The 56579-nt window shown below is 64.1% G+C and carries 54 protein-coding genes (2 of these 54 running past the window's edge); 30 read left to right on the forward strand and 24 right to left on the reverse strand.

Annotated elements, in window-relative coordinates; genetic code table 11:
- The 4 genes from ACP15W_RS12745 to surE form a co-directional block, all read right to left on the reverse strand.
- A protein-coding gene (locus ACP15W_RS12745) for an enoyl-CoA hydratase-related protein (RefSeq protein ID WP_424933275.1) crosses the window boundary here: on the reverse strand, nt 1–400 show its 5' portion. The gene continues 377 nt to the left of window position 1, outside the view; the window shows 400 of its 777 coding nt (coding positions 1–400); it begins with the start codon at nt 398–400; its stop codon lies beyond the left edge, outside the window.
- A 128-nt stretch (nt 401–528) separates the two neighbouring features.
- Nucleotides 529–1677, reverse strand: coding sequence for a LysM peptidoglycan-binding domain-containing protein (locus ACP15W_RS12750; RefSeq protein ID WP_424933276.1), 1149 nt, complete (start codon nt 1675–1677; stop codon nt 529–531).
- Between the two features lie 31 nt (nt 1678–1708).
- Entirely contained in the window at nt 1709–2356 is a 648-nt protein-coding gene (locus tag ACP15W_RS12755) for a protein-L-isoaspartate(D-aspartate) O-methyltransferase (RefSeq protein ID WP_424933277.1), read from the reverse strand.
- 12 nt (nt 2357–2368) lie between these two features.
- Nucleotides 2369–3154 carry a 5'/3'-nucleotidase SurE gene (gene surE, locus ACP15W_RS12760; RefSeq protein ID WP_424933278.1) on the reverse strand — a complete coding sequence of 262 codons (786 nt, stop codon included), beginning with the start codon at nt 3152–3154 and terminating at the stop codon, nt 2369–2371.
- 260 nt (nt 3155–3414) lie between these two features.
- Here surE and ACP15W_RS12765 point away from each other — a divergent pair, with 260 nt between their 5' ends.
- The 5 genes from ACP15W_RS12765 to ACP15W_RS12785 all read left to right on the forward strand — a co-directional run bounded on the left by ACP15W_RS12765 (nt 3415) and on the right by ACP15W_RS12785 (nt 10673).
- Nucleotides 3415–4683, forward strand: a complete 1269-nt coding sequence (locus ACP15W_RS12765; RefSeq protein WP_424933279.1) for an OmpP1/FadL family transporter — start codon at nt 3415–3417, stop codon at nt 4681–4683.
- A 219-nt stretch (nt 4684–4902) separates the two neighbouring features.
- Nucleotides 4903–5298, forward strand: coding sequence for a MerR family transcriptional regulator (locus ACP15W_RS12770; RefSeq protein ID WP_424933280.1), 396 nt, complete (start codon nt 4903–4905; stop codon nt 5296–5298).
- 79 nt (nt 5299–5377) lie between these two features.
- Nucleotides 5378–6514 carry a thiolase family protein gene (locus ACP15W_RS12775; RefSeq protein ID WP_424933281.1) on the forward strand — a complete coding sequence of 379 codons (1137 nt, stop codon included), beginning with the start codon at nt 5378–5380 and terminating at the stop codon, nt 6512–6514.
- Nucleotides 6514–8838 (forward strand): FAD-dependent oxidoreductase, encoded by a 2325-nt coding sequence (locus ACP15W_RS12780; RefSeq protein WP_424933282.1) that lies wholly within the window; start codon nt 6514–6516, stop codon nt 8836–8838. Before ACP15W_RS12775 ends, ACP15W_RS12780 begins: the two co-directional genes overlap by 1 nt.
- A 44-nt stretch (nt 8839–8882) precedes the next feature.
- Complete coding sequence (locus ACP15W_RS12785; protein WP_424933283.1) at nt 8883–10673, forward strand: acyl-CoA dehydrogenase C-terminal domain-containing protein; 1791 nt, start codon at nt 8883–8885, stop codon at nt 10671–10673.
- Nucleotides 10674–10760: 87 nt separating this feature from the next.
- Here the strand turns inward: ACP15W_RS12785 and ACP15W_RS12790 are convergent, their stop codons facing one another.
- Nucleotides 10761–10892, reverse strand: a complete 132-nt coding sequence (locus tag ACP15W_RS12790; RefSeq protein ID WP_424933284.1) for a hypothetical protein — start codon at nt 10890–10892, stop codon at nt 10761–10763.
- 150 nt (nt 10893–11042) lie between these two features.
- On the opposite strand from ACP15W_RS12790, the gene ACP15W_RS12795 reads away from it, so the two are divergent.
- Complete coding sequence (locus tag ACP15W_RS12795; RefSeq protein WP_424933285.1) at nt 11043–12272, forward strand: AGE family epimerase/isomerase; 1230 nt, start codon at nt 11043–11045, stop codon at nt 12270–12272.
- Between the two features lie 157 nt (nt 12273–12429).
- On the opposite strand, the gene ACP15W_RS12800 is transcribed toward ACP15W_RS12795, so the two are convergent.
- On the reverse strand, nt 12430–13110 hold the full coding sequence (locus ACP15W_RS12800; protein WP_424933286.1) for a TetR/AcrR family transcriptional regulator: 681 nt from the start codon (nt 13108–13110) through the stop codon (nt 12430–12432).
- 251 nt (nt 13111–13361) lie between these two features.
- On the opposite strand from ACP15W_RS12800, the gene ACP15W_RS12805 reads away from it, so the two are divergent.
- From ACP15W_RS12805 to ACP15W_RS12850, 10 genes are all read left to right on the forward strand, one after another.
- Complete coding sequence (locus ACP15W_RS12805) at nt 13362–14381, forward strand: Bug family tripartite tricarboxylate transporter substrate binding protein (RefSeq protein ID WP_424933287.1); 1020 nt, start codon at nt 13362–13364, stop codon at nt 14379–14381.
- 63 nt (nt 14382–14444) lie between these two features.
- A complete protein-coding gene (locus tag ACP15W_RS12810; RefSeq protein ID WP_424933288.1) occupies nt 14445–14930 on the forward strand; it encodes a tripartite tricarboxylate transporter TctB family protein in 486 nt (161 codons plus the stop codon).
- Nucleotides 14927–16450, forward strand: coding sequence for a tripartite tricarboxylate transporter permease (locus ACP15W_RS12815; protein ID WP_424933289.1), 1524 nt, complete (start codon nt 14927–14929; stop codon nt 16448–16450). The genes ACP15W_RS12810 and ACP15W_RS12815 overlap by 4 nt, the downstream gene beginning before the upstream one ends.
- Nucleotides 16443–17273: a sugar phosphate isomerase/epimerase family protein gene (locus ACP15W_RS12820; protein ID WP_424933290.1), complete on the forward strand. Its 831-nt coding sequence runs from the start codon at nt 16443–16445 to the stop codon at nt 17271–17273. Before ACP15W_RS12815 ends, ACP15W_RS12820 begins: the two co-directional genes overlap by 8 nt.
- Nucleotides 17270–18610, forward strand: coding sequence for a mandelate racemase (locus ACP15W_RS12825; RefSeq protein WP_424933291.1), 1341 nt, complete (start codon nt 17270–17272; stop codon nt 18608–18610). Before ACP15W_RS12820 ends, ACP15W_RS12825 begins: the two co-directional genes overlap by 4 nt.
- An 87-nt stretch (nt 18611–18697) precedes the next feature.
- On the forward strand, nt 18698–19858 hold the full coding sequence (locus tag ACP15W_RS12830) for a Gfo/Idh/MocA family protein (protein WP_424933292.1): 1161 nt from the start codon (nt 18698–18700) through the stop codon (nt 19856–19858).
- The gene (locus tag ACP15W_RS12835) at nt 19855–21003 is read left to right on the forward strand and encodes a dihydrodipicolinate synthase family protein (RefSeq protein WP_424933293.1); all 1149 of its coding nucleotides are present in this window, start codon (nt 19855–19857) and stop codon (nt 21001–21003) included. Before ACP15W_RS12830 ends, ACP15W_RS12835 begins: the two co-directional genes overlap by 4 nt.
- On the forward strand, nt 21000–21827 hold the full coding sequence (locus tag ACP15W_RS12840; RefSeq protein ID WP_424933294.1) for a sugar phosphate isomerase/epimerase family protein: 828 nt from the start codon (nt 21000–21002) through the stop codon (nt 21825–21827). The genes ACP15W_RS12835 and ACP15W_RS12840 overlap by 4 nt, the downstream gene beginning before the upstream one ends.
- A gap of 206 nt (nt 21828–22033) precedes the next feature.
- Nucleotides 22034–22930 carry an NAD-dependent epimerase/dehydratase family protein gene (locus tag ACP15W_RS12845; RefSeq protein ID WP_424933295.1) on the forward strand — a complete coding sequence of 299 codons (897 nt, stop codon included), beginning with the start codon at nt 22034–22036 and terminating at the stop codon, nt 22928–22930.
- Complete coding sequence (locus ACP15W_RS12850) at nt 22927–23883, forward strand: NAD(P)-dependent oxidoreductase (RefSeq protein WP_424933296.1); 957 nt, start codon at nt 22927–22929, stop codon at nt 23881–23883. Before ACP15W_RS12845 ends, ACP15W_RS12850 begins: the two co-directional genes overlap by 4 nt.
- Here ACP15W_RS12850 and ACP15W_RS12855 read toward each other — a convergent pair.
- The 9 genes from ACP15W_RS12855 to ACP15W_RS12895 all read right to left on the reverse strand — a co-directional run bounded on the left by ACP15W_RS12855 (nt 23880) and on the right by ACP15W_RS12895 (nt 32758).
- Nucleotides 23880–24956: a 2Fe-2S iron-sulfur cluster-binding protein gene (locus ACP15W_RS12855; protein ID WP_424933297.1), complete on the reverse strand. Its 1077-nt coding sequence runs from the start codon at nt 24954–24956 to the stop codon at nt 23880–23882. The two genes, ACP15W_RS12850 and ACP15W_RS12855, sit on opposite strands and share 4 nt — an antisense overlap.
- A 5-nt stretch (nt 24957–24961) precedes the next feature.
- Nucleotides 24962–26188: an aromatic ring-hydroxylating oxygenase subunit alpha gene (locus ACP15W_RS12860; RefSeq protein ID WP_424933298.1), complete on the reverse strand. Its 1227-nt coding sequence runs from the start codon at nt 26186–26188 to the stop codon at nt 24962–24964.
- 375 nt (nt 26189–26563) lie between these two features.
- Nucleotides 26564–27286, reverse strand: coding sequence for a NapC/NirT family cytochrome c (locus ACP15W_RS12865; protein WP_424933299.1), 723 nt, complete (start codon nt 27284–27286; stop codon nt 26564–26566).
- Between the two features lie 28 nt (nt 27287–27314).
- The gene (locus ACP15W_RS12870; RefSeq protein ID WP_424933300.1) at nt 27315–27755 is read right to left on the reverse strand and encodes a nitrate reductase cytochrome c-type subunit; all 441 of its coding nucleotides are present in this window, start codon (nt 27753–27755) and stop codon (nt 27315–27317) included.
- A gap of 21 nt (nt 27756–27776) precedes the next feature.
- Entirely contained in the window at nt 27777–28694 is a 918-nt protein-coding gene (gene napH, locus ACP15W_RS12875) for a quinol dehydrogenase ferredoxin subunit NapH (protein WP_424933301.1), read from the reverse strand.
- Nucleotides 28691–29509 carry a ferredoxin-type protein NapG gene (gene napG, locus ACP15W_RS12880; protein WP_424933302.1) on the reverse strand — a complete coding sequence of 273 codons (819 nt, stop codon included), beginning with the start codon at nt 29507–29509 and terminating at the stop codon, nt 28691–28693. The genes napH and napG overlap by 4 nt, the downstream gene beginning before the upstream one ends.
- A 24-nt stretch (nt 29510–29533) precedes the next feature.
- Nucleotides 29534–32020, reverse strand: coding sequence for a nitrate reductase catalytic subunit NapA (gene napA, locus ACP15W_RS12885; protein ID WP_424933410.1), 2487 nt, complete (start codon nt 32018–32020; stop codon nt 29534–29536).
- Nucleotides 32021–32042: 22 nt separating this feature from the next.
- Nucleotides 32043–32324 carry a chaperone NapD gene (locus ACP15W_RS12890; protein ID WP_424933303.1) on the reverse strand — a complete coding sequence of 94 codons (282 nt, stop codon included), beginning with the start codon at nt 32322–32324 and terminating at the stop codon, nt 32043–32045.
- Entirely contained in the window at nt 32321–32758 is a 438-nt protein-coding gene (locus ACP15W_RS12895) for a ferredoxin-type protein NapF (protein ID WP_424933304.1), read from the reverse strand. The genes ACP15W_RS12890 and ACP15W_RS12895 overlap by 4 nt, the downstream gene beginning before the upstream one ends.
- A gap of 315 nt (nt 32759–33073) precedes the next feature.
- Between ACP15W_RS12895 and ACP15W_RS12900 the strand changes: the two genes are divergently transcribed.
- A complete protein-coding gene (locus ACP15W_RS12900) occupies nt 33074–33331 on the forward strand; it encodes a hypothetical protein (RefSeq protein WP_424933305.1) in 258 nt (85 codons plus the stop codon).
- Between the two features lie 9 nt (nt 33332–33340).
- Here the strand turns inward: ACP15W_RS12900 and ACP15W_RS12905 are convergent, their stop codons facing one another.
- Nucleotides 33341–34096 carry a sulfite exporter TauE/SafE family protein gene (locus ACP15W_RS12905; protein WP_424933306.1) on the reverse strand — a complete coding sequence of 252 codons (756 nt, stop codon included), beginning with the start codon at nt 34094–34096 and terminating at the stop codon, nt 33341–33343.
- Between the two features lie 398 nt (nt 34097–34494).
- Between ACP15W_RS12905 and ACP15W_RS12910 the strand changes: the two genes are divergently transcribed.
- Nucleotides 34495–35535, forward strand: coding sequence for a substrate-binding domain-containing protein (locus ACP15W_RS12910; protein ID WP_424933307.1), 1041 nt, complete (start codon nt 34495–34497; stop codon nt 35533–35535).
- A 257-nt stretch (nt 35536–35792) separates the two neighbouring features.
- Entirely contained in the window at nt 35793–36635 is an 843-nt protein-coding gene (locus tag ACP15W_RS12915; RefSeq protein ID WP_424933308.1) for a helix-turn-helix domain-containing protein, read from the forward strand.
- A gap of 82 nt (nt 36636–36717) precedes the next feature.
- Here ACP15W_RS12915 and ACP15W_RS12920 read toward each other — a convergent pair whose 3' ends face one another.
- Together ACP15W_RS12920 and ACP15W_RS12925 are read right to left on the reverse strand one after the other, a co-directional pair.
- The gene (locus tag ACP15W_RS12920) at nt 36718–37779 is read right to left on the reverse strand and encodes an ABC transporter ATP-binding protein (RefSeq protein WP_424933309.1); all 1062 of its coding nucleotides are present in this window, start codon (nt 37777–37779) and stop codon (nt 36718–36720) included.
- 25 nt (nt 37780–37804) lie between these two features.
- Nucleotides 37805–38596 (reverse strand): IclR family transcriptional regulator, encoded by a 792-nt coding sequence (locus ACP15W_RS12925; protein ID WP_424933310.1) that lies wholly within the window; start codon nt 38594–38596, stop codon nt 37805–37807.
- Nucleotides 38597–38753: 157 nt separating this feature from the next.
- On the opposite strand from ACP15W_RS12925, the gene ACP15W_RS12930 reads away from it, so the two are divergent.
- From ACP15W_RS12930 to ACP15W_RS12965, 8 genes are all read left to right on the forward strand, one after another.
- A complete protein-coding gene (locus ACP15W_RS12930) occupies nt 38754–40004 on the forward strand; it encodes an ABC transporter substrate-binding protein (protein WP_424933311.1) in 1251 nt (416 codons plus the stop codon).
- Nucleotides 40005–40119: 115 nt separating this feature from the next.
- Nucleotides 40120–41049, forward strand: a complete 930-nt coding sequence (locus ACP15W_RS12935) for a carbohydrate ABC transporter permease (RefSeq protein WP_424933312.1) — start codon at nt 40120–40122, stop codon at nt 41047–41049.
- Nucleotides 41049–41897, forward strand: coding sequence for a carbohydrate ABC transporter permease (locus ACP15W_RS12940; protein WP_424933313.1), 849 nt, complete (start codon nt 41049–41051; stop codon nt 41895–41897). Before ACP15W_RS12935 ends, ACP15W_RS12940 begins: the two co-directional genes overlap by 1 nt.
- A complete protein-coding gene (locus tag ACP15W_RS12945; protein ID WP_424933314.1) occupies nt 41894–43978 on the forward strand; it encodes an alpha-galactosidase in 2085 nt (694 codons plus the stop codon). Before ACP15W_RS12940 ends, ACP15W_RS12945 begins: the two co-directional genes overlap by 4 nt.
- Before the next feature lie 77 nt (nt 43979–44055).
- Nucleotides 44056–44979: a 2-dehydro-3-deoxygalactonokinase gene (locus ACP15W_RS12950; protein WP_424933315.1), complete on the forward strand. Its 924-nt coding sequence runs from the start codon at nt 44056–44058 to the stop codon at nt 44977–44979.
- Nucleotides 44976–45581, forward strand: a complete 606-nt coding sequence (locus ACP15W_RS12955; protein ID WP_424933411.1) for a 2-dehydro-3-deoxy-6-phosphogalactonate aldolase — start codon at nt 44976–44978, stop codon at nt 45579–45581. The genes ACP15W_RS12950 and ACP15W_RS12955 overlap by 4 nt, the downstream gene beginning before the upstream one ends.
- Before the next feature lie 32 nt (nt 45582–45613).
- Nucleotides 45614–47521, forward strand: coding sequence for a beta-galactosidase (locus ACP15W_RS12960; protein ID WP_424933316.1), 1908 nt, complete (start codon nt 45614–45616; stop codon nt 47519–47521).
- A gap of 425 nt (nt 47522–47946) precedes the next feature.
- On the forward strand, nt 47947–49005 hold the full coding sequence (locus tag ACP15W_RS12965; protein WP_424933317.1) for a polysaccharide lyase family 7 protein: 1059 nt from the start codon (nt 47947–47949) through the stop codon (nt 49003–49005).
- A gap of 54 nt (nt 49006–49059) precedes the next feature.
- Here the strand turns inward: ACP15W_RS12965 and ACP15W_RS12970 are convergent, their stop codons facing one another.
- The 6 genes from ACP15W_RS12970 to ACP15W_RS12995 all read right to left on the reverse strand — a co-directional run bounded on the left by ACP15W_RS12970 (nt 49060) and on the right by ACP15W_RS12995 (nt 53822).
- The gene (locus ACP15W_RS12970) at nt 49060–49635 is read right to left on the reverse strand and encodes a DUF2238 domain-containing protein (protein WP_424933318.1); all 576 of its coding nucleotides are present in this window, start codon (nt 49633–49635) and stop codon (nt 49060–49062) included.
- 200 nt (nt 49636–49835) lie between these two features.
- Nucleotides 49836–51407 (reverse strand): GMC family oxidoreductase, encoded by a 1572-nt coding sequence (locus ACP15W_RS12975; protein ID WP_424933319.1) that lies wholly within the window; start codon nt 51405–51407, stop codon nt 49836–49838.
- A 17-nt stretch (nt 51408–51424) separates the two neighbouring features.
- A complete protein-coding gene (locus ACP15W_RS12980; protein ID WP_424933320.1) occupies nt 51425–51949 on the reverse strand; it encodes a Twin-arginine translocation pathway signal in 525 nt (174 codons plus the stop codon).
- Between the two features lie 49 nt (nt 51950–51998).
- Nucleotides 51999–52394, reverse strand: a complete 396-nt coding sequence (locus ACP15W_RS12985) for a VOC family protein (RefSeq protein WP_424933321.1) — start codon at nt 52392–52394, stop codon at nt 51999–52001.
- Nucleotides 52395–52494: 100 nt separating this feature from the next.
- Nucleotides 52495–52776 carry a ribbon-helix-helix domain-containing protein gene (locus ACP15W_RS12990; protein ID WP_424933322.1) on the reverse strand — a complete coding sequence of 94 codons (282 nt, stop codon included), beginning with the start codon at nt 52774–52776 and terminating at the stop codon, nt 52495–52497.
- A 128-nt stretch (nt 52777–52904) separates the two neighbouring features.
- The gene (locus ACP15W_RS12995) at nt 52905–53822 is read right to left on the reverse strand and encodes a LysR family transcriptional regulator (RefSeq protein WP_424933323.1); all 918 of its coding nucleotides are present in this window, start codon (nt 53820–53822) and stop codon (nt 52905–52907) included.
- Nucleotides 53823–53994: 172 nt separating this feature from the next.
- Between ACP15W_RS12995 and ACP15W_RS13000 the strand changes: the two genes are divergently transcribed.
- The 3 genes from ACP15W_RS13000 to ACP15W_RS13010 all read left to right on the forward strand — a co-directional run.
- Nucleotides 53995–55497 (forward strand): ABC transporter substrate-binding protein, encoded by a 1503-nt coding sequence (locus tag ACP15W_RS13000; protein ID WP_424933324.1) that lies wholly within the window; start codon nt 53995–53997, stop codon nt 55495–55497.
- A 63-nt stretch (nt 55498–55560) separates the two neighbouring features.
- Nucleotides 55561–56475, forward strand: a complete 915-nt coding sequence (locus ACP15W_RS13005) for an ABC transporter permease (RefSeq protein WP_424933325.1) — start codon at nt 55561–55563, stop codon at nt 56473–56475.
- A 9-nt stretch (nt 56476–56484) separates the two neighbouring features.
- A protein-coding gene (locus ACP15W_RS13010) for an ABC transporter permease (protein WP_424933326.1) crosses the window boundary here: on the forward strand, nt 56485–56579 show its start. The gene runs 835 nt beyond the window's last position; 95 of the gene's 930 nt are visible here — the first part of the coding sequence; the start codon lies at nt 56485–56487; its stop codon lies beyond the right edge, outside the window.

The following is a 56579-nucleotide window of genomic DNA, read 5'->3' on the forward strand; positions in this document are numbered from 1 at the left end:
GTGTGAAGGCCTGGATGAAGCGCGCATTCTCGGACGCGATGACGACATCGGCGGCGAGCGCAAAGCTTGCCCCGGCGCCGGCCGCGACACCATTGACCGCGGCAATGGTGGGGATCGGGCAGCCGACGAGACCCTCGATCATTGGTGCGTATTCCTCGCGCACGATGCGCTCGACGCTCTCGCCCGCCGCGCCATGGGCGTCACCGATGTCCTGGCCGGAGCAGAACGCCTCCCCTGCTCCGGTGATCACCAGAACGCGCGCCATCTCGGGTACATGGCGCAGGACATGCGTGAGCTCGAGCCGCATCTGCGGGTTAAAGGCGTTCATCACCTCGGCACGGTTGAGCGTCACGGTCGCGATGCCGTCCTCAACGTCGAGAAGTATCGTCTCGTAGCTCATGGAACTGCCCCCCTGCCTTCCCTCGGGACCGAACGATAGAGACAAGGTCAGGCGGAGGGAAGCCGGAGCAGAACGGGAAGACCCCTCCTGTTCGGGGTCTTCCTCAGGAAGTGCTGCGGTTTTTCGGATCAGCCGCTGACATAGGGCGTCGGGTCGACGCTGTCCGTGCCCCGGAAGACGTCGAACTGCAACTCTGGATTGTCACGGGGCGCGACCTTGCCGATTACCTGCCCGGCACTCACCGAGTCACCCTTTGTCACGGTCACTTCGGTCAGGGTGCTGTAGGTGGTCATCAGCCCGTCCTGATGGCGGATGAGGACGATGGTTCCGATGCCGCCAAGTTCCTCGGAGATCAGGGCGACCTCCCCGTCAGCCGCCGCACGGACATTGGTGCCTGATGCAACCGCGTAACCGACCCCGTTCGGGTTGGACGGATCGTAGGAGCGGGAGATGCTGCCGGACACCGGCGCCTCAAGACGCCCGCCCGGAGGCGTGCGATATTGCCCGAGGTTGGGCGAATCGGGCGCATCGGCGGTCGCGATATCCGCCGGCAACGGCTGAGCCGCGACGGCCGGGGCCGCCACAGCGGTGGCCTGGCCAGGCTGCGTGTCGGTGGAACTGGAAATACGGTTCGCATCGCTGACGATGGGAATGAGCAACTCCTGGTTCTCGCGCACCGTCAGGTCGGAATCGAGCCCGTTCCAGGACGCGAGCGCGGTCACGGAGACACCGTAGAGACGCGCGATGGAATAGGCCGTCTCCCCGGCTTCGACGCGGTGGCGGATCGGATCGATCAGAGGCTGGCTCTGGCCGTTGCGGAACGGGTTGCTCTGGGGCGCTGCGGTATCGCTTGCCGTCGAACTGTCGATGGCCGCCGCAGCGGCTTCCGGGCTCCATTCGAGTACTTCCGTCGTCACTTCATCGCCGGCAAGTCCTTCGGCACCGGCCGGACGCGGCACGCTGTCGGGCAGCAGGAGAACCTCTCCGGCGCGCAGGCGGTATTCGCCGGGAAGTGCATTCAGCCGCGCGAGCTCTTCGGGCGTCGTGCCAACCCGGGTCGCGATCGTGTCGAGCGTATCCCCTTCCTGCGCCACGGCAACCTGGTAGCTCGCGTAGGTGATCACGCCGCGGGAATCGGGCTGCGCATTCGGAATGGCCGTGGTGGCCGGCCCGCTGCCGGACGTGGTACAGGCGGTCACGGCCAAGCAAAGCGCGAGACTCGCGAGGACGGGCCGCAGACGATGGCCAAAATGACGTGACGAACAGCGCGAAACCATCCCGGCTTCCCCCATATTTCGGCGTTCTTGGTCAGTCCAATACATCATGTTCGATACCTTCGACAAGAGGGACGAACCGGACGGACCCAAGCTCGGCATAGTTGATCCCCTCCTCGGTCTTGGTGACCTTGAGGAGCGTCTGAACCGCGTGGCTCTGTCCCACGGGAAGAACCATGATCCCCCCGACCCTCAATTGATCGATGAGCGGCTGCGGCGGATCCTCGGCGGCAGCCGTGACGAGAATCCGATCGAAGGGGACCTGTTCTGGCAATCCCTTGGACCCGTCGCCGTGCACCACGGTGATATTGTGCAGGCCGAGCTTCTGCAGAAGTTCGCGCGAGCGGCGCGCGAGCCGCATGTGGCGCTCGACAGTATAGACCCGGCGGGCAAGCCGCGACAGGACTGCGGCCTGGTAGCCCGATCCGGTGCCGATCTCGAGCACCTTGCACCGGCGGTGAAGTTCCAGCGCTTGGGTCATCAGCCCCACGACCGAAGGCTGGCTTATGGTCTGGCCGCAGGAAATTGGAAGAGGCGTGTTCTCCATGGCACGTTCCTGGAAGATGCCTTCGAGAAAATTCTCGCGGTTGAGGGATTCCATGGCCTTGAGCACATCTGCATTCGTTACCCCGTTCGAGCGAAGGGTGAAGACGAACTGCATGCGGCGCTCGATTTCCTCCATGGGATTCTCTTCCTACTCCACGATTTCGGACAAAGGCTTCACCATCTCCTGGACCGTCAGATCCGCGGAAAGCGGCGTGACGGTGACATATCCGTTGCTGCATTCGCGCGCGTCGGAGCCTTCGGCGGTGCCGCCATTGCCGGTCCGGTGTGTAAGCCAGAGATAGTGCCGCCCGTTTGGCGAGGTTTGCGGCTTGACGCCAAAAGTCGGGCCGGGCCGGGCCCCCTGGAACGTGGCCCGGACGCCCTGCACTTCGCTCGCGGCTACTGCCGGAAAGTTGAGATTGTAGAAGAGCTGGTAGCCTTCCCGATTCCATTGCGCCTGATCGAGCAGCTTGCGCAGGATGGCGACCGCATGGCCGGCGGCAGCGTCGAAGGCGGCCGTGCCAGACGGGCTGCCCGGCCCGTAGTATTGCGAAAGCGCGACGGACCGGATCCCGTGAAGGGCCCCCTCCATCGCACCGCCGATGGTGCCGGAATAAAGTGTGTCATCCGCGACATTGTGCCCGCGATTCACCCCGGAGATCACCAGGTCGGGGGGTGTTTCACTCAGGATTGAGCCGATGGCGGCCAGCACGCAGTCGGCCGGCGACCCTTCGACGGCGTAACGCCGCTCGTCGAGTTTCTCGAGCCGCATCGGCCGGATGTAGGACACGCAATGGGAGACACCCGACTGCTCGAATGCGGGCGCAACGATCCAGACCTCGCCGTCGGGTCCGGCGAGTTCGGCTGCGATGGCCTCGGCGACCTTCAGACCCGGCGCGCTGATTCCGTCGTCATTGGTTACAAGTATGCGCATGCGTCCCCCTCGGCACTGACGACCCCTTCTAGAGCAAAACCGGAGCGGAACGGAACCGCCTCTGTGGCCGAAAAGACCTGCGGCCACCACTCGCGGACATCGCTTCGGGAATATCCCGTCGCTCTGAGCGGATGGACGCCTTTTCGCAGCATATGTTTGGATTACGCAAACGTTAACTAATTGACGTTTACGAGAGTTAGCGCTATCTGTTTGGTCAATCGGTGACCGAGCAAATCGATCATCAACGGGGAGGAGAATCAATGTCAACCAGAACTCGGCATCCTATTATTTTCCGGGTGGGTGCGGCGTGTCTGATCGCGCTCGGACCGGGTGCGGCCTCGGCTGCAGGGTTCCAGCTTCGCGAGTTGAGCGCGGAAGGCTTGGGCAATGCCTTCGCGGGGAACACCGCAAAGGCGACAGACCTGTCCACTGTCTACTTGAACCCGGCTGGCATGGCCCATGTCGAGGGATCGCAGGTTCAGGGCGATCTCAGCGCCGTGGTGCCGACGATCAATTTCTCGGGTTCGGCAACCTCCCCCTTCGGAACACCTTACACCGGCGGCGATGGCGGCGATGCGGGCCAAGATGTCGTCGTGCCGTCCTTCTACGGGGTCTGGGAGATCAATCCGACGGTAAAGGCGGGCCTTTCCGTCAACGTGCCGTTCGGTCTCTCGACCAAATACGATGATGACTGGGTCGGGCGCTATTTCGCGATTGAGAGCGAAATCCAGAACATGGTCATCACGCCGTCGATCTCCTGGCAGGCGACGGAACAGCTGTCGCTCGGAGCCGGCATCCAGATCGGCCACGCGGATGCGACCCTGAGCAATGCGGTCAACCTGGTCGGCCTCGGCTTTCCCGCCGGCACGCCAGACGGATATTCGAAGGTCAGCGGCTCGGACTACGGCTACGGCTACACGCTCGGAATGCTCTACGAATTCTCGCCGACCTCGCGGATCGGCCTGAGCTACCGCTCGCGGATCGAATACACCCTAGACGGGGAGCTTTCGCTCGACGGTATTCCTGGTGCACAGGATGTGGACGCGGAAGCCGACCTGACCACGCCGGATGTACTTTCGCTCGGCGCCTATCACGAGTTGAACCCGAAATGGGCGGTGATGGGCGAGGTGTCCTGGACAAACTGGTCGCTCTTCGAGGAGATGCGGATCGAGTTCGACGATGGACGAGCGGATCAGGTCACAGTGGAAGACTGGGACGACTCGCTCTTCTTCGCACTCGGGGCCGACTACAAGCACGCAGAAGACCACACCTTCCACTTCGGTATTGCCTACGATCAGAGCCCGGTTCCGGACGAGCACCGCACGGCGCGCATCCCGGATTCGGATCGCTACTGGGTGTCGCTGGGCTATTCCTACGACTTCAGCGAAAAGGGCACGCTCAACCTCGGCTACACCCATCTGTTCTTCGACGGCTCGGACATCGACGAGACCATGGACGTGGGGAACCTGAGCGGAGACTATTCCGGCGGGGCCGACATCTTCGCGGCAAGCGTGAGGTACCGGTTTTGACCACCTGCTGCGAGACGGGAAACCCTTCCCGTCCCGGCGGGATCGCGCTAGGCTCTTCCCGGCTCTTGTCCAAAGACTGGCCGGGTGGTGTCCGAATGGTGGAGGGGACATTCCAGCGCACCGCGGATAAGGCGGTGCACGAACGGGGTATCGGTGGTAATCCTTCCGAATACCGCCTTTCGCCTTTGGTATTGCTTCGCGAGTTTGGTCAGGCCCGTCATGGAAGAACTCTATTCCATCACCCATATTTCCCGGGAACTGGGCGTCACACCGCGCACGATCCGCTACTACGAGGAACAGGGGCTGATCGCGCCACAGCGCGCGGGCGCGACCCGGGTCTTCACCCAGCGCGACCGGGGGCGGCTGATCCTGATCCTCAGGGGCAAGCGGCTGGGATTCTCGCTGAAGGACATTCAGGAGTATCTCGACCTCTACGATGCGGATCCGACACAGCACGCCCAGACCAATGTCCTGCTGACCAAGGTCCGGCAGCGTATTCGGGAACTGGAGGACCAGCTGTCGAGTGTGAACACCGCGCTCGAGGAACTGCGCGAGATCGAAGACCTGGCGGCCGACGCCCTCGAAGGGCGGCGGAACGGGGCCGCATCGGGCTGACACACCCGAAGACGGGAACCGGCCCGGCCGCTTCCAATTGGCATTGCCGTTCAAATTTCATCAGTCCGGAGAAATCCCAATGACGAGAATCGTTGTCGCAGGGTATGCCCGCTCGCCATTCACACTGGCCAGGAAAGGCGAATTGGCGCGTGTCAGGCCGGACGATCTTGCCGCGCAGGTGGTGACCGGCCTCGTGGAGCGCGCAGGCGTGAGCCCCGAAGACATCGAGGATCTCCTGCTCGGCTGTGCCTTCCCCGAAGGCGAGCAGGGGCTCAACCTGGCACGCCTCGTGGGGCTCATGAGCGGCCTGCCCCGCTCGGCGGGAGCCGCGACCATCAACCGGTTCTGCGGTTCGTCCATGACCTCGGTGCATGTCGCGGCCGGCTCCATAGCCATGGGCGCGGGCGAAGTTTTCGTCTGTGCCGGGGTCGAGAGCATGAGCCGGGTGCCCATGATGGGCTACAACCCGCTGCCCCACCCGGAATTCGTCAAGGCTCACCCGGAAGCCTACATGAGCATGGGCGAAACGGCCGAGAACGTGGCCCAGCGGTGGCAGATCCCCCGCGCCGAGCAGGAAGCCTTTGCGCTGCGCTCGCAGGAATGCGCGGCCGCGGCCCAGCGCGATGGCAGGCTCGCGAACGAGATCGTCCCGATCCAGCACGGTGATCATCTGGTCAGCCTCGACGGCTGCATTCGCCCGGACACCACGCTCGAGGGTCTTGCCGAACTCAAACCCGCCTTCGATGCCGAGGGCGTGGTGACCGCCGGCACCTCTTCTCCGCTCACGGACGGCGCATCGGCGGTGCTCGTCTGCTCGGAGGAATATGCCAAGCGCCACGACCTGCCGGTGTTGGCGGCAGTAAAGGCGGTTGCGGTGCGCGGATGCGATCCGGAGATCATGGGGATCGGGCCGGTTGCGGCCTCGCTGGTCGCGATGGAGCGCGCAGGCCTTCATGCCTCCGATCTCGACGTGGTCGAGTTGAACGAGGCGTTCGCCAGCCAGTCGATCGCCTGCATGCGCGATCTCGGCCTCAATCCGGAGCGGGTCAATATCGACGGTGGCGCGATTGCGCTCGGGCATCCGCTGGGGGCCACCGGCGCGCGGATCGTCGGCAAGGCCGCCAGTCTCCTCTCGCGCGAGAAGGGGCGCTATGCCCTGGCGACCCAGTGCATTGGTGGCGGACAGGGGATCGCGACGATCCTGGAGGCCGCGTGATGACCGAAATCAGGACCGTTGCGGTGATCGGTGCAGGCGTGATGGGTGCGGCCATTGCCGCGCATGTTGCCAATGCCGGAACCCGCGTGCTGCTCCTCGATATCGTGCCGGAGGGTGCGAGCAACCGGAACGCGCTGGCCGAAGGCGCGATCCAGAAGATGCTCAAGGCCGATCCCGCCCCCTTCATGGGCAAGAAACCGGCGCGGCTCGTTACGCCCGGAAATCTGGAGGACGACCTCGACAAACTGGCCGAGGTCGACTGGATCATCGAGGCGGTGATCGAACGGCTCGACATCAAGCAGGCGCTCTATCGCAAGATCGACGCGGCACGGAAGCCGGGCAGCATCGTCTCCTCCAACACCTCGACGATTCCGCTGGCGACGCTGACCGAAGGCCTGTCTGACGGTTTCAGGCGCGATTTCCTCATCACGCATTTCTTCAACCCGCCGCGCTACATGCGGCTGATGGAACTCGTCACCGGCGCGGACACCCGCCCCGATGCGGCCCAGGTGATCTCGGACTTTGCCGACCGCAGGCTCGGCAAGACGGTCGTCACGGCGAAGGACACGCCGAGCTTCATCGCCAACCGGCTGGGCGTCTACTGGCTTCAGAAGGCGGTCGTCGAAGCCTTCGACCAGGGCATTCCGATCGAGGAGGCCGATGCCCTGATCGGCAGGCCTTTCGGCATTCCCAAGACCGGGGTCTTCGGGCTGATCGATCTCGTGGGCCTCGACCTGATGCCCCATGTGAACGCAAGCCTCGCCTCATCGCTCGAAAGCGGGGATGCCTTTCACGAAGCCAATCGAGACCTGCCGCTCATCGAGAAGATGATCGCGGACGGCTATACCGGGCGGAAGGGAAAGGGCGGGTTCTACCGGCTCAATCGTGCGGGAGGCGGCAAGGTCAAGGAAGCGATAGACCTCGCGACCGGAAACTACGCCACGGCCCGGAAACCGAAGCTCGAGGCGATCTCCGAGGCCGGAAAATCACCCCGTGCTCTTCTGGAGCATGACAGCCCCCATGGGGCCTATGCCGCCTCGGTGATGGTCGCCACACTGGCCTATGCCGCATCGCTCGCCGGCGAGGTCGCCGATAGCATCGCCGACATCGATGACGCGATGGTGCTCGGCTACGCGTGGAAGGAAGGCCCCTTTGCGCTGATGGATCGGATCGGGCCGGACTGGCTGGCGGAGCGGTTGAGATCGAATGGCCGACCCGTGCCGCCGATCCTCGAGGCCGCCAAGGGTCGCAGCTTCTACCGCGTGGAGGCGGGCCGTCTTGAGCAGCTCGGCCTCGATGGCGACTACCATCCGGTTCCGCGCCCCGAGGGCGTGCTTCTGCTTTCCGACGTGAAACGGGCGTCGAAACCGCTCCTCAAGAACGGCTCGGCCGCGGTCTGGGATATCGGAGACGGGGTCGTCTGCTTCGAGTTCACCTCCAAGATGAACTCCCTCGACGACCAGGTCCTGATGCTGCTCGGCAAGACGCTTCGGCTTGTGCGCAAGGAGTACAAGGCGCTGGTGATCCACAACGAAGGCACCAACTTCTCCGTCGGAGCCAATCTCGGCCTAGCACTCTTTGCCGCCAACATTGCCGCCTGGCAGCAGATCGAAGGCCTCGTGGCGCTGGGTCAGCAGACCTACCAGGACATGCGAACAGCCCCCTTCCCCGTCGTCGGCGCTCCATCGGGCATGGCCTTGGGCGGTGGCTGCGAGATCCTGCTCCATTGCGATGCAATTCAGGCCCATGCCGAAAGCTATATCGGGCTGGTCGAGACCGGTGTCGGCATCATTCCCGGCTGGGGGGGCTGCGTCGAGATGCTGCATCGCTGGCAGACCTTCGGGAAGCTGCCCAGGGGGCCGATGCCCGCGCCATCGAAGGTCTTCGAGATCCTCAGCATGGCCACGGTCGCGAAATCCGCCGCCGAAGCGAAGGAACTTCTGTTCCTGCGCCCCGAGGACGGGATCACCATGAACCGCTCCCGGCTGCTGGCCGATGCCAAGGCACGCGCGCTTGCGATGGTCGACGGCTACAAGGCCCCTGAACCGCGCGAGTATGTGCTTCCCGGTCCCTCGGGGCGTGCGGCGATGGACCTGGCGGTGGGCGGGTTCCGCAAGATCGGCAAGGCCACCCCCTATGACGAGGTGGTCGCGGGCGCGCTCGCGGACGTGCTTTCAGGTGGCGATACGGACCCGATCGACGTTGTCGGCGAGGCCGACCTCCTGAAACTGGAACGCGAGCGGTTCAACTGGCTGGTGCGCCAGCCCGGCACGCTCGACCGGATCGAATCGATGATGCTGACCGGCAAGCCGCTGCGAAACTGATCCGCAGCACGCCGGTCCCAGAGGCAAGAAAGGACGTCTGAGAGATGGCCAGCTATACCGCTCCCCTGCGCGACATGCGCTTCGTCTATCACGAGCTTCTGGGCTGCGACGATCTAGCAGAATTGCCCGGCTACGAGGAGTTCACCGCCGATCTCGTCGATCCGGTGCTGGAAGAGGCCGCGAAGATCTGCGCCGATGTGCTGCACCCGATCAACCGCTCCGGCGACGAGGAAGGCTGCACGCTGGAAAACGGTGTCGTGCGTACGCCCAAGGGCTTCCAAGAGGCCTACAAGCTTTTTCGCGAGGGCGGCTGGACTGCGCTAAAATGCGACCCGGACTATGGCGGACAGGGCGCGCCTGCCGCGCTCGACACACTCATCATGGAGATGATCTGCTCGGCGAACTTCTCATTCGGCATGTATCCCGGCCTCAGCCACGGCGCCTACAATGCGCTGCACATGCATGGCTCGCAGGACCTGAAGGACACCTACCTGCCGAAACTGGTGGATGGCACGTGGTCGGGTACCATGTGCCTGACCGAGCCCCATTGCGGCACCGATCTGGGGCTCCTGCGGACCAGGGCCATTCCCTCGGACGATGGCAGCTACCGAATTACCGGCACGAAGATCTTCATCTCGGCAGGCGAGCATGACCTGACCGAGAACATCCTGCATCTGGTTCTGGCGAAACTGCCCGACGCCCCCAAGGGCTCGCGCGGCATCAGCTTGTTCCTTGTGCCGAAGTTCCTGCCCGACGACCAGGGGGCGCCGGGTGTGCGCAACGGGGTTCAGTGCCAGAGCCTCGAGCACAAGATGGGCATCAAGGCCTCGGCTACCTGCGTTCTGAACTTCGACGAGGCGAAGGGCTGGCTGGTGGGCCAGCCGCATCGCGGCCTGCCGGCGATGTTCACAATGATGAATACTGCCCGCCTCGGCGTCGGGGTTCAGGGTCTGGGCATTGCCGAGGCCTCCTACCAGGGCGCGGCAGCCTACGCCCGCGAGCGAGTGCAGGGCCGATCGCTCTCGGGCACGAAGGCCCCCGACAAAGCCGCCGATCCCATTATCGTTCATCCCGACGTGCGGCGGATGCTGATGATCCAGCGCGCCACCACCGAGGGCTGCCGCGCCCTGGCGGCCTGGGTCGCACGGGCGTTGGATGAACAAGATCGCCACCCCGATCCGGAAGTGCGCAAGGCGTCCGAGGATTTCGTCGGGTTGATGACGCCGATCGTGAAGGCGCTTTTCACCGACATGGGGTTCGACAACGCCAATCTCGGCGTGCAGGTTCTTGGTGGTCACGGCTATATCCGCGAGTACGGCATGGAGCAGTATGTGCGCGACGCGCGGATCGCGCAGATCTACGAGGGCACGAACGGCATTCAGGCACTCGACCTCGTGGGCCGCAAGATGGGTCAGAACGGCGGGCGGCGGCTGCGCCGGTTCTTCCATCCGGTCTCCGAATATATCGAGGCCAAATCCAAGGACGAGGAACTCGCGCCTTTCGTGGGACCGCTGGCCAAATCCTTTGGCCGCTTGCAGCAGGCCACGGCCCAGGTTGCCCGAACGGGAATGGCCGACCCGGACGAGGCAGGTGCCGCGGCAACCGATTACCTGCGGCTTTTCGGCCTCACGGCTCTCGCCTATCTCTGGACGCGAATGGCCGAGACCGCGCAGCTCAAGCTGACGGAGGGCGACGATCCTGACGGATTCTATGCCGCCAAGATCGCCACGGCCCGCTTCTACATGGAACGTGTTCTTCCGCAATCGGGAGCCCTCCTTTCGCAGATCATGGCGGGCGGCGGGTCCATGATGGCACTTGACGAGGCGGCGTTCTGAATCCCGGCCTCGACTAGCCCCGAAGCAGCGCCAAAGTTGCGGCCATCGATCCGATTGCACGCGCGGTGACACGCCGCAGGCAGGAGTTCAGCGCGGGTCGATCTGACCATCCGGCATGTCCAGATCGATCAGCCATGATGGCGGTCTCTTAATCGCGATCGCGCAGCGCATCGCTCCCCGCACACCGCTGTTGGCCTTCGAAAGTATCAGCGCGCTCATCCGCCATCCTGACGGCCCAGCCCGTCCCGAACAGATCCGGGTTTCGCTACACGCACCACTCGGCTCGGTCCTTGCCTTCGCATCCTTGGACCAGATGGAATTGCCCACGGTCTGATGTTCGTGGTAGCGGCAATTGGGGGAGGACAATCCATGCCAGAGAGAAACCAGCCCGGCGACACGAACCTCGAGGCGTCCTGGATCGGGGATCCGGGTCATATCGCCTGGCTCAAGCGCAATGCGGAAGCGCAATTCAGCTTCTTCGAACCGAGCCTTCGGAAAGACAGTGGCTACGACGTGCTGGATCTCGACGGCACACCGCTTCCGCGCGGACCTCAGGAACTACACACCACCACGCGCCTGGTGCACTCCTACGCTCTCGGGCAGGCCTTCGGACACCCCGGGTCGGACAGGATCGTCGATGCGGGACTTCACTTCCTCTGGCACAACCATCGCGACCCCGAGGCCGGCGGCTATGCCTGGTCGGTCTCCGAGTCGGGCCCGGCACGGGAAACGCGACTCGCCTACGGCCACGTTTTCGTCCTGCTGGCAGCATCAAGCGCGAAGATCATCGGCCACCCGGATGCGGATCGCCTGCTTGCCGATATTTCAGAGGTGATCGACCGCCATTTCTGGGATGAAGACGCCGGCCTGTTGCGGGAAGAGTTCAACCCGGACTGGACCCCCTTCTCGGATTATCGCGGCATGAATGCCAACATGCATGGCGTCGAGGCGCATCTCGGCGCTTTTGAAGCCACGGGAGACAGTGTCTACCTGACGCGCGCTGGCCGTATTCTCGACTTCTTCATAGGTCGCGTGGCTCCTGCCCATGACTGGCGCATTCCCGAGCACTACCGGGGCGATTGGACAATCGATCCCGAGTATTCCGGCGATCCGATGTTCCGGCCCGCCGGCACGACGCCCGGACATTCCTTCGAACTCGCAAGGCTCCTGCTTCAGCATTGGGACCTGTCAGGTCGTCCCGAGAACCATGCGCTCGCATCGGCCCGCGCGCTTACCGACCGTGCGATGGAGGACGCCTGGCTTCCCGATGGTGGTCTTGCCTACACGCTTGGTGCCGACGGAAAGCCCGCCATCACCGATCGCTACTGGTGGCCGGTAACGGAAGCCATCGGCGTGCTCGCCTCGCTCATCAAGACCGATGCCCGCCCCGAGGACGAAAGCCGGTATCGCCAGCTCTGGCAGTTCGCCGACCAGCATTTCATCGATCACGAGCGCGGAGGATGGTTTCCGGAGATCGACGATGCGGGCAGGCCCATAGCCCGCCAGTTCCTCGGCAAGCCCGACATCTACCATTCCCTTCAGGCAACGCTCTATCCCGCCATCCCGGGGATCTCGCGCCACCTGGGCACCCTGGCCTGAGGCCTGTTTTCCGGAGCCGCCGTCGCTGATGCCGGACCGAAGCGGGCGCGCGCCGCGTGTCCGGAAAAATAGGAGCGACTGCACCGCATTTTTCTGGATACCGGGAAGCGGCAGCTTCAGGCATCCAGCGCGCGATGGCGGCGCACCGGAACAGGCATCAGTTCCTGTTTTCTGGTGAGTCGGAAGCGTGACTCCTGTCCTTGAGGAAGGCGAGAACCATGTCGGCCGATCCATCCGCATGGCGCTTGAGCCATTCCTCGTCGATCGGAGCCTGAAACACGGCACGAAGCGTGTGCAGGTTCGAGATCGGGAAATAGCATAGTGAGGCAATATAGATGTAGAACTCGACCGGATCGACGCCTTTACGGAAGATCCCCTGCGCGATGCCCTGCTTCAGGATTTCCCGGAGTTGATCGACGAGAACCGATTGTATTTCGGCTGCGTCATGCATCTCGCGAACGGTGGCACCGCCCCGGAGGTTCTCAGTGTTGAGCATCCGGATGAACCAGGGCTTGATTCGGAAATGCTCCATCGTGAAGTGAACGAGTGCGCGAACGGCTTCTTCGGGCTGGCGCATATCGAGATCAAGCTCTGCCTCGCCTTCGCGGATCTGCACATAGGCCTCGCGAAGTGCGGCAGCGTAGATCCCGTCCTTGTCGCCGAAATAATCGTAGATCATCGGCTTGCTGACACCGGCACGTTCGGCGATGCGATCCACGCGCGCGCCTGAGTGCCCCATCTCGCTGAACTCTTCCAACGCAGCTTGCAGAATGGCCGATCGCGTCAGCTTCGCATTGCGTCTTCTCGGCGGACGGGTCGCGGGCTCGGAACCAGGCATCACAATCCTCGGTGTGGCAAGGCAAGTGCGCCCACATCATACGGTATATTGACCGCAAAGCCACCGTTCACCGCCCGGACATGACGATTTTATTGCAGACACGAGCAGGTTTTCGACGTGTAATCGCCATGCGTTTGGCGCTGCCCCCCGGCGCGGAAATTCTTCGGAACGAACGCGAACCTGACTGTTGACAGGATGTTCCGCATCCACTTAACCTACCGTTCAGTAGATAAAATAGGGAGGAATGGCGCATGAGGACTCGCAAGGTAATTGCGCTTCTAGCGACAACATGTCTGATCGCCGGTTCGGCGGCCGCACAGGACTACAGTTGGCAACCAGATCGACCGATCAATATCATCGTGCCTTGGTCGGCCGGCGGCTCTACTGACCAGGTGACCCGCGTCGTTGCGCCGATCATCGAGGAAGCCCTCGGCACCGAAGTCGTTGTCGTGAACCAACCCGGCGCCTCGGGTTCGACCGGCACGAAGGCAGCACTCGACGCGCCGCGCGACGGCTATACCTGGACGGCGAACGCCATCGCCAACAACGCGACCTATGCCATAACCGGTCTGATCGAAGACACATCGATCGACGATTATCACATCTATCTGCACGTCGCGAACGCTCCGCTCGTGAGCGTCAACGCCGACACATCCTATGAGGATTTCGGCGCCCTGCTCGAGGCGATGGAGAGCGGCGAAGTCACGGTCGGCACCGCGGGGATCAACAGCTCGGGCGGCATGGCACTTGCAGCGATTCGCGAGGCCGCGGAAGGCGAATTGCCGGGTGCCCGCATGATCACCTATGACGGCGGAAACCCGGCCGTGATCGCGGCAGCCAGCGGTGAGGTGAACGCCACGACGCAGCTCGCGGTCGAACAGACCGAAATGGTGCGGGCAGGTCGCCTGCGGGCTCTGGCAGTCCTGTCTGATACGCCGCTTGAGGTCGAAGGAATCGATCCGGTTCCGCCCATCACGGAATTCATGCCGGATTTCGAGGTCGCCGCCGACTATTTCGGCGTGTTCATTCCGACCGGCGCGCCCCAGGAGGTCTATGACACCATGGATCAGATCTGGCAGGATCATGTGATGGAGGCGCAGGCCCTCAAGGACTACGCGAACGAGCGCGGTGCGATGTTCGCCCCGAGCTACGGCGATGCTGCGCGCGAAGTGGCGATGCCCGTCGTGATTTCGGAGGCGTGCGCGCGCGTGACCCGCGGAGAGGCCGTGCTCGATCCCTCGGAGATCGGCATCGACTGCCCCGGCAGCTGATATTTGGTGGTGGACCGCGAGCATGACGCTCCCGGTCCACGTGCCCCTCAAGAGGACTTCCAGATGCGCATGGCCCAGGCGGATCGTGTCTGTGCCGTCGTTCTCGCTTCCCTCGGGCTCGGGATGCTCGCAGGTGGCTGGACGATGGATCGGCTCGAAATCCGCAATATTCACCCCGCCTCTATTCCTGGCCTCGTGCCGATCATTCTCGGTGCCCTGATGACGCTTTGCGCGGCCCTGCTCTTTCGCTCGGCAGGGCGCGAGGGTCGCCATGGTGAGGAGCCTTTCCTTACGGGCGGATCCTGGCCGCGCCTGCTGGCAACGGGTGCAATCTGCACGATATACGCCCTCGTTCTCGTGGGTTGGCTCCCCTTCTTCTGGTCCACGGCGATTTTCGTGACGGCTTTCTGTGCGCTCTTTTCCTGGCCTTCCGATGCGGATGGCCGGGCAGCCGCGATCACCATCGCCCGCTCCGCCGCTTTCGGCGTCCTTGTCGCTTTCTGCACCGCGCTTCTTTTCGAACGGGTGTTCCTGGTGCGCCTTCCATGACCGGTCTCGCTGATCTCGCCGGCGCCTTCGGGCAGCTTCTCACGCCCACCATGCTCTTTCACGCGGCATGGGCGACATTGCTTGGTATCGTCATCGGCAGCCTGCCCGGCCTTACCGCGACCATGGGCGTCGCGCTCATGACAACACTCACCTATTCGCTGGACAGCACAACAGCGATCCTTGTGCTGATCTGCATGTATGTGGGCGCGATCTATGGCGGCTCGCGCAGCGCGATCCTGCTCAACATCCCCGGCACCCCGGCGAGCGCCGCAACCTCGCTCGACGGCTACCCGCTGGCGAAGGCGGGACGCGCCGGATACGCGATGGGTCTCGCCACCGCCGGCTCCGCGCTCGGCACTGTTGTCGGCATCCTGATGCTGGTGATGATCGCACCTCCGCTTGCCGAGGCCGCCCTGAATTTCGGCAGCTTCGAGTTCTTCTGGCTCGCAGTCTTCGGGATCCTCATTTCGGGCCAGCTGACAGCCGACACCACCCCGCTCAAGGGCTACATTGCGGGGCTTCTCGGGCTCATGATAGCGATGGTCGGCTCCGAAGGAATCCACGCCCATGTGCGCTTCTCCTTCGGCGTGCCGGATCTCTATGCCGGGATCGCACTCATCCCGGCCATGGTCGGCGCGTTTGGTTTCGCGGAAATCCTCACCGCGATGTGGAACAAGTCCGCGGAAATGGCCACGGGGAAGGACAAGAGCGACCGCACCCTGCCGCACATGGTCGATCTTTGGCGGCACAAAATCACCATCGTCCGCTCGGGCATCATCGGCACTCTGGTGGGCATCATTCCGGGTGTCGGGGAGGATATCGGCGCTTGGGCAAGCTATGCCGCCGCGCGCAAATCCTCGAAGGAGCCAGAGAAATACGGCCAGGGCAGTCACGAGGGACTGATCTCGGCGGAAACCGGAAACTCCGCCGTGGTGCCCGGTTCGCTGATCCCCGCCATCACGCTCGCCGTGCCGGGCTCCGCAAGTTCAGCCGTCTTGATCGCCGCGCTCTTCATTCACGGCATCCGTCCCGGCCCGCTGATCATGGTCGAACAACCGCAGTTCATCAGCCTCGTTGGCGCGATGCTCATCACCGCCACCGTGTTCATGGGGATCTTCGGTCTCACCCTGACACGCGCATTCGTTCAGGTGTTGAGAGTTCCCTATTCCTATCTCATGCCAGTGGTGTTCGTGCTCTGCGTGATCGGGACCTACGCGCTGAGCCAACGGACCTTCGATATCTGGATCATGGTCGGTTTCGGGCTGGTGGGTTTTGTCCTGCGCCAGATGAAATACCCCATGGCGCCGCTTGTGCTCGGGATCATTCTCGGCGATCTGCTCGATAAGAGCCTGCGCCGCGGCCTCACGCTCAGCGATGGCGATCTCACGCCATTCTTCACCCGACCGGTCTCAGCCTGCTTCGTCGCGATCATCGCACTGTCAATCCTCATGAATTTCGCCCCTGTCAGACGGCTTCTGGCACTGCCCTTCCGGCGTCTCATGGGACAACGCGATGCTTGACTACACGCTTTGCAACGAACTTCTCGCGGCCGAAGGCCTGGGACTGACCGAACAGGCGCATATCGCCCGGAAACTGGGATATGCGGGCCTCGAGATCGCACCGGGCACGCTCGGCCCTGAGCCGCACCTCTTGGGCGCGGAAGACGCCCGGCGCATCCGGGAAACCGTCGCGGCCGAAGGCATCGGCATCACCGGGCTTCACTGGCTCCTTGTGCCCTACCCGGAAGCCTCCATCACCGAGCCGGCGGCCCGGGGGGAGACACAGGACATCCTGATCGGGCTTGTCGATCTTTGCGCACAGCTCGGCGGGCGGGTCTGCGTCCATGGATCGCCCAAGCAGCGCCAACGCGCAGACGGCATGAGTGACGCGATGTTGATGGACTATCTCGCCGAGTTCTTCGCGCCCATCGCCAGCCATGCCGAAGCGCAAGGCGTGACCTATTGCATCGAGCCGCTCTCCACTGCCGAGACGGACGTGATCACGACGGTTTTGCAGGGCGCGGAATTGGTGCGCGCAGTGGGAAGTCCCGCCTTCCGCACCATGATCGACATCTCGGCCGCAGGCCAGGTCGAGCCCCCGGTGGCGGACCTCATCCGTGATTGGGTGCCTTCGGGGCTGCTCGGCCATATTCATGCCAATGACAGCAACCGGGGCGCTCCCGGAATGGGAGACGACCCGTTTCACCAGATCGTCGCCGCCATCCGCGAAACCGGCTGGGCACACCCGGTGGGGATCGAACCTTTCCGGACCCTCATCGATGCGAAGGTCACTTCCGCAACCGCCATCGCGACGCTCCGGGCCTGCGAAAGGGCGACGGCATGATGCGCGCGAGGATCGAAACGGCAGGCTGGTCCGAACGCCCCGTGGCGATGCGCCTGCCCTTCCAGTTCGGAAGCACCGAAGTGCGCGAAACAGCGGAAGCGCATTGCGAGTTGCGCTGCGTGATCGACGGGCGCGATGTGATCGGCCAATCGGCGCAGCTCATGGTTCCGCGCTGGTTCGACAAGCGCGCAGGTCTATCCAATTCCGAGACCATCGACGAGCTTCGGGCGACCGTGACTGCGGCGTGTGAACCCGCCATCGGCATGGAGGGTCCGGCTGTGGCGATCACGCGGGAGCTTCGATCCGAGGCCGCGCGCAAGCTGCCCCCCGAAACACCTGCCCTCGCCGCCGGGTTTGGTCCGGCGCTGGTGGAAATGGCATTGATCGACGCGATCTGCCGGGCAGCAGGGCTCGCCTTCTGGCAGGCTGCCCGGGAGGACGTCTTCGGGCTTGTCCCGAACTGTCCCGAGGATCTTGGCCCTGATGCGCTGCGCGCCTCGCTTTCGCGCATCACCCCACCCGAGACGATTGCCTTGCGGCACACGATCGGCTTCGACGCACCGCTCTTGCGCAGCGAGGTCGGTGCCGATGCCCCAAGGGACGGGCTGCCTGTCTCGGTCGAGGAGGTCATCGTGGCTACGGGGATTTCTGCCTTCAAGATCAAGCTGAAGGGCGCACCGGAGGCCGATCTCGCGCGCCTCCGCGCGATAGCCTCGGTGATCGACAGGCTGCCCAGCCACAGCGTGACGCTCGATGCCAACGAGCAGTATGCCGTCGCTCCTTTTTGCGAGTTTCTCGATGGCCTGGTGAACGATGCTGCGCTGGCGCGGCTCCGAGCGGGGCTGCGCTTTGTCGAACAGCCTTTCGCGCGGGAGACGGCCCTTGAGGAGCCGGTCGAGGCCGCCCTGCCTCTCGTCATCGACGAGAGCGACGATGCGGAGGACTCCTTTGCCCGTGCACTGAAGCTCGGCTGGGCCGGCACCTCCATCAAGAGTTGTAAAGGGGTTCTGCGTGCGCTCATCAATCGTGCGCGGGCGGACGCGGCGGGCGCGATCCTGTCGGGCGAGGATCTGACTTGCCAGCCCGGCCTCTGCTGGCAGCAGGACACGGCGATGGCCGCAGCCTGCGGAGTGCAGGACGTCGAACGCAACGGCCATCATTTCGCCGGCGGCATGCAGGGCGCATCAGCCGAGGAAATCGAGGCACGCTTGGCAGCCCATGCAGATATCTACACCCGCTCGGGTTCTGCCCCGGCATTGAAACTTGAGCACGGCGAGGTCGCGATAGCGTCTCTCGGCAAACCGGGTTTTGGCAACATTATCAAAGAAACGAACTGAAATGACAGGCGAATTGACATATGGTCACGGCTTAATCTACCAATTGGTAGGTTTTGACGAATGCCGATTCGAAGGGAGAGACGAACAATGAAGACCGAGCGCATCGGCATCATCATGCATGGCGTCACGGGCCGGATGGGAATGAACCAGCACCTGATCCGCTCGGTTCTCACCATTCGCGAACAGGGGGGTGTCGTCCTTTCCGACGGAACGCGCCTCATGCCTGATCCGATCATCGTCGGGCGCAACGCCGACAAGATCGAGGCGCTCGCGAAGGCACACGGCGTTGAGCGGTTCACCACCGATCTCGATGCCGCGCTGGCCAACCCCGACGACACGGTCTTCTTCGATGCCGCCAGCACCCAGATGCGGCCGGGCCTCCTGCGGCGGGCCATCGATGCGGGCAAGCATGTCTATTCCGAGAAACCCGTAAGCGAGGGACTGGAGGATGCGGTCTCCATCGCCCGGCACGCCAAGACCAAGGGCGTGAAGAACGGGATCGTCCACGACAAGCTCGATCTCCCCGGCCTGATCAAGCTCAAGCGACTGCGCGACAGCGGCTTCTTCGGCCGGATCCTGAGCGTGAAGGGCGAGTTCGGCTACTGGGTCTTCGAGGGCGACTGGATGCCTGCCCAGCGCCCCTCCTGGAACTACCGCGTCGAGGATGGCGGCGGCATGGTCTCGGACATGCTCTGCCACTGGCGCTATGTGCTCGACAACGTTGTGGCCCCGGTGAAATCGGTGAGTTGCTACGCGCCGACGCATATCCCGACACGCTGGGACGAGGCGGGGGCCCCCTACGATTGCACCGCGGACGATGCCGCCTACGCGACCTTCCTGCTTGATGGGCCTGAGGGCGAGATCGTGGCCCATATCAACTCGAGCTGGTGCACCCGCGTGCGCCGCGACGACCTCGTGACCTTCCAGGTGGACGGCACCCATGGCTCGGCGGTGGCGGGGCTGCATTCCTGCGTCAGCCAGCACCGCGCCAACACGCCAAAGCCCGTGTGGAACCCCGACGAGCCCAACGAACTCGACTTCTACGAAGGTTGGGAAGAAGTGCCGGACAACATGATCTTCGACAACGGCTTCAAGGTGCAGTGGGAGCAGTTCCTGCGCCACGTGGTCGAGGATGCGCCTTGGTCCTACACGCTGGAAGAAGGCGCCAAGGGCGTGCAACTGGCCGAGGCCGGGTATCTCAGCTCGAAGGAACGGCGCTGGGTCGATCTGGAGGATCTGGGAATATGAGCGGCACGACACTCAACCTGCCGGGCGGCGCCGTCACTCTGAAGGCCGGCCCGCCCCAGGAGGCCGGGAACGGCTGGAACCGCACCGCCTACGCGGCCACCCATGTGGTAATGGATCCGCTGGCCGAATGCGACCCATGGCTTGACGCACCAATCGACTGGGACCGAACGCTCGCCTTCCGAGAGTATCTCTGGGGCCTCGGCTTCGGGGTGGCCGAAGCAATGGACACCGCCCAGCGCGGAATGGGTCTCGACTGGCCGACATCGCTGGAACTGATCCAGCGCGCCACGAAGATGGCGCAGGCAGGCGGCCACCTGATCGCGAGCGGCGCGGGAACAGATCACCTTGCGCCGGGGCCGGACGTTACACTCGACGACGTGATCCGTGCCTATGAGGAGCAATGCGAAGCGGTCGAAGCCGCGGGCTCCCGCGTGATCCTCATGGCAAGCCGTGCGCTTGCCAGGGTGGCGAAAGGCCCTGAGGACTACGCGAAGGTCTACGGCCGGGTGCTCTCCGGGCTCTCGCAGCCGGCGATCCTTCACTGGCTGGGCGAGGCCTTCGACCCGGCGCTGGAAGGCTACTGGGGCTCGGGCGATCACATGGCGGCAATGGAAACCGCGATTTCCATCATCACCGACAATGCCGAGAAGGTCGACGGCATCAAGATTAGCCTGCTGTCGGCGGAGAAGGAAATCGCCATGCGTCGCCGCCTGCCGCAAGGCACGCTGATGTACACCGGTGACGACTTCAACTATCCCGAACTGATCGCCGGCGACGATCAGGGGCACTCCCATGCCCTGCTCGGGATTTTCGACCCCATTGCGGGGGCGGCGGCGCGCGCACTCTCGCAGCTCTCCGACGGGGACCGCGCTGGCTATGACGCGACCTTCGCGCCAACGGTGCCGCTCTCGCGTCATATCTTCAAGGCCCCCACCCGCTTCTACAAGACGGGCGTGGTCTTCATGGCCTATCTCAACGGGCATCAGGATCATTTCACCATGGTCGGCGGACAGGAAAGCGCGCGCTCGACGCGACACCTTGCCGATATTGTCCGAATGGCGAATGACGCGGGCCTCTTCGCGGACCCGGAGGAAGTGGCGGCGCGCGCAAGACCCGTCTTTGCCGCGCGTGGCGTGGCGGCATGAACGGGGTCGGCCCAGAGCGTCTCTCGCTCAACACCGCCACGGTGCGGGCGCAGTGGGATCTCGCGCAATGCATCGAGGGCTGCGCGCGTCACGGGATCGGCGGCATCTCCCCCTGGCGCGACAAGCTCCACGAGATGGGCGTCGAGGCCGCGGCGAAGGCGATCCGCGCTGCGGGGCTCCGGGTCTCCGGGCTCTGTCGCGGCGGCTGGTTCACCTCAACCGGAGCGGTGGACAAGAACGTGATCGAGGACAACCGGCGTGCGGTGGATGAGGCCGCCGCACTGGAGGCCGATTGCCTTGTGATGGTGGTGGGCGGGCTTCCGGAGGGCAGCCGCGATTTGCCGAAGGCGTGGGCATTGGTCGAGGAAGGTCTCGAGAAGACACTCGACTATGCGCGCACGCAAGGGGTGAAGATCGCCATCGAGCCGCTGCATCCGATGTATGCTGCCGACCGTGCCTGCGTGAACACGCTGGGACAGGCGCTCGACATCTGCGACCGGCTGGGCGAGGGCATCGGCTGTGCGGTGGATGTCTATCACGTCTGGTGGGACCCGGACCTGGAAGCGCAACTCGAGCGTGCCGGAATGGCACGGATCATGGCGTTCCACCTCTGCGACTGGCTGGTGCCGACACGCGATCTGCTCAATGATCGGGGCATGATGGGCGACGGGGTGATCGACCTGCCCCGCCTGCGTGCGCTTGTCGAGAAGAACGGATTTGAAGGCTTGAACGAGGTCGAGATCTTTTCGACGGAAAACTGGTGGAAACGGGACGGCGACGACGTCCTTGCCACCATGGTTGAGCGGGGGCGCACGGTCTGCTGATGAGAACCGGCCGCAGTATTCTTGGCGGTTCCGGTTTGACAGACCCCTCCCACCGCACCCGGCGGCGAAGCCGGGACCGGCCGCGTCCGCCTGACTCCCCCCAGAGGCGGACGCGGCCCATTCTCACCCCCGAGATAACGAGTTGAACTCACCTGCGCCGCGGCAGAGGATGCCGCACAAACACGAGTGCGACGAGGGAGGAGATCATGCGCATCCTGTTCACCGGCGGTTCCGGCAAGGCCGGGCGCCACGCCTGCCGCTACCTACGCGATCAGGGGCACCGCGTCGTCAATGTGGATCTGGTTCCGCTCGACGAGCCGGGTATCGAAAACCTTCGCGCCGATATCACGGATGCGGGTCAGGTCTTCAACGCGCTGACCTCCTATGCCGGTTTCGACGAGCTCGAGCCCGGCACCGGGGTGCCGCGCTTCGACGCGGTGGTGCATTTCGCCGCCATTCCCCGCATCCTGATCGAGCCGGACAACGAGACCTTCCGGGTCAACACGATGGGCACCTATAACGTGATCGAGGCAGCGGTGAAGCTCGGCATCCGCAAGATCGTTTTCGCCTCATCGGAGACGACTTACGGGATCTGCTTCGCCGATGGGCGCGCCGATCCCGACTATCTGCCGGTCGATGAAGAATACGACATCAATCCGCCAGACAGCTATGCGCTCAGCAAGGTCGTGAACGAGAAGACCGCCCGCGCCTTCCACACCCGCTCGGGCGCCGACATTTACGGACTTCGCATCGGCAACGTGATCGAACCGCATGAATACGAGACGCTGTTTCCGGGCTTCTTCGCGCATCCCGAGACCCGGCGCCGCAACATCTTCTGCTACATCGACGCCCGCGATCTGGGCCAGATCGTCGATCGCTGCTTGAAGACCGATGGCCTCGGCTTCCAGGTGTTCAACGCGGGCAACGACACCAACGGCATGAACCTCACCAATGCCGAGATCCTCGAACGGTTCTTTCCGGGCGTCCCGGTCAAACGCGAGCTCGAGCCGCATGAAGCACTTTATTCCAACCTGAAGATCCGCGAGATGCTCGGTTTCCGCGAAGAACACGATTGGCGCAAATACGTGCCGGAGGAAAAATGATGACGAAACCTGTCGTAGGCTTCATCGGTGTGGGCCTCATGGGCCACGGAATGGCCAAGAACATCCTCGCGGCGGGCTATCCGTTGGTGGTGATGGCGCATCGAAACCGCGGACCGGTCGAGGATCTGGTGAGCCTTGGCGCCACTGAAGCGGCGAGCGTTGCGGAACTCGCAGGCCAGTGCGAGGTCATCCACATCTGCGTCTCCGGCAGCCCGCAGGTCGAGGCCGTGATCCGCAGCGAGGGTGGCATTGCAGCCCACGCCACCGAAGGCACGATCATCGTCGATTGCTCGACCTCCAATCCGGTCAGTACGCTGCAACTGGCGGAGGAGCTTTCCGCACGCGGTATTACGCTCGTTGATGCGCCGCTCGGGCGCACGCCGAAAGAGGCCGAGGCCGGCACGCTCGACGCCATGGTGGGTGCGGACGACGAGACTTTCGCGAAGGTCGAGCCGATCATAAGCACTTGGGCGGGCAACATCTTGCGCCTGGGGCCCGTGGGCGCGGGCCACAAGATGAAGCTCGTCAACAACTTCGTTTCCCTGGGCTATGCTGCCCTCTATTCCGAAGCGCTGGCGATCGCGCGCAAGTCCGGCCTCAGCATCGAGCAGTTCCATTCGGTGATCGGCACGAGCCGCATGGCAAACGGCTTCTACGACACGTTCATGAAATGGTCGGTGGATCGCGATCCTGACGCGCACAAGTTCTCGATCACCAACGCCCACAAGGACATGCGCTACCTCTCTTCCCTCGCTCTGGACGTGGGCGCGGCGAATCCGGTGCAGGCCACGGTGCGCAATGCCTTCGCCACAATGGAGGCCGCGGGCGAAGGTGAACGCTACCTGCCAATGCTCGCCGACTTCATCGCCGCGCAGAACGGCTTGCCGGAACCCGAGGGCTCGACCCTGAGGGCAAACAACGAGACCGCTTCGGCCGGAATGCCGTTGGACTAGATATCCACCGTTACCGATCCGATGGGGTGTGAGCAGCAGGCGAGTATATAGCCCTCGGCGATGTCATCCTCCGAGATGCCACCGTTGTGGACCATGTGCACCTCGCCCGCGAGTTTCCTGACCTTGCAGGTACCGCACACCCCGAAGGTGCACCCCGAGGGGATGTTGAGCCCGGCCGCGCGCGTGGCCGCGAGAATGGTCTCGGTCTCCGCGCAACGGGTGGTCCGGTCGGAGGCCGCGAAGACGATCTCGGCCAGCGCCTCCTCGTCGGGCACCACATCGTCGATTTCGGGTACGTCCGCATCGGTGGCGGCGGGGGCCTGAAAGCTCTCCTGATGGTAGCGGTCCATGTCGTAGCCAAGGCCCTGTAGGGCCTCGCGCACCGCCTGCATGAAGGGCTCGGGGCCGCAGCAGAACACCTCGCGCTCCAGATAGTCCGACGCCATGAGGCCCAGCATGAGCTGGTTGAACATGCCCTGAAAACCGGTCCATGGGCGGTAGCGGTCCGGCCCCTCCACGACCCAGCGCAGGCTGATGCCCGGCACGCGGGACGCCATGTGTTCCAGTCGTTCGCGAAAGATGATCTCCGAGGGTCGCCGGGCACAGTTGACGAAGACCACATCTGGCTCGACGCCGAGGTCGAACATGTAGGTCGTCATGGCCATCATCGGCGTGATGCCCGAGCCCGCCGAGATGAAGAGATATTTTTCCGCCGGATGAGCGAGATGGGAGAACACGCCGGACGGTCCCAAGGCCCTGAGCTGTGAGCCGGGCACGAGGTTGTCGAGCATCCAGCGTGTCCCGATGGAGTCGAGTTGCGCCTTGGTCGTGATCGAGATGGACCGGGGCCGCGACGGCGAGGAGGAGATCGTGTAGGTGCGGTAGAGCGGCCCCCCAGGCACGGGCAGTTCGAGGGTCAGGAACTGGCCGGGCAGATAGTCGAAAAGCGCCCCAGATGGCGCCCGGAAGGTGAACGTCGCGGTGTTTGGTCCCTCTGGCACCACGGTGACACATTCGAGCGGTTCGGCGTCGCTCCAGATTGCCCGTGAGGGAAGTCCGCTGAGATCGTTCATGCCCCCTACTCCGCCGCGACGGATAGCGCGGGGGTCCGCGCTGCCATCGTGTCACAATACCAGTCCACGAACTGGATCACGCCGCTTTCCTGGATCTGGGAATAGGGCCCCGGTGCATAGGCCGGCGAGTTCACGCCCTGCTGGTTGTCCTCGACCACGCGGCGGTCCTCGTCATTGGTGGCGATCCAGACCTCGGTGAGCCGCTTGAGGTCGTAGTCCCGCCCCTCGACCGCATCCTTGTGAACAAGCCACTTGGTAGTGACCTCGGTTTCGGTGGCCGAGATCGGGGTCACGCGGAAGACGACGGAATGATCGGGCAGAAAGTGGTTCCAGGTGGTGGGATAGTGGAACTTCATCAGCGGACCCGCGTCGGGCAGCGGCAGGCGCCCGAGCGGCCGGGTGGCCGCGACCTTCCCATCGAGCGTGTAGCTCCGGGCGCCCGGTTTCAGCGGCATCCGCACGAGGCGATACTGCCCGTCGTCCGAAAGATGGAACCGGGAGCGCAGACCCATGGCCTCGCAGCGGTTCACATGGGCCTCGAGTCGCCCCGAGGACACACCGTCGAGGCCGATGCCGGTGATGCCCGGATCGTCGTCATAGGTGATGCACAGCGAGGGGTGGTTGCCGCCGCAGTGGTAGCACTCGCGGTTGTTCTCCCAGACCAGCTTCCAGTTGCCGTTCTCGATGATGGAGGATTCGTGGGCGACCTTGGCATTGGCCAGGTCGTGTGGGGCGAGGTAGGGCCGCGCCACCTCGGCGAACGCATTGAAATCGGGCGGATTCTCGGCAAGGCAGATATAGACTAGCCCGCAGAGATCACGGCAGGCCACGGGCTTGAGACCATGAGCCTTCGCGTCGAAATCCGCTCCCATGTCGCGCGCCCAGAGGAGGCTGCCGTCAAGCTCGTAGGTCCACTGGTGATAGGGGCAGACGAGCTTGGGCGCATTGCCCTTCGCCGCCTTGCAGAGCACCGAGCCGCGATGGCGGCAGGTGTTGTGGAACGCGCGGATCTCCCCGTCGCTGCCGCGCACGATGACCACGCGATAGTCGCCGACCTTATGGGTCACGTAGCTGCCGGGTTTGGGCAATTCGCAGGCCGGTATGGCAAAGAGCCATTCGCGATAGAAGATGGTTTCGAGATCGGCCTGGAAGATATCCGGGTCGGTGTAGAACGGGCGCTCCAGCGCATGGCCCTGGCGACGCGTGGCCAGCAGATCGGCAAGCCGGTTCATGATCTTCGCAAACTCCTGCAACGGTTGACATACCTGCCGAAGACGGCTGCCCGACCGGGAAATACGCCATGAAATCACGCGCACCATGGCCGGGCGCGGATCCCTTCCGATACCTGGCAGACGGCACTGCCCGGTTCGGTAAAATGTCGGCGAATTCCCAGAGTGCGGACGGATCCGTTCCCTGCAACTCCGGTTCTAGCGCCCAGTTTTCCGCGCATTCCGCTCGAAAACGACCTCGGCTGAAGCGAAACCGCCCGCGCCGCGTTTTCACGTGGGCGGGCGGGCCGTTATCCCTGATTTCCGGGTATGGAAACGATATGGAATCCGTATGGAATCGATATGGCTACCTGTATGGTTCCGGGCCGAACATCGAGGTCAGCCGTCGGTGCGGCTTTCGAGATAGCTGCGGATGTTCGCGCTGATCGACTTGTCCCCGTCATGAGGCTGATCGAGCCCCGCGCTGTGCCCGCCCTCGAGATCCTCGGTCACCTCCCGGTATTCCTCGAGATAGCCCGCGGGAAGCCCGTGCGCGATGCCCTGGTGGCAGTCGATGCAGGTCATGTTGGTGTCGATGGCCTTCTGGTGTTCGGCGGCGGCGCGGTTCTCCTGGATGGTGAAATCCATGTATTCGAAGGCATGGCAGTTGCGGCACTCGCGGCTGTCGCTCTTCTTCATCTTCACCCAGACGGCGCTCGCCATGTGCAGCCGGTGCTCGTCGTATTTCTCCACCGTGTTAATCGTGCCCATGATCTCGTGATAGACATCCTTCACGGCCATGATCTTGGCCTTCACCTTGTGCTGCCATTCGTGGGGCACATGACAATCGGAGCAGATCGCCCGCACGCCGGAGTGGTTGTTGTAATGGACGGTCTCGGTATATTCGTCGAAGTTCCGCGTCATGCTGTGGCAGGAGACGCAGAATTTCTCGGTGTTGGTTCCCTCGAGCGACCAGTGGAATCCCCCCCAGAACAGGATGCCGCCGAGAAATCCCGCGATCAGCAGGAAACCGAGACTGAAGGCGCCGGACGGGCTCCAGAAGCCTTTCCAGACGCGGCGGATGAAGCCGAAAAGACCGCCGCCGTTGTTGTTCTCTGACATCTTGTTCATTCCCTGCTTGGCGGTTCTGTCAGCGGTTGGCGGATGGCTCGAAGGTGTTCCCGACCAGTTCGGGCGCATTCGCCTGCGGCACATGGCACTGGTTGCAGAACCAGCGCGTGCCGGCGATGTGGTCGAGCTCGTTGCCTTCGCGGTCGAGGTAGTGGGTCATGGAGAGGGTGGGCGCACCACGATCCCCGGCATTGGTCCAGTCATGGCAGCTCAGGCACTGGTTGGCGTGCTTGTCGATCTGATACTGGTCGATGGAATGCGGAATGAGCGGCGGCTGCTGCCGGTATTCGCGGTTGAAGCGATGGGTCTCCTGCTGGAACACCCGCTCCGGGGCCGGGGTTTCGTCGACCGGGACGCCACGAAGCGAGGTCACCCCATCCGTGGTCTGGGAGAGGCCCATCCCTCCGACGACAAGGGATGTCGCCAGGGTCAGGATACCTGCGAGGAGTGGAAGTCTCATGGTGCTTCTCCGTGGCTCGGTTCAGGCTGCTGTTCGCGCGGGAGGCTCCGTGGGAGCGGGCGCATCTGTCGGGGGTTTGACGCGGGTATCGAAGCGATCGGTGAACGCGAAGACATTGACCGAGCAGACGTCGATGCAGCGTCCGCAATTCGTGCAATCGGGCGAGAGGATCAGGGGCGTTTCTCCGGGCTTGCCCTTCAGCGCAGGCGAGATGACCTGGGATTCCGGACAGACCGCGTAGCAATCCATGCAGTTGTCGCAATCGACCCGGTTTCGCGCGCTGACCCGCAGGACGCTCTTGGTTCCCACGAGGCTGTAGAAGGCGCCGACCGGACAGAGGTGCCCGCACCAGCCGCGCCGGGCGACAAGCAGGTCGAAGAGGAAGATGCCCGCGACCATGGCCCATACGAACCCCATGCCGAAGACAAGCCCGCGATGGAGCATGGTAACGGGGTTGATGATCTCCCAGGCGATGGTTCCGGTGACCGCCGAGACGGCAAAGACGGTGCCCAAGAGCCAGTAGCGGGTGGAGCGCTTCGGCTGCCAGCCCTTCTGGAGCCCCAGCCGTTCGTGCAGCCAGTGCGCGCCGTCCGTCACGGGATTGATTGGGCAGACCCAGGAGCAGTAGACCCGCCCGCCGATCAGGGCATAGACCACAAGCACGATCACCGCACCGATGAGAGCGGTCAGTTCGGGCCAGTGGCCGCCCGCAACGCCCTGGAGCAGGACCAGCGGATCGGTCAGGGGGATCACCCCGAAGGTCCGCGACCCGGCCAGCGTTCCGGCCACCCACCAGATCCCGAACCATGGCCCGAGAAGAAAGAGCGCAAGGAAGAACAGCTGGCTCGCGCGGCGCAGGATCAGGTAGCGATGCGCGCCGAACCAGCCCTTGAGTTCGATCGCTTCCTGCCCGACGGGAAGTCTCGACTTCTCGCTCATTCGCCCGCTCCGGGCAGTTTGAAGGCCGGTTCGAACGCGCCTGCGGCGGGCAGGTCGCCCATGGGTGCCGTCGGCATCCGGTCGGGCAGGTCGATGATTCCCTCGACCACGGGCGCGCCCTTGAGCTCCTTTTCTTCCCAGCCCTTCCGGTAGTGCTCAGCCGAGGACCCGCGGGCCAGCCGCACGGGCAGGACCTTGATTGCCGCTTCGGGCAGGACGCAGCTTTTTTCGCAGACGCCGCAGCCGGTGCAGTGCTCGGCCCAGACGGTGGGGGCGAAGATCGCATGATGGCCGGAGCGGTCGTTGTGCGAAAGCTCCAGCGTAATTGCCTTGTCGATCGCCGGACAGACCCGGTAGCAGACATCGCAACGCAGGCCGAGAAAGTTGAGGCAGTTCTCCTGATCAACGAGCACGGCGGTGCCCATGCGCGCATCGTCGATCTCGTCGAGTGCCGGATCCAGTGCGCCCGTCGGGCAGGCCGCGACGCAGGGAATGTCGTCGCACATCTCGCATGGCACGTCGCGGGCCGTGAAATAGGGCGTGCCGGTGGCCGGCCCGTCCTCACCGAGTTCCGCCAGTTTCAGAGTGTCATAGGGGCAATCCCGCACGCAAAGCCCGCAGCGGATGCAGGCAGCGAGAAAGTTTTCTTCCGGCAGCGCACCGGGCGGGCGCAGCGCCTCGGCGGGAAGCGCGCGGGCATCCCGCGTGACATAGGCCAGGAATGAGCCCGCGACCGCACAGCCGCCGACCATCCGCGCGGTATCCGTGAGGAACCGGCGGCGGTCGCGTTGGCGGGGAGTGGTGTTCGCGGACATGGCGGTGCCGTGGGGTCGATGGGATCAAACGCGCTCGACCTTGCAGGCGCATTTCTTGAAGTCGGTCTCCTTCGAGAGCGGGCAGGTCGCATCGAGCGTCAGCTTGTTGATAAGCTGCCCCTCGTCGAACCACGGCACGAAGACGAGGCCCTTGGGGGGCTTGTTGCGCCCGCGCGTCTCGACCCTGCTGATCATCTCGCCGCGCCGCGTGGAGATCACGATCTCCTGGCCCCGGCGCAGACCGCGATCGGTGGCGTCCTCGGGATGCATGAACACCACGGCCGCCGGGAAGGCCCGGTGAAGTTCGGGCACGCGTCGGGTCATCGAACCGGAATGCCAGTGTTCGAGCACGCGCCCCGTGCTGAGCCAGAGATCGAATTCCTCGTCCGGCACTTCGGCGGCCGGCTCGAAGGGGGCGAAGATGATCTTCGCCTTGCCGTCCTTGTGGCCGTAGAACTCGACCTCCGCCCCTTCGGCGACATAGGGGTCGTAACCCTCGCGGAAGCGGTAGAGCGTCTCCTGCCCGTCGACCACCGGCCAGCGCAGGCCGCGCGCCTGGTGATACTGCTCGAAGGGCGCGAGATCGTGGCCGTGGCCGCGTCCGAAGCGGGCGTATTCCTCGAACAGCCCCTTCTGGACATAGAAGCCGAAATGCTCGCTCTCGGCATTGGCGAAGCCTTCTGCCGTCTCCGAGACCGGGAACTGGTTCACCTGGCCGTTCTCGTAGAGCACCTCGAACAGCGTCTTGCCGGCCAGCTCGGGCATCTTCGCGATCAGGTCCTCGCCCCAGGTCTCCTCGACCGTGAAGCGCTTGGAGAACTCCATGAGCTGCCAGAGATCGGACTTCGCCTCGCCCGGCGCATTCACCTGCTGGCGCCAGAACTGGGTGCGTCGCTCGGCATTGCCGTAGGCGCCTTCCTTCTCGACCCACATGGCGGTGGGCAGGATCAGGTCGGCGGTCATTGTCGTCACGGTCGGATAGGGATCGGAGACGGCGATGAAGTTCTCGGGGTTGCGGTAGCCCGGCAGCCCCTCCTCGTTCATGTTGGGCGCCGCCTGCATGTTGTTGTTGCACTGGACCCAATAGGCGTTGAGCGTGCCGTCCTTCAGCGCCCGGTTCTGCGCCACAGCATGGAGGCCGACCTTGTCGGGGATCGTGCCTTCGGGGATCTTCCAGATTTCCTCGGTGTGGCGGCGGTGTTCCTCGTTGGTCACGACAAGGTCGGCGGGCAGGCGGTGGGCGAAGGTGCCGACCTCGCGAGCGGTGCCGCAGGCCGAAGGCTGGCCGGTGAGCGAGAAGGGCGAGTTGCCGGGCTCGGAGATCTTACCCGTGAGCAGGTGGATGTTGTAGCAGAGCCCGTTGGCCCAGGAGCCGCGGGTGTGCTGGTTGAAGCCCATGGTCCAGAGCGACATCACCTTGCGGTTCGGATCGGCGTATTGCTGGGCCAGTGCCTCGAGCTGGTGGGCGGGCACGCCGCTCAGTTCCGAGACGTGATCGACGGTGTATTCCGAGACGGCGGCGGCATATTCGTCGAAGGAGATCGGGGTCAGTTCGCCCGAATTCGGGTTCTCCGCCTGCTCCTGGAGCGGGTTCGTGTCGCGCAGGCCGTAGCCGATGTCCGTCGCGGTCCTGGTGAAGTTCACATGCTTGTCGACGAAGTCCTGGTTCACCGCGCCGTTCTCGATGATGTAGTTCGCGATGTAGTTCAGGATCGCGAGGTCGGTCTGCGGCGCGAAGACGATGCCGTTGTCGGCAAGCTCGAAACTCCGGTGCTCGAATGTCGAGAGCACGTGGACCTGGCAGCCTTCCTTGGTGAGGCGGGTGTCCGTCAGGCGCGACCAAAGGATGGGGTGCATCTCGGCCATGTTCGAGCCCCAGAGCACGAAGGTGTCCGCGGCCTCGAGGTCGTCATAGCAGCCCATCGGCTCGTCGATGCCGAAGGCGCGCATGAAGCCTACGACCGCAGAGGCCATGCAGTGGCGCGCGTTGGGGTCGATGTTGTTGGAGCGAAAGCCCGCCTTCATCAGCTTGGACGCGGCATAGCCTTCCCAGACCGTCCACTGGCCCGAGCCGAACATGCCCACGGAGGTCGGCCCCTTCTGGGCCAGGGCCTCCTTCCACTTCCCGGCCATCACGTCGAAGGCCTCGTTCCAGCTCACCGGCTCGAACTCGCCGTTCTTGTCGTAGACGCCGTTGCGCTTGCGCAGGAGCGGGGTGGTGAGCCGGTCCTGACCATACATGATCTTGGAGAGGAAATAGCCCTTGATGCAGTTGAGCCCGCGGTTGACCGGCGCGTCGGGGTCGCCCTGGGTCGCGACGACACGGCCTTCCTTGGTGCCGACCAGGACCGAACAGCCGGTGCCGCAGAACCGGCAGGGCGCCTTGTCCCAGCGGATGTCGGAGGTCTGCAACTGCGCCAGCGCCGGCGCGCCGGGCAAAGTCACGCCTGCCGCGGAAGCCGTGGCGACCGCAGCGCTGGTTTTGAGAAACGTCCGGCGGGATTCCGACATGCTCATCTTCAGGTGCTCCAGTTCATGGGGTGCTGCTTTGGGCAACCGGCTCCGGCCGGGTTTCCCGCGCGTCCAGGTCTTCGAAATGGTGGTAGGTGAGAGTGACGGAGATCACGCCGCCGATCTGGTGGATCGCCATGATGGTTTCGGACGCGCGTTGGATGGCGGTATCCTCGACGACAACGACGAGACGGCCATCCTCGGTGACGGCGTGGACCTCGACGCCGTCCATGGCCTCGGCTTCCGCGCGCACGCGCTCGGCGGTTCCGGGAGCCGCGCTGACAAGGCATCCGCAGATATTCATCGCACGACCTCCAGCCGGGGCTCCGGTTCGGATTGCGGCTTTGGAACAAGGGATGTGGCACCGGCTGGACAGACCGCGATGCAGGCGCCGCATCCGGTGCAGCTTTCGGTATCGAGCACGGGTTGCGCCCTGCCCCCGGTTGCAAGCCGGAAGCGGATGGCGCGCGTTTCGCAGGCGTCCTCGCAACTCCGGCAGAAGATCCCGTTGAGAGAAAAACAACTCTCGGAAATCGCGGCGATCCAAGGCCAGTCGGCAATACGCTCCACGCTCAGCGCCTCGGTCGGGCAGGCCCTCGCGCAATCGCCACAGAAGGTGCAGGCACCAAGAGCCGGATCGAGGATGATGCCGTCGCGCGCATCCTTTCGGATGATGCCCTCCGGACAGACCGAGACGCAGTCTCCGCATTGCGTGCAGTCCCGCTCGAAAGCACTCACGCTCGCCCCTGGCGGGCGTACCGCCCTGCTCTTGCGAAAATTTCCCCGAAGGAAACTTCTCCGACTGGTCTGGGTGGCCATTCTGGCTGCCTTCGCGCACGTATCCGAATACCACTAGTATTTTCGGCGAACCGGGCTCGCTTTGACTAAAATCAAGGCAGGCGACAAAATTCACAGGCACGAATCGCGCAGCGCGCCGCACCCTCTCAGGGGGCGTGAAAAAGATGTGCGGAATGCGCAGGGTCCCGAGCCGGGCGGGCCGGTCGGCGCGGGCTGATCCGAGCCGATTGGCCTGGCCCCCGATGGAGAGGACGCATGCTAGAAATCCTGGGTATCATCGCCGGCAACATCCTGAGCCTACCGGGAATTCTCGGGCTCGCGCTGGGCATGACGACACGGAGCTTCCCGCTCGGCTGCGGCATGGGCGCCTTTATCGGCATGCTTTCGACCCTCATCTTCGTGGGCTTCGGCTTCGCCGCGATCGAGCCCCTGGAGCTGGTGATCGCCGTGGTGATCGGCATCATGGCCGGCGCGCTCGGCACTCTGATCCGCCGCTATGGTGCGACGGTCTGAGCCGGCGCACTAGCCGCTGAAGACCACCTCGTAGATGAGCTTCATCGAGATCAGGAACAGGGCGATCTCCACGAAGATGTAGAAGATCCGCTCGGGCAGCACATGGGTCAGCCAGTAACCTGTGCGCGCACCCCCCAGTGCGACCACCGCGAGCAGCGCCATGACCCAGGCCGCTTCGAGGCGAAGCTGCCCGGCCATGATGTAGGTCGGCAGTTTCGCAAGATTGACGATGGCGAAGAAGAGCGTCGAGGTACCGACGAAGACGAGCTTGTCGAGCTTCTGCGGCAGGACATAGGCCTGAAACGGCGGTCCGCCCGAGTGCGAGACATAGCTCGTGAGCCCGCTCAGCGCCCCCCAGAACAGCCCCCGCGGCACATCCGCCGGGCGTGGTGGCAGCGGCGTCTTGCGCATCCGCTTGATCAGCACGTCGGCCAGATACCAGAGCCCCACCCCGGCCACGAGGAGCTTGATGACATCCTCCGAGACCCGCTCCACCATCAGGTAGCCCAGGATGACACCGATCAACCCGGCCGGGATAAGAATGGCGAGGTTGCGCTTCGAGAAGTTGCGCCGGAAGAGCCAGACCGCGTAGCTGTCGCTGATCAGGTAGATCGGCAGCATCAGCCCCGCGGCCAGGGTCGGCGGCATGACGGTGGAGAGGATCGGCACCACGAGCGGCCCGGCGATGGCGAGCCCGCCCTTCGAAAGCCCGACGATGAAGGCGGCGATCGTCGCAGCGATCCAGAAATACAGATTGAACTCCACGCGCCGCACCCACCCCTCTGGTCAGCCCGGTCACCACCGGGTTCCGAACTCTCGTCACTCACGTCTTGGCGGATAGCCATCGCAGCGCCTGTGGGCAATGGCGGGGGTGCCGAAAACCGCTGCTGTCGATAAGGGGAAACAGTCAAACGCCCGTCCGGCGCTCAATTAATCGCACGCCATCCGATGATTTATGTATACATGAATTGTCGAATCAGAACCCGGCCCTCGATGATTTGGTCTGGTCCGACGCTGCGCAGCGATGGGAGGAGGACGCCCATGCGATTTCATGACGAAAGAAGGCGCCTCGGTGGCAGGGCCGCACCGAGGACGCCGATTGCAAACAACGCGGACAGCCATGCGTTGCGGCGCGCCCGTCTTTCGCACCGACAGGAGGAAGAATGACCACCGCCAGATTTACCGTCACAGCTCTCGCACTCGCGGCTGCTTCCGCGGCTTCGGCCCAATCCCGGGACCAGATCCACATCGTGGGCTCATCGACGGTCTTTCCCTACACGCAGGTCGTCGCGGAGCGGTTTGCGAAGGTCACCGGCGCGCCGGCTCCCATCGTCGAATCCACCGGCACGGGCGGCGGGATGCAGATTTTCTGCCAGGGCCTGGGCGAGGAATACCCGGACATCACCAATGCCTCGCGGGCAATGACCTTCGAGGAATACGAGCTTTGCCAGCGGAACGGCGTCACCAGCATCAGCGAGGCGGAAATCGGCTATGACGGCCTTTCGATCGCGATGTCGAACAAGGACAGCTTCGATTGGGACCTCTCGCTTGGCGAGGTCTATCTCGCTCTCGCCGCGCAGGTTCCGGTCGACGGGGAGTGGGTGGACAACCCCTTCACGAGCTGGGCCGAGGTCAACCCGCGCCTGCCCGATCAGGAGATCCTCGCCTATGGCCCCCCATCGACCTCCGGCACCCGCGACGCCTTCGTCGAGCTTGCCATGCATGTGGGCTGCCAGCAGCTCGACTTCGTGACGGAAGGCGGCTTCGACGCGGATTGGGTCGAGGAGAACTGCACCGCCATGCGCGCGGACGGCCGCTTCGTGGAAACGGGCGAGGACGATACGGTGATCGTGGGCAAGATCGAGGAAGACGAAACCGCCATGGGCATCTTCGGCTTCTCCTTTCTCTACGAGAACCGCGATACGCTGAAGGCCGTGAGCATCGAAGGGATCGCGCCCAGCATCGAAACGATCACGCTTCACACCTATCCGATCTCGCGGCCCCTCTTCTTCTACGTCAAGAACCACCACCGCGAGGCGATCCCCCATCTCGAGGCCTTCCTCGGCGAATACATGTCCGACGATGCGCTCAAGCCTGGCGGCTACCTCGCCGAGCACGGGCTGGTTCCCATTGGCGAAGACCGTTTCATGGTCGATGTCCAGATGTCGGTTCTCACGGGCGAGCGGATGGACGTGCCGGATTAGTCCACTTTGGCGGTCGCCGGAGCCGATAGGGCGACCTTTACCGCGACCGCCTGCCTTTCGCGGGCGGTCCGGCTTGAGCCCACTGGTAGCGGCATGCCACGGTCTGGCCGTATCCCGCCAGGGGGGTACGGGTCTGCGCTGGAATACCGCCCCGAACTGGGCTAGACAGCCCAACGGCCCGGCAGTCCGTTGTTTTGCTCGACCATTCCGGCCCCGCGCATACCCCGCCACCGATGATCGAGACCGAGACGCAGTCCATGAAGATGAGAGAGGATCGGCATACGGAAACCCTGACGGCCCTTGGGCATCCCGGCCGCATGGCGGTGTTCCGGCTTCTCGCCCGCCGTGCCCCGGATACGGTTTCGGCCGGGGAACTCGTCCAGGCGCTCGGGCTCAAGCCCAGCACCCTCTCGGTCTACGTGGCAATCCTGACCCGCAGCGGTCTCATCCGCCAGGAGCGCGACGGCCGCTTCCTCCGCTACGGGATCAACCTGGAGAATGTCGGCACGCTGGTGGAATTCCTCGTCAACGATTGCTGCCGGGGACGGCCCGAACTTCTCGCCAATCTCCCTTCAGGTGACGTGGTCGAGGCCGTGCCGCGGCCTGACCGCACCTACAACGTGCTCTTCGTCTGCACCGGCAACTCGACCCGCTCGATCTTCGCCGAGGCCATTCTCGAGGCGGAGGGATCTGGCCGGCTCCGCGCATTCTCCGCCGGGACCAGCCCCTATCCCGAACTGAGCCACCATACCCTCGAGGTGTTGCAGGCGAACGGGCATGATGCGTCGCACCTGCAGCCGAAGAACCTCGACCGCTTCCACGAGCTGACCGCGCCGAAGATGGATTTCGTCTTCACCGTCTGCGACAGGGCGGCAAACGAGGAATGCCCGCCCCTGCCCGGTCAGCCGGTGTCCGCCCATTGGGGCATGTCCGATCCGGTGAAGGTCGAAGGCACGCAGGCCGAGAAGGCGCTTGCCTTCCAGGAGGCCTACCGGATGCTCAAGGCGCGTCTAGAGGCCTTCATGGCGCTGCCGATCTCGACCCTGAGCCGCCTCTCGCTTCAGCGCGAACTGGACGAGATCGGCCGCAAGGCTCCCTGATCCTCCCGAACCGCTTCAGGCGGGATTGCCGCCTGAAAGATCCCAGTCGTATCGACACCTGGGGGGGCGAGCCCCGCATGTCTCAGCGCAGACGCTGCTCGGTCTTGCCGTCGAAGAAGTAGGCGTTGGCCGGCTCGAAGTGGACCTTCACGGACGTGCCTTCCGGGATTTCCTCGTCGTCGCTGGTCTCGGCGACGATCTTCTCGCCGCTCGGTGCAATCAGGTAGTCGTAGGAAACGCCGCCCAGCCGCTCGCGAATGTCGAGTTGCACGTCGGAGGCGCCTTCGCTGACCTCGATGTGCTGCGGGCGGACGCCGACATAGACCTCAGAGCCACGCGCAGGCAGTGCCACGGAGGTCGGGACCACCAAGCCACCCAGCGCCGGAATGCGCACGCCGCCCTCTTCGACCATGCCCTTGAGGAAGTTCATGGAAGGCGAACCGATGAAGCCGGCAACGAACTTGTTGTCGGGATTCTTGTAGAGCTCCATGGGCGAGCCCACCTGTTCGATCCGTCCCGCGCGCAGCACGACGATCTTGTCCGCGAGCGTCATCGCCTCGACCTGGTCATGGGTGACATAGATCATCGTCGCGCCGATCTCCTTGTGGAGACGGGCGATCTCGACGCGCATGTCCACCCGCAGTTCGGCATCGAGGTTCGAGAGCGGCTCGTCGAAGAGGAACACTTCCGGCCCCCGAACGATGGCCCGGCCGATGGCGACACGCTGGCGCTGGCCGCCCGAAAGCGCCTTGGGCTTGCGCTTGAGATACTGGTCGAGCTTGAGGATACGGCTCGCCTCGGAAACCTTCTCCTGGATCTCGGCCTTGGGGTGACCGTTCATCCGCAGGCCGAAGCCCATGTTCTCCTCGACCGTCATGTGCGGATAGAGCGCATAGGTCTGGAACACCATGGCAACCCCGCGCTCGGCGGCGTCGATATGGGTCACGTCGCGCTGGCCGATGCTAATATGGCCCGACGTGGTTTCCTCGAGACCCGCGATCATCCGCAGGAGCGTCGATTTCCCGCAGCCCGAAGGGCCGACGAAAACGCAGAACTCCCCGTCATCGATCGACAGGTCGATATCGTGAATGACCTGTGCGTCCCCGTATTTCTTGACGGCATTCTGTAGCGTCACGCCAGTCATGTTCGGTATTCCTCCCCTTTTTTCTTCAGCCCGGAAACTGCCAGGATTCGGCGGCTTGGGCTATTTCTGCTGCAGTTTCGACGAGATCACCCCGATGCGCCTGGAGCGCATCGAAGTCCTTCTTCTGGGTCGCCGTTGTTATTGAGAGCCCCCCGAGCACGCGTCCGTTTCCGGCGATGATGGGTGCCGCGATACAGATGATGCCGGGTTCGTGCTCCTCCCGGTCGAAGGCAATTCCCTCCTGCCGGATGACCTGCAACTCGGCCTGCAGTTCCTCCGGGCCCGCGAGCGTGTGCGGGGTATGCCGGAAGAAGGATTGCATCGCGATTGCCTCGGCCTGCCTGTCCGGGGGAAGGAAGGCCATCATGGCCTTGCCCACTCCGGTGCAATAGGCGGGCCCCACCTTGCCCGCCCGCGAGAACATCTCGACAGGCCGCAGCGCGTTGCGCTTGTCGACATAGAGCACCTGCCCGCCATCGAGCTGGGCGAGGTGGATGGTTTCGCCCGCCTTCGCGGACAGCTCATCCAGGAAGGGCCGCGCAATCGGCGCGATGGAGCTCTGCTGCCAGGCCGCGTGGGCAAGGCGCACCAGCCTGAGGCCGGGGCTGTAGAACTGCGTGTCCTCGTCGTAGGCGAGCATCTTCTGGTTCGTGAGGGTCTGGAGCAGGCGGTAGAGCGTCGCCTTGGGATAGGGAGATTCGGAGAGAAGCTCCGCGAAGCGGACGGGCCGCCCCTTGCTGGCGACGAGATCCATGACATGCAGCGCCTTTCCGACCGTTCCGTCAGACACGCCGCCCTGTTCCACATGCGCGTTCATCCCGCACTCCCTGATTTCCCGCCAGTTGTTGTCTTTCTGTCGGGCCTGCCGACCGCGGTTGTTGACATTCTTAGCCCGAATCAAGCATAGTTTCAATAGTTAGAAACGAGTTCCAATATTCGGAACCATTGACTGTCCACTTGGGAGGATACCTGGAATGAAGACCATCACGAAAGCGGCGGCCGTGCTCGCCATGACGACCGGCCTCGCGACCCCCGCGCTGGCCGAGCTGAGCGGCACGCTCAAGATCTTTTCGGACATGTCCAACCCGGCGCCGCGCGCCGTGATGGAAGAGCTCGCCGCCCAGTTCGACGAGATGCACCCCGATCTCACGGTCGAGCTCACCATTATCGACCGCGAAGCCTACAAGACGCAGATCCGCAACTTCCTCACCGCCAACCCGCCGGATGTCGCGAACTGGTATGCGGCCAACCGGATGCGTCCCTATGTGAACGCGGGCCTCTTCGAGGATGTCAGCGACATCTGGGAAGATCCCGAGATTTCCGAGAACCTCGCCTCCACCAAGGGCGCGATGACCCTCGACGACAAGCAGTGGGGCGTGCCCTATACCTACTACCAGTGGGGCGTCTATTATCGCGAGGACATCTACAACGAGCTTGGCCTTTCCGAGCCCACGACCTGGGATGAACTGAAGTCCAACTGCCAGGCGATCCTCGATTCGGGCCGTAAGTGCTTCACCATCGGCACCAAGTTCCTCTGGACCGCCGGCGGCTGGTTCGACTACCTCAACATGCGCACCAACGGCTACGACTTCCACATGGCGCTGACCAACGGCGAGGTGGAATGGACCGATGAGCGCGTGAAGGCCACCTTCGCCAACTGGCGTGAGCTGATCGACATGGGCGCCTTCATCGACAACCACCAGTCCTACAGCTGGCAGGAAGCCCTGCCCTTCATGACCAACGGCGACGCCGCGGCCTACCTCATGGGCAACTTCGCGGTGGCCCCGCTGCGCGAGGCGGGCCTGAGCGACGACCAGCTCGACTTCTACCAGTTCCCGGTCATTAACCCGGATGTCGAACTGGCCGAAGACGCGCCGACCGACACGTTCCACATCCCCTCGGGTGCCGAGAACAAGGAAGCCGCGCGCGAATTCCTGAAGTTCGTCGTCTCCGCCGACGTGCAGACCGAGATCAACGCCGGCGACAAGCTGGGACAGCTGCCCGTGAATGCGCAGAGCGCCGTGGGCGACGACGAGATGCTGATCCAGGGCTTCGAGATGCTGAGCTCCAACAGCCCCGGCGGCGTGGCCCAGTTCTTCGACCGCGATGCGCCCGCCGAAATGGCCTCCGTGGCCATGGAAGGGTTCCAGGAGTTCATGGTCTTCCCGGACAACCTGGATGACATCCTCGCCCGTCTCGAGCAGGCCCGCGGACGCATCTACTGAGATCCGACCCCCTGATCCGGCAGCCCTGACGGGGCTGCCGGTCGCTTCCCGTGCATGACCGCGCCTGGCTCCCGCCGGGCCGCTGGTGCATGCCCCGGTGCTGCGGAGAAACCCAATGTCCAACACCGCCTTGCCACAGGATACGGCATCGCCCCTGTCGAGCCGCAAACGCTCGCGCGCCCAGGCCATCACGCCATGGCTCTTCCTCGCGCCGGGGATGATCTTCTTCCTGTTCTACGTCATCTTTCCGATCTTCCAGAGCTTCAATATCTCCTTCTACCAGTGGGACGGACTCGGCGAGCCGCAATTCGTCGGTCTCGCGAACTACCGCGAACTCGGCACCGACCGGGCCTTCGATGTCTCGCTCTGGAACAACTTCAAATGGCTCGTGCTCTACCTGCTGGCCATTCCGGGCGGGCTCTTCATCGCGCTCTTCCTGAACCAGACCGTGACCGGGATCCGGCTCTACAAGTCGATGTTCTTCTTCCCCTTCGTGATCTCGCAGGTGGTCGTCGGCCTCGTCTTCACCTGGTTCTACGACCCGACCTTCGGGCTGCTGAACTCGATCCTCGGCATTGTGGGGCTCGGGCCGGTCAACGTGCTGGGCGACCCGACGCTCGCGACCTATGGCATTATCGCAGCCGGTCTCTGGCCCCAGATCGCCTACTGCATGATCCTCTACCTCACCGGGCTCAACGCCGTGGACCCAGAACAGATCGAGGCCGCCCGGCTCGACGGTGCGAAGGGCTGGCGGATGCTCTGGCACGTCATCATCCCGCAGCTCCGGCCCGCGACCTTCATCGCCTTTGTGGTCACGATCATCGGCGCCCTGCGCTCCTTCGACCTGATCTCGATCATGACCAACGGTGGCCCCTTCGGCTCCACCCGCGTGCTCTCCTTCTACATGTTCGAGAAGGCGCTCTCCGAATATGGCTTCCGCATGGGCTACGGCGCGGCCATCGCCGTGGTGCTGTTCCTGATCATGCTCTGCTTCATCACCTATTTCCTCTGGTCGATGTACCGCGAAGAGAAAGGCGGCCGCTGATGTTCCCGAAACCGATCGAACATTCCTCGCGCAGCTGGCAGCTCACCTACCAGTCCCTGATCCCGGTTGCGCTCGTCGCCTGGCTCCTGCCGCTGATCGCGGTGGCGGTCTTCTCGATGAAACCAGACGCGGATTTCACCTCCGGCAACTACTGGGGCATGCCCTCGGCGTTCGCGGGCTTCGACAACTACGGCAAGGTGTTCTTCCAGTCCGACATGCCGCGCTACCTGATGAACTCCGTGCTCATCACCGTGCCCACGGTGATCGGTGCGGTGGCGCTGAGCTGCATGACCGGCTTTGCGCTGGGGATCTACAAGTTCAAGGCGAACCTCTGGATCTTCTTCATGTTCGTGGCCGGAAACTTCGTGCCCTTCCAGATCCTGATGGTGCCGGTGCGCGATCTCACGCTCGATCTCGGCCTTTACAACACCAAGATGGGGCTCGTGCTCTTCCACATAGCCTTCCAGACCGGGTTCTGCACGCTCTTCATGCGCAACTTCATCCGCGCCCTGCCCTTCGAGCTGATCGAGGCCGCCCGGGTGGAAGGCGTGGCGGAATGGCGGATCTTCTGGTACATCGTCCTGCCGCTGATGAAGCCGGCCATCGCCGCGCTGTCGGTGCTGATCTTCACCTTCATCTGGAACGACTACTTCTGGGCGGTGGTGCTGACGCAGGGAGCCGAAAGCCAGCCTGTCACGGCCGGGATCACCAGCTTCAACGCGCAGTATCGCGCGGCCTACAACCTGATGAGCGCCGGCAGCATCGTCGCGGCCCTGCCCCCCGTGGCCATGTTCTTCCTGATGCAGCGCCACTTCATCGCAGGCCTCACGCTCGGAGCCGTAAAATGATCCGACACTGGTGTCTACAGGACGCCCGCCAGAGCATCGTTCTGGCCTCGGAGAACGACCACCTTCCGGAGGTGGTCTACTGGGGCCCGAGGCTGCCCGATGGCGAGGATCGCACGACGCTGTTCCGCGCCTACGGCATCGACGTCACGGGCGGAATGCTCGACCGCAACCCGGAGCTCTCGATCTGCCCCGAGGCCACGCGCAGCTTTCCCGGTCAGCCCGGGCTGATCCTGCGCGACGGATCGGGCAACCCGCTTCTGCCGAAGTTCTGCTTCGAGGAGGCGATCGAGGCCCCCGACCGGCTGGAACTGGTCTACCGCGACCAAACGGGGCTGCTGACCTACCGGGCGATCTACACCATCACGCCGGCGACCCATGTGATCGAGGCGCGTGCGGTGCTCGAAAGCGAAACACCGGTCAACCTTCACTGGCTCGCGGCGCCGGTCTTCCCCGCACCGCAGCTCTCCGACGAGATGATCGATTTCGCCGGGCGCTGGTGCGGCGAATTCCAGGCCAACCGCACCGCCTGGTCGCCGGGCATCCGCTACCGCGAGAACCGCACCGGCCGCACGGGCCATGAGCATTTCCCCGGCCTGATCGTGCCCTGCCGCGGCGCGACCAATTGCCACGGCGAAGTCTTCGGCTTCCACTACGGCTGGTCCGGCGGGCACCGCATGGTGGCCGAGGAACTGCCCGACGGGCGGCGGCAAATCCAGTTCGGCCATGCGGCCCGGATGGAATACGAGGCCCAGACCCGCTTCGAGACCGCCCCGCTCTTCGCGGTCTATTCCAGCGACGGGATCAATGGCTGCGCGATCTCGTTCCAGCGCCATCTGCGCGACGAGATCGTCACCTTCCCCCACCCCGACCGTCCGCGGCCGGTGCACTACAACTGCTGGGAAGCGATCTATTTCAATCACAACCTGCCCGAACTCAGGGAGATCGCCGATCACGCCGCCGCCCTTGGGGCCGAGCGTTTCGTCCTCGATGACGGCTGGTTCGGCAATCGCGACGACGACACCCGCGCGCTTTCCGACTGGGAGGTCGACCCGCGCAAGTATCCCGACGGGTTGGGACCGCTCATAGATCATGTCCACGGTCTCGGCATGAGCTTCGGGATCTGGTTCGAACCGGAGATGATCAACCCCGACAGCGACATCCACCGCCGCCATCCAGACTGGGCGCTAGGCTCCGAGGACCAGATCCTCGGGCGTCACCAGAAGGCGCTGAACATGGCGCTGCCGGAGGTGCGCGAGTTCCTCTACGCGCGGATTGCCGCGATCCTTTCGGCGCATGAGATCGACTACATCAAATGGGACCACAACCGCGTCCTGCCCATGCCCGACGCGGCGCAGACCCGCGGCTCCTATGCGCTCATCGACCGGCTGCGCGCCGATTTTCCGGCCGTGGAGATCGAAAGCTGCGCCTCGGGCGGCGGACGGATCGATTTCGGCATCCTGAAGCGCACCCAGCGCGTCTGGCTTTCGGACAGCAACGATGCGCTCGAACGGCTCCGCATCCAGCACAACGCGGCGATCTTCCTGCCGCTCTCGGTCACCGGCAGCCATGTCGGACCGCGCCAGTGCCACACTTCCGGCCGCATTCTCGACATCCGCTTTCGGGCCTGGGTCGCGGCGCAGCGGCACATGGGCTTCGAGATGGACCCCCGCGAACTGACCGAGGATGAGGTCCATGTACTCTGCGAGGTGACGCAGTGGTGGAAGGACAACCGCGCCTGGATGGAGCGCGCCGACATCCTGCGCCTCGAGAGCCCGGACTCGGCAGTGATCGCGGAGGAACAGATCGCGCGCGATGGCACACGGTTCGTCGTCTTCGCCGGAAAGGCCGACACCTCGGCGCAGATCGCCCCGCGCCCCTTGCGGCTTACCCGGCTCGACCCGGATGCGCTCTACCGGGTGGACCTAAGAAACCGTGGCGACGCGCCCGCACTGTCCCGCGGCACGCCGGCACTCAAGGACGGCGCGCTCGACCTGAGCGGCCGCTACCTCATGCACCACGGCCTGACGCTGCCGTGGAGCTTTCCCGAAACCATGTGGGTGATCGAAGGTCACCGACTTTGACTTTGCGCGATGGAGCAGACCATGCACGAGATCCCGAAACCCCGCCGCGAGACGACAGCAAACGGGTGGGACACGTGATGGGCGATGCACATGTCATGCCCGACTGGGTGGCCGTGGACTGGGGCACGTCGCACCTGCGCGTCTGGCTGATGGCGCGTTCCGGCAAGGTGCTCGCCGGGCTCACCTCCGAGAAGGGAATGGGCCGGCTGCCCCGCGACGGGTTCGAGCCCACGCTCGTCGAACTGCTCGGGCCCCACCTGCCCGCGAGCGGCAGGCTGCCGGTGATCGTCTGCGGCATGGCCGGCTCGCGCCAGGGCTGGGCCGAGGCCCCCTATGCCGCGGTGCCCTGCAAGCCGCCCTCGCTCGCCCAGGCGACACGGGTTACATGCAGCGATCCGCGCCTGGAGGTCTTCATCCTGCCTGGCGTCAAGCAGATGAAACCCGCCGATGTCATGCGCGGCGAGGAAACCCAGATCGCGGGCCTGCTCGCGGACAAGCCCGGCTTCGACGGCGTGATCTGCCTGCCCGGCACCCACACGAAATGGGCGCATATCTCCGCGGGCGAGATCGTCAGCTTCCGCACCTTCATGACCGGCGAGATGTTCGAGCTTCTGAGCGCCCGCTCCGTGCTGCGCCATTCGATCGCCGACGCAGGCTGGGACGACGCGGCCTTCTCGGAGGCGGTGGATGACGCGATCTCGCGGCCCGCGGACATGGCCGGCGGCCTCTTCGCCCTGCGTGCTGGCGCCCTGCTCGCGGACCTCGCGCCGCAGACCGCCCGCGCGCGCCTCTCGGGCCTCCTGATCGGAGCCGAGCTTGCCGCCGCGCGCCCCTACTGGCTCGGGCAGGAGGTGCGCATCATCGGCGCGACCGGTCTCGCCTCCGCCTATCTCGCCGCCCTCAAGGCGCAGGGCGCCGCGGCGGATGTGGTCCCGGGCGACGAGATCACCCTGCGCGGGCTGACCGCCGCATTCCATGAATTCGAGGAGATCCAGTCCTGATGCGTGAGATCATCGCAATCCTGCGCGGCATCGAGCCGGAGCAAGCCAACCCCGTGGCCGAGACCCTGATCGAGGCGGGCGTGACCCGCATCGAGGTGCCGCTGAACTCCCCCGACCCCTTCGACAGCATCGCCCGCATGATCGAGACCGCGGGCGAGAGCGCCACCATCGGCGCGGGCACGGTGCTGGACGTGGAGGCGGTGACACGCCTTGCCTTCATCGGCGCGCAGATGGTCGTCTCGCCCGACTGCAACCCGGAGGTAATCCGCGCCACCAAGGCCAATGCCATGCTCTCCTATCCGGGCGTGCTCACCCCCACCGAGGCCTTCGCCGCGATCCGCGCCGGCGCGGACGGCATCAAGCTCTTCCCCGCCTTCAAGCTCGGCACCGACGGCTACCAGGCGCTTTCCGCGGTCCTGCCCAAAGGCACGAAGGCCTACGCAGTGGGCGGGGTCGGCCCGGCGAACTTCGCTGACTGGCACAAGGCCGGCATCACCGGCTTCGGCATCGGCACCGGCATCTTCAAGCCCGGCTTCTCCGTCGCCGACATCCGCGCGCGGGCCGACGAGATCGTCGCGGCCTACGACGCGGCCTTCACCTGACCCGACCATTCTCACCTGACGGACACCTCCCCATGCAGCGCACCCTCGGCACCTGCTACTACCCCGAACACTGGCCGGAAGAGATCTGGGCCGAGGATGCCGCCCGCATGGCCCGCGCGGGCCTCACCTGGGTGCGGGTCGGCGAGTTCGCCTGGTCGCGCCTCGAGCCCGCCCCCGGCGATTTCCGCTGGGACTGGCTCGACCGCGCCATCGAAACCCTCGGCGCAGCCGGCCTCAAGGTCGTCCTCGGCACCCCCACCGCTACGCCACCGCGCTGGGTGGTCGACAAGCACCCGGACATGCTGGCGATCGATGCGGAGGGGCGTCCCCGCGGCTTCGGCTCCCGGCGGCACTACTGCTTCAGCCACGAGGGCTACCTTGCCGAATGCCGCCGGATCGTCACGGAAATCGCCCGGCGCTACGGCCGCAACCCCCATGTCGCCGCCTGGCAGACGGACAACGAATACGGCTGCCACGACACGGTGATCTCCTACTCGGCGGCCGCGGAGACAGCATTCCGCGACTGGCTCGCCCAGCGCTACCAATCCACCGACGCGCTCAACCGCGCCTGGGGCAACGTCTTCTGGTCGATGGAATACGACACCTTCGAGCAGATCGGCCTGCCGAACCTCACGGTGACGGAACCGAACCCGGCCCACGCGCTGGCTTTCCGCCGCTTCTCCTCGGACCAGGTCGTGCGTTTCAACCGTGTTCAGGCCGAGATCATCCGCGCCCATTCCGACGCGCCGATCTCGCACAACTACATGGGCCGTATCACCGATTTCGACCACTACCGGACCGGCGCGGATCTCGACATCGCCACCTGGGACAGCTACCCGCTCGGCTTCCTCGAGGACCGTGTCGGCGCAGAGCCCGCCCGGCAGCGCGCCTATGCGCGCCAGGGCGACCCGGATTTCCAGGCTTTCCACCACGATCTCTACCGCGCGGTCGGTCGCGGACGCTGGTGGGTGATGGAGCAGCAGCCCGGCCCGGTGAACTGGGCGCCCTACAACCCCGCGCCCCTGCCCGGCATGGTGCGGCTCTGGAGCTGGGAGGCCTTCGCACACGGCGCCGAGGCGGTCTGCTATTTCCGCTGGCGCCAGGCCCCCTTCGCGCAGGAACAGCTTCACTCCGGCCTGTTGCGCCCGGACAGTGCCGCGGCTCCGGGCCTTCTCGAGGCCGAGCAGGTTGCGCGCGAACTGGCCGACGCGCCCGAAGTCGCCAACCGCCAAGCACCCGTCGCACTCGTTTTCGACTATGATGCCGACTGGGCGTGGCAGGTGCAGCCCCATGGCGCGGGGCTGAGCTATTTCGGCATCGTGCTCGACCACTATCGCGCCCTGCGTCGCGCCGGACTGTCGGTCGATATCGTGCCGCACGATGCCGACATGACGGGCTACAGGCTGATCGCAGCCCCCGGCCTGATGCACATGCCCCGGCACCTCAAGACCACATGGACCGCGACCGGCGCGCAGGTCTGGCTCGGACCGCGCACGGGCGCGCGCGACCGCGACATGGTGATCCCCGTGCCGCTTCCCCCGGCTCTGCCCGGACTCGATGTCACTGTCTCGCGGCTTGAGAGCATCCGCCCCGACCTGCCGATCCCGCTCGAAGGCGGGGGCGCGGTCAGCGGCTACCGCGAGTTCCTCGAAGGCAGCGCGGAAACAATCCTGCGCGCCGAGGACGGCGAGGCGGCGGTTGTCCGCGCGGGCAACCTGACCTACGCGGGCAGTCTTCTGGATGCCGACGGGCTCGACCGGCTGACGCGAGAGCTTTGCGCCGAGGCAGGCATCGCAACCCAGACCCTGCCCGAGGGCGTACGCATCCGCGACACGGCCACCGAGCGATTCTGGTTCAACTACAGCGCCGAGCCACGCGAAACGCCCGCCGGTGTCCTGCCCCCCGCAGGTGTGGCGCGAAGGGCCCTACCCTCGCAGTAGGCTTGCAGCCCCGATCTCGGCCCCCCCTGCCGGATATTCGGCTGGGGCGCTTCATGGCCAAGACGCCAGTGGTGCCAGCAGAACATGGCGCGCAACAGGCCGAAGGCGCCTTGCCTGCGGCGGCCCGCCCAGCCGGGCCGGCGCATCGCCAATGCAAGGACACACCGCCGGCTCAGGCCATGTCGTCACCGTAAACCGCATGGAACGGGCGGCGTTGCACCGCCCCCCCCGGCCCGCTGCTGGCACCGCTTGACAAACCGCTGCAATGTTTGCGCGGCAGATTTTTGCCATGCGCGCCAAAGCCGCATCTTGACAATTTAACGTTGATCTCCCACCTTCAGCCAGGATCGCATACTAGTCTACCAGTTAACTGCGATCGATTGTGCCTCGAAAATTTTCAAAAGCGTCTAGGGGGAAATATCAAAGTGAAACATATCAACGCCTGTTTCTGTGCGGCCATCGCCGCCGGCGGCCTCACCACCGCCAACATCGCGTTCGCGGACACCATCGAAGACCAGAAGGAGCTCAAGCAGGAACTCAGCGAAACGCTCGATCCGTCGAAGCCGCCGAGCGAGAATTTCAACATCTGGTCCTTCATGATCAATATCCCCGAGCCGGATCACAAGCCGGAGCGGGAAGGAATGGTCCTCGAGGTGAACGAGAAGGTTCTCAACGCGGGCTACACCCATCCGGACTGGTTCTTCACCGATCCCGAAACCGGCGCGATGGTGTTCCGCGCGCCGAACAAGGCCGTCACGACACCCAACAGCAGCAACGTGCGCAGCGAACTGCACGCCATGCTGCGCCGGGGCGACCTGCGGATCGGGGAGAAGGAACCGAAGAACAACTTCGTTCTGACGAACCACCCGAACCCCACGGAATACGGCGCCGTGGGTGGCACGCTCTCGGCAACCCTGTCGGTCGATTGGGTCAGCACCAGCGGCGACGATCAGAAGTTCCCGGCCTATTCCGTGGTGATCGGCCAGATCCACGGTCTCGGCAAGACCGAGCCCTTGAAGATCTTCTACCGCAAGATGCCCGAGCACGATCACGGTTCGCTGTTCTGGAACTACGAGGTCCGGCCCGAGGACGAGGGCGAGCGCTATGACATCTCCACCGATGTCTGGGGCAGCCACGAACTGACCAAGGCATCTGACGACCCCGAGGATGGCATCCTGCTCGGCGAGATCATCTCCTACGAGATCGACGTCGAGGGCACGGAGATGACCCTCACCTTCACCAAGGCGCTCGGCACTCCACAGGAGGAAACCAAGGTCTTCACCCATGATCTGGGCAAGGGCCTCGAGGGCCATCCGATCGACCGCGGCTATGCCGACGATGCGATGCACCTGAAGGCCGGCGCCTACAACCAGTGCAACATGGGCACCGAGCACCCGATCTGGGGCACCGCCTGCGACAATGACGGCATCGAGGCCGGGGATTACGTGCAGGCCAGCTTCTACCGTCTCGACCTGCAGCAGTAGGCATCGAACGGATGGCGGGGCGGGATCGGCAGCGATCCGGCCCCGCTGCCATCTCTATCTTCGCGTCACCAGCAGGACCGCGACCAGCGCGCCGAGCGCGTTGAAGCAGAGATCGAGGGCCGTATTGATATACCCCCCGACATTCGTGTCCGGCACCGCAAGAACCGCCGCGAACTCGATCATCTCATTGAGCGCCCCGAGCCCCATGGCCCCGAAGAGCGGGAAGGCGAAGGCCGTCCAGGAACCGCGGGTTTCCGGGTAGTGCCGGGTCAGGACGTGGTGCAGCAGCCATGCGGTGACGCCGAAGCCGAAGGCGTGAACGACCTGGTCGTATTTCAGGATGACGCTCCCCTGCACCTCCACGATCGTCAGAAGCGGTAGATTGTAGAGCACGGCCCCCGCAGCCGGCACCCCGCCGCCCGCCATGTGCAGGAGCCCCCAGAACGAGAGTGCCCAGAGCATCGGAACGGGATAGGCCGCCATCCTGAGCGTCAGGCCGACCAGCGCGATGAGCCCCAGCATGGTCGCGACATAGACCATGAACTCCATGTTGCCGCTGGCGACGAACCAGAGGGTGAAGCCGCAGACATAAACCGCGGTGAAGAGGGCAACGGGCAGGATCTGGCGCATGGCCGCAAGCTAGGTCACCCGATGGCAGGGGGACAACCGTTTGCGTGCCTCATGGTTTAGGGACGGCGCGAAGCGCGTGCCCGCCGATTCAGCCATACCTTTTTCATACGCTTTCCATACCGAAACCATACGCGGGAATGGTGGGTTTTCGGAGCGGGAAACCGGGGCGATCCACGCCCCGGTGTATGCTTGCACGCGTCTCAGAGACTCCCTTTCGAGAGTTCTCCCGCGATGTGATCCGCCTGCCGAATGGCCAATGCCACAATGGTCAGGGTCGGGTTTTCCGCCGCCCCGGTGGTGAATTGCGACCCGTCCGAGACATAGAGGTTCGGGATGTCATGGGTGCGGCCGAAGTTGTTGACCACCCCGTCGCGCGGGTTCTCGGACATGCGGTTGGTGCCGAGATTGTGCGTCGAGGGATAGGGTGGCGTCGGGAATGTCCGGGTCGCGCCCACCGCCTCGTAGATCTCGATTCCCTTGGCATAGGCATAGTCACGCATTGCCGTATCGTTCGGGTGATCGGTAAAATGCACGTCCGCAACAGGCATCCCATGCGCGTCGGTCACATCGTGGTTCAGCGTGATGCGGTTGGTCTCCTGCGGCATGTCCTCGCCGACGATCCACATGCCCGCCATGTTCTCGTAGCTGTCGAGGGCCGAGGTGAACTCGCGCCCCCAGCCGCCCGGATCGAGGAAGGCCGCCATGAACGGAATGCCGAGCGCGAGGGTTTCGAGCTCGAAACCGCCCACGAAGCCGCGCGACGGATCGTGGCGCGCCTCGTCCTGCACGATGCCGGCCATCGTGGTCCCGCGCCACATGCGCACCGGCTTGTCGAAGACACCGTAGACCGACCCGGTGGTGTGACGCATGTAGTTCCGCCCGACCTGGCCCGAAGAATTGGCGAGCCCGTCCGGGAACATGTTCGAAGCGGAATTGAGCAGGATGCGCGGGCTTTCGATGGAGTTCCCCGCGACACAGACGATCCGCGCGCTCTGGCGCTGCTCGTTGCCCTCCGCGTCCTTGTAAATCACGCCCGTCACGAGCCCCTGGTCGTCATGTTCGATCCGCAGGACATGCGCGTTGGACCGCACCTCGAGGTTTCCAGTGGCTTCGCCACGCGGGATGTCGGTGTAGGCTGCAGACCATTTCGCGCCCCATTTGCATCCCTGGAAGCAGAAGCCCGTCTGCTGGCAGGCCATGCGGCCGTCATAATCGGTCGAATTGATCGCCATTCGCCCGGTGTGAACTTCCTTGTAGCCGATGGCTTTCGCACCGGCCTCGAAGACCTTGAAGTTGTTGTTGCCCGGCAGGCCCGGCATGTCGTTGGTCCGGGTCACGCCGAGCTTCTTTTCCGCGAGGTCGTACCACGGCTCCATTTCCGAAAGGGTAATCGGCCAATCGAGCAGGTTCGCGCCCGCGACGTCGCCGTATTCCGTCTTGACGCGGAACTCGTGTTCCTGGAAGCGCAGGCTTGCGCCCGCCCAGTGGATCGAGGTGCCACCCACGGCTTTCACGATCCAGGCCGGGAGGCCGGGAAAGTCGCGCGACACCCGCCAGTCACCGCTCGTGGTGCGCGGATCGACCCAAGCAAGCTGGCCGAAGCTCTCCCATTCATCGTTGATGTAATCCTCGGGCAGGTAGCGCCCGCCGGCTTCGAGGGCGACGACGGACACGCCCTTCTGGGCAAGTTCATTGGCCAGAACCCCGCCACCCGAACCGGTGCCGATGACGACCACGACACTGTCGTCGCTGAGATCAAAAGGTGCAGACATGTTTTCTCTCCCCGCGCTCAGAGCCAGTTGATGTCATCGAAGCCGCGGTCGATGTAGCCGCCCTCCGAGTATGACTCGCCCTCATAGCCGAAGACCGGCCAGACGGCTTTCTGGTTGTAGAGCCCGGTGACGAGCCCGCCCCGAATGGACTGGAAGAAGGCGCTGCCTTCGATCTGGCGCAGGAGGTCCACCCGGTCGCGCTCCCATCCGACGGAGAGGTAATCGGCGTAACCTGTGCCCTGCGCGAGCGTGTCGAGCCCTGCCACCCCGGCCTCGATGGCCTCGGCCGCCTCGGGCGTATCGTAGCCCTTCACCGCTATGGCATAGTTCTCGTTCGGTATACGGTCATGCGGGTAGATATCCCGCGCCATCAGGATCAGCGTGGCCATGGAATGTGGCTTGAGGGCCGTGGTCTCGAGTGCCCAGGCCGCATCGGGTGCAGCTACGAACCCCGCACCGATGACGAAGGATGCGCCCGCCCCCATGCTGCGGGACAGAAGCTGGCGCCGGGTGAGTGCCACCCGGCTTGTCTGGCTGTTCATGTTGTTCTCCCTGTTGTTCTTTGCGGCCGGGCTTATGTGCCCGGTCCGGTCACTGGAAACGTCCTGCCCGTTCCAAAACCTCGATTTCATATCCGTCCGGATCGGCCACGAAGAAGAACTTCGCGATCAGCTTACCGTCATTCTTGAATTCCACGAGCTTGCGGGGACTGAGGCCTTCGGCCTCGAAGCGTGCATGTTCAGACGCGACATCCGGCACGGAGACCGCGAGATGGCCGTAGCCATCACCGAGGTTGTAGGGCTCGGTCCGGCCCTTGTTGATGGTAAGCTCCACCTCGAAGCCGGCTTCGTCGTTGCTCATGTAGACCAGCGTGAAACTGTCGAAATCCAGGCGATCCGCGACCTTCAGGCCGAAGGCCTTGTCGTAGAATTCGACGGAGCGCGCCTCGTCGAGCACACGGATCATGCTGTGGATGGCCTTTGCCATTTTCTCTCCTCGTCGGTATGGCTTGGGAGAGAAGTCTAGGCGCAGCTTCAGCCTCGTTTGGTAGTATTCTGTTACTGCACCGCTTTCCCGGCCCGCCCGCCTATTCCGCCGCGAGAAGCGTTGGGCAATTTTCCAGATAGACGAGGCAGGTACATCTCAAGAGCGAGGTGAAGTTCTGGGGCTCGCCGTGAAGCATCAGCACTTCCGAATGCAGCTTGGAGACGAAGGCGGGCGTGGTGATGCCTTCGCTCGCGGCAATTTCGTCGATGATCCGCCAGAAAGACTTCTCTAGCCGGATGCTCGTGCTCTGGCCATTCAATCTCATGCGCCGTGTCTCCAGCGCGTATCTATCCGGGTCCTGACCCGCAAACATTCTGCACATCCATCTTCCTCCCGCGACAGCCCCCAACTCTGGCCGACCGGGCGGCACAAACGAGCTCCTGTCCCTGGAAGGATACATCCCGGTGCCCCACTGCGCCACCAAGACTCTCGGACAAGCGGCCGAAAAGGTTAGTCGAAGGGCCTGAAGGGCCTCAGTGTGTCGGCCACGAGCTCCTTCATGCGCCCGATCAGGATCGAACTCTCGTCCGGCTTCGAGACCATGTACATGTCCGACCGGAACTGCTGCGGCAGGTCGATCTCGCGGTAGACGATATGCTCGAGCTGCACGATCCGAATGGATTTCGGAACCAGCGCAAACCCCAGGCCGTGATTGACGAGACTGACGATAGTATGGGTCTGGCTCGCTGAAATGCGCTTGTCCGGATTAATGCCGCACGCCAGAAAGAGCGCGCGCATGGTTTCGAGAAGGAACCCGCCCGTGTCGGCGGTGAAAGAGACATAGGGCTCGCCATCGAAATCGGAGATGGTCAGGTCTTGCTTTTCCGCAAGGTGGTGTGTTCGCGGGATCGCGACAACGAAGGGTTCGCTGACGACGCGCCGCCGTTCGATCTCGTTGCGCTCGCGCTCCATGCGCGTCAGACCGATGTCGATTCGCCCCGAGCGCTGCGCCTCGATGATCTCATACCCCATCATCTCGACGGGATTCAGCCTGACATTCGGCATGATCTCTGCCGCGCGAACCGCGATCTGCGGGATGAACCGCAGACCGCAGGAGGGCACGAAGCCGATGGAGATCTCCCCCACATCCCCCCGCTCGGCCTGCCGCGCCTTCAAAACCGCCTGCTCGGATTTCTGCAGGATCTCAAGCGCGCTGTGATAGAAGCTCCGCCCTGCCGAGGTGAGTTCGACCTGACGGCTGCTTCGGTTGAAGAGTCTCAGATTCACCCGATCTTCCAAGAGCTTGATCTGACGCGAGAGCGGCGGCTGGGTCATGTTCATCCGGTCGGCGGCGCGCCGGAAACTCAACTCTTCCGCGACTGCGACGAAGCACCTGAGCTGAAAATACTCGAACTGTCCCTGAGCCACCGGCTTCGCCTCCCTGCAACCGCCGTCAGATTGTTGATACAAATTGCGCATCGTTGCAATCCAAATTTGGAATTTACTTGTGTGCCGGTTTGCTTCTTCTTTCGCTGCAACGGGCCGGAGACGCCCGTGAAACAAAGTAAGAAAAAACGGCTCATTCTCTGGGAGGAATGTCATGGCCATGCATCCAACGCGTCTCGCGGCGCTTCTGCTTGCCTCCACCGCAGTGGCAGCTCATGCACAGGACGGCTCAGTGACAGTTGTTCTGTCCGAAGAGCTGGAGATCGTCGAACCCTGCTCCTCGACCAAATCCAATGTCGGAAGGGTGATCTTCCAGAATATTTCCGAGACAGTGACCGAGCTCGACCCGAGCACGGGTCTTCAGCCGCGTCTTGCGGAAAGTTGGGAAGACATGGGCGACGGTACCTGGCGCTTCAAGCTGCGCGAGGGCGTGACCTTCAGCGACGGTGATCCGCTGGATGCGGCGGACGTGGCGCATTCGCTGGTACGGATGAAATCGCCCGACATCGCCTGCGAGATCGGCGCGAAGTTCTTCGGCGGCATCGACATCACCACTGAGATCGTCGACGACCACACCATCGACGTTACGGCCGATCCGGCACAGCCGATCCTGCCGATGCTGATGTCCACGGTGACGGTCACCAAATCCGACACGCCTCTGGACAGCTTCGTCGATCATCCCATCGGGACCGGTCCTTACACCTTCGACGAGTATGAGCGGGGCAAGCACATCAAGGTTTCCGCACGGCCCGATTACTGGGGCGAGGCACCGGCCGTTACCTCGGCCACATATGTCTTCCGCTCCGACAGCGCAGTGCGTGCCGCGATGGTTGCGACCGGCGAGGCGGACATCGCACCCAACATCGCACTGCAGGATGCCACCGACCCTGCGATCGACTTCTCCTATCCCAATTCCGAGACGGTCTTCCTGCGCATCGAGCACGAACAACCGCCACTCAATGATCGCCGGGTGCGCGAGGCGCTCAACCTCGCCGTGGATCGCGAGGCCTTCGTCGGCACCATCCTGGCGGACGGAACGCTGATCGCCACCGGCATCACGCCGCCCTCGACGCTGGGCTATGACCCGGATCTGGAACCCTACCCCTACGACCCCGACCGTGCCCGCGAACTGCTCGAGGAAGCCCGCGCGGATGGTGTGCCGGTGGATGAGGAAATCACGCTGATCGGCCGGATCAACAATTTCGGCAATGTGCTGGAGACCATGGAAGCCCTGCACACCATGTTCGAGGACGTGGGCTTCAACATGAACCTGCAGATGGTCGAGGTGGCGGAATGGCTGGAACGCTACGCTAAGCCCTTCCCGGAAAACCGCGGGCCGGAGATGATCCAGGCGCAGCATGACAATGCCAGCGGCGATCCGGTCTTCTCGATGTATTTCAAGTATCACTCCGAGGGCCAGCAATCGGGTATCACCGACCCGAAGGTGGACGACATGATTGCGGCGGCCACGGCAGCCACGGGCGATGAGCGCGAAGAACTCTGGCGGGAGCTGTTCGGATACCTGCATGAAGAGGTGATCGCCGATGTGATGCTGTTCCACATGGTGGGCTTCAGCCGCGTCAACGAACGGCTCGAGTTCACCCCGACCATCCGCACCAACAGCGAACTGCAACTCGCACAGATCGAGTTCAAGTAAGCCACGTTCGGGCCGGGGCGGTCGCGACGGCCGCCCCAAACCCGACATTCGGAGATCCTCGCCATGTTAGCCTTTCTGGGAAAACGAGCCGTTGCAAGCGGTCTCTCCCTCATCGGGCTTGTCATACTCGTGTTCTTCCTGAGCCGGTTGACCGGGGACCCGACCGGGCTCTACCTCCCGCTCGACGCGTCGGAGGAAGCCAAGACCCAGTTCCGCCAGATCCACGGGCTCGACCAGCCGCTGATCCTCCAGTTCCTGCACTACATGGGCGATCTTGTCCGGCTCGATTTCGGCGAATCCATCCGCCGCTCGGAGCCCGCGATCGATGTGGTGCTGCGCGGGGTCGGCTGGACGCTGAAGCTTGCGGGCGTGACCATGGCGCTTGTGATCTCGCTCGCGGTCGTCATCGGTTCGCTCGCGGCCTTCCGGCAGGGCGGCATCTTCGACCGGATCGCGACCTTCTTCTCGCTGGTCGGCGCAAGCGTGCCGGACTTCTGGGTCGCAATCGTCGCCATCGTGGTCTTCTCGGTCAACCTCGGCTGGCTTCCAACGTCCGGCACGGGCAGCGTCTGGCACTGGGTGATGCCGGTGAGCGTGCTCTTCGTCCGGCCCTTCGGGCTCGTGCTGCAGATCGTGCGGGGCTCGATGATCACGGTCCTCAACTCGGCCTACGTGAAGACGGCGCGCGCCAAGGGGTTGCGCAATCGTCCCATCATCTTCGTTCATGCGCTGCGCAATGCCATGCTGCCCGTCATCACGGTGATCGGTGATCAGGCCGCCGCACTTCTGAACGGGGCAGTGGTCGTCGAAACGATCTTCGGCTTTCCGGGCGTCGGCAAGCTGATGATCGATTCCATCCTGCAACGGGATTTCACGGTGATCCTCGCGGCCATCATGGTCACGGCCATGCTGATCTTCATCATGAATGTCGTGATCGACATCTTGTATTCAATCCTCGACCCCCGGATCCGGTACTGAGCCATGGCGATGAGTGAACAGGAGCTTTCCCGACCCGCCGCCGACGTCGCGTCGTCCAACCCGGCAATGACCGTTCTGCGGATGCTCTGGGCCGACAAGCTGGC

The sequence above is a fragment of the Amaricoccus macauensis genome (assembly GCF_049800915.1).
In the GTDB taxonomy this organism is placed as follows: Bacteria; Pseudomonadota; Alphaproteobacteria; order Rhodobacterales; family Rhodobacteraceae; genus Amaricoccus; species Amaricoccus macauensis_A.

Excerpts from the sequence above, each read along its gene's own strand:
- ACP15W_RS12910 (WP_424933307.1), top strand. The coding sequence starts at position 34,495 with ATGACCACCGCCAGATTTACCGTCACAGCTCTCGCACTCGCGGCTGCT.
- ACP15W_RS12810 (WP_424933288.1), top strand. The coding sequence starts at position 14,445 with ATGCGCATGGCCCAGGCGGATCGTGTCTGTGCCGTCGTTCTCGCTTCC.
- ACP15W_RS12775 (WP_424933281.1), top strand. The coding sequence starts at position 5,378 with ATGACGAGAATCGTTGTCGCAGGGTATGCCCGCTCGCCATTCACACTG.
- ACP15W_RS12785 (WP_424933283.1), top strand. The coding sequence starts at position 8,883 with ATGGCCAGCTATACCGCTCCCCTGCGCGACATGCGCTTCGTCTATCAC.
- ACP15W_RS13005 (WP_424933325.1), top strand. The coding sequence starts at position 55,561 with ATGTTAGCCTTTCTGGGAAAACGAGCCGTTGCAAGCGGTCTCTCCCTC.
- ACP15W_RS12985 (WP_424933321.1), bottom strand. The coding sequence starts at position 52,394 with ATGGCAAAGGCCATCCACAGCATGATCCGTGTGCTCGACGAGGCGCGC.
- ACP15W_RS12750 (WP_424933276.1), bottom strand. The coding sequence starts at position 1,677 with ATGGTTTCGCGCTGTTCGTCACGTCATTTTGGCCATCGTCTGCGGCCC.
- ACP15W_RS13000 (WP_424933324.1), top strand. The coding sequence starts at position 53,995 with ATGGCCATGCATCCAACGCGTCTCGCGGCGCTTCTGCTTGCCTCCACC.
- ACP15W_RS12890 (WP_424933303.1), bottom strand. The coding sequence starts at position 32,324 with ATGAATATCTGCGGATGCCTTGTCAGCGCGGCTCCCGGAACCGCCGAG.
- ACP15W_RS12925 (WP_424933310.1), bottom strand. The coding sequence starts at position 38,596 with ATGAACGCGCATGTGGAACAGGGCGGCGTGTCTGACGGAACGGTCGGA.
- ACP15W_RS12790 (WP_424933284.1), bottom strand. The coding sequence starts at position 10,892 with ATGAGCGCGCTGATACTTTCGAAGGCCAACAGCGGTGTGCGGGGAGCG.
- ACP15W_RS12845 (WP_424933295.1), top strand. The coding sequence starts at position 22,034 with ATGCGCATCCTGTTCACCGGCGGTTCCGGCAAGGCCGGGCGCCACGCC.
- ACP15W_RS12935 (WP_424933312.1), top strand. The coding sequence starts at position 40,120 with ATGTCCAACACCGCCTTGCCACAGGATACGGCATCGCCCCTGTCGAGC.
- ACP15W_RS12800 (WP_424933286.1), bottom strand. The coding sequence starts at position 13,110 with ATGCCTGGTTCCGAGCCCGCGACCCGTCCGCCGAGAAGACGCAATGCG.
- ACP15W_RS12975 (WP_424933319.1), bottom strand. The coding sequence starts at position 51,407 with ATGTCTGCACCTTTTGATCTCAGCGACGACAGTGTCGTGGTCGTCATC.
- ACP15W_RS12765 (WP_424933279.1), top strand. The coding sequence starts at position 3,415 with ATGTCAACCAGAACTCGGCATCCTATTATTTTCCGGGTGGGTGCGGCG.
- ACP15W_RS12920 (WP_424933309.1), bottom strand. The coding sequence starts at position 37,779 with ATGACTGGCGTGACGCTACAGAATGCCGTCAAGAAATACGGGGACGCA.
- ACP15W_RS12820 (WP_424933290.1), top strand. The coding sequence starts at position 16,443 with ATGCTTGACTACACGCTTTGCAACGAACTTCTCGCGGCCGAAGGCCTG.
- ACP15W_RS12900 (WP_424933305.1), top strand. The coding sequence starts at position 33,074 with ATGCTAGAAATCCTGGGTATCATCGCCGGCAACATCCTGAGCCTACCG.
- ACP15W_RS12815 (WP_424933289.1), top strand. The coding sequence starts at position 14,927 with ATGACCGGTCTCGCTGATCTCGCCGGCGCCTTCGGGCAGCTTCTCACG.
- surE (WP_424933278.1), bottom strand. The coding sequence starts at position 3,154 with ATGCGCATACTTGTAACCAATGACGACGGAATCAGCGCGCCGGGTCTG.
- ACP15W_RS12950 (WP_424933315.1), top strand. The coding sequence starts at position 44,056 with ATGGGCGATGCACATGTCATGCCCGACTGGGTGGCCGTGGACTGGGGC.
- ACP15W_RS12780 (WP_424933282.1), top strand. The coding sequence starts at position 6,514 with ATGACCGAAATCAGGACCGTTGCGGTGATCGGTGCAGGCGTGATGGGT.
- ACP15W_RS12940 (WP_424933313.1), top strand. The coding sequence starts at position 41,049 with ATGTTCCCGAAACCGATCGAACATTCCTCGCGCAGCTGGCAGCTCACC.
- ACP15W_RS12945 (WP_424933314.1), top strand. The coding sequence starts at position 41,894 with ATGATCCGACACTGGTGTCTACAGGACGCCCGCCAGAGCATCGTTCTG.
- ACP15W_RS12755 (WP_424933277.1), bottom strand. The coding sequence starts at position 2,356 with ATGGAGGAAATCGAGCGCCGCATGCAGTTCGTCTTCACCCTTCGCTCG.
- ACP15W_RS12835 (WP_424933293.1), top strand. The coding sequence starts at position 19,855 with ATGAGCGGCACGACACTCAACCTGCCGGGCGGCGCCGTCACTCTGAAG.
- ACP15W_RS12865 (WP_424933299.1), bottom strand. The coding sequence starts at position 27,286 with ATGTCAGAGAACAACAACGGCGGCGGTCTTTTCGGCTTCATCCGCCGC.
- ACP15W_RS12840 (WP_424933294.1), top strand. The coding sequence starts at position 21,000 with ATGAACGGGGTCGGCCCAGAGCGTCTCTCGCTCAACACCGCCACGGTG.
- ACP15W_RS12770 (WP_424933280.1), top strand. The coding sequence starts at position 4,903 with ATGGAAGAACTCTATTCCATCACCCATATTTCCCGGGAACTGGGCGTC.
- ACP15W_RS12830 (WP_424933292.1), top strand. The coding sequence starts at position 18,698 with ATGAAGACCGAGCGCATCGGCATCATCATGCATGGCGTCACGGGCCGG.
- napG (WP_424933302.1), bottom strand. The coding sequence starts at position 29,509 with ATGTCCGCGAACACCACTCCCCGCCAACGCGACCGCCGCCGGTTCCTC.
- ACP15W_RS12855 (WP_424933297.1), bottom strand. The coding sequence starts at position 24,956 with ATGAACGATCTCAGCGGACTTCCCTCACGGGCAATCTGGAGCGACGCC.
- ACP15W_RS12970 (WP_424933318.1), bottom strand. The coding sequence starts at position 49,635 with ATGCGCCAGATCCTGCCCGTTGCCCTCTTCACCGCGGTTTATGTCTGC.
- ACP15W_RS12795 (WP_424933285.1), top strand. The coding sequence starts at position 11,043 with ATGCCAGAGAGAAACCAGCCCGGCGACACGAACCTCGAGGCGTCCTGG.
- ACP15W_RS12930 (WP_424933311.1), top strand. The coding sequence starts at position 38,754 with ATGAAGACCATCACGAAAGCGGCGGCCGTGCTCGCCATGACGACCGGC.
- ACP15W_RS12915 (WP_424933308.1), top strand. The coding sequence starts at position 35,793 with ATGAAGATGAGAGAGGATCGGCATACGGAAACCCTGACGGCCCTTGGG.
- ACP15W_RS12860 (WP_424933298.1), bottom strand. The coding sequence starts at position 26,188 with ATGAACCGGCTTGCCGATCTGCTGGCCACGCGTCGCCAGGGCCATGCG.
- napA (WP_424933410.1), bottom strand. The coding sequence starts at position 32,020 with ATGTCGGAATCCCGCCGGACGTTTCTCAAAACCAGCGCTGCGGTCGCC.
- ACP15W_RS12870 (WP_424933300.1), bottom strand. The coding sequence starts at position 27,755 with ATGAGACTTCCACTCCTCGCAGGTATCCTGACCCTGGCGACATCCCTT.
- ACP15W_RS12960 (WP_424933316.1), top strand. The coding sequence starts at position 45,614 with ATGCAGCGCACCCTCGGCACCTGCTACTACCCCGAACACTGGCCGGAA.
- napH (WP_424933301.1), bottom strand. The coding sequence starts at position 28,694 with ATGAGCGAGAAGTCGAGACTTCCCGTCGGGCAGGAAGCGATCGAACTC.
- ACP15W_RS12805 (WP_424933287.1), top strand. The coding sequence starts at position 13,362 with ATGAGGACTCGCAAGGTAATTGCGCTTCTAGCGACAACATGTCTGATC.
- ACP15W_RS12850 (WP_424933296.1), top strand. The coding sequence starts at position 22,927 with ATGATGACGAAACCTGTCGTAGGCTTCATCGGTGTGGGCCTCATGGGC.
- ACP15W_RS12980 (WP_424933320.1), bottom strand. The coding sequence starts at position 51,949 with ATGAACAGCCAGACAAGCCGGGTGGCACTCACCCGGCGCCAGCTTCTG.
- ACP15W_RS12825 (WP_424933291.1), top strand. The coding sequence starts at position 17,270 with ATGATGCGCGCGAGGATCGAAACGGCAGGCTGGTCCGAACGCCCCGTG.
- ACP15W_RS12990 (WP_424933322.1), bottom strand. The coding sequence starts at position 52,776 with ATGTGCAGAATGTTTGCGGGTCAGGACCCGGATAGATACGCGCTGGAG.